The sequence below is a fragment of the Rhodanobacter sp. UC4437_H4 genome, assembly GCF_052978425.1.
Genome location: NZ_CM129673.1, coordinates 786,250 through 840,206, shown reverse-complemented (window position 1 = coordinate 840,206; position 53,957 = coordinate 786,250). Strand labels below are relative to the sequence as shown.

Below are 53,957 nucleotides of genomic sequence, written 5' to 3'. Positions count from 1 at the left end.
GACATCTACAAGACCGATCAGAAAGTGAAGGAGCTGATTCCGGACGACGCGCACCTGCACAACTGGCTCGACATGGCGAAGGAGCGCATCAGCTTCCAGGGCCTGCCCGCACGAATTTGCTGGGTGGGGCTGGGGCTGCGCGACAAGCTCGGCCTGGCGTTCAACGAGATGGTGCGCAAGGGGGAGTTGAAGGCGCCGGTGGTGATCGGGCGCGATCATCTCGATTCCGGCAGCGTCGCTTCACCGAACCGCGAAACCGAATCCATGAAGGATGGCAGCGACGCCGTCAGCGACTGGCCGCTGCTCAATGCGATGTTGAACGTGGCCGGTGGCGCGACCTGGGTGTCGCTGCATCATGGCGGTGGGGTGGGGATGGGGTATTCGCAGCACTCCGGCGTGGTGATCGTGTGCGACGGCACCAGGGAAGCGGATGAGCGGATTGCGCGGGTGTTGTGGAATGATCCGGGCACCGGGGTGATGCGGCATGCGGATGCGGGGTATGAGGTGGCGGTCGAGTGTGCGCGGGAGCAGGGGTTGAAGTTGCCGATGGTTCCGTAGAACAACCACAGGGGAGCACTTCATGGCCGTACCCAAATACGACTGGTGGTATCTGCCGCTGCTGCGTCTGCTCGGTGACGGGCAGGTTCGGCGCATGTCCGAGGTTTATGACGTGCTTGCAGCGGAGGCCGGGCTCGGCGAGGCCGACTTGGCCGAAATGCTGCCAAGTGGTACGGACCACACCTATCGCAACCGTATCGCCTGGGCGCGTACCTTCCTCAAGAAGGCGGGGCTTCTGCAGTCACCCAAATGGGGCATGGTCAGCATCACTGATCGTGGCAAAGCGGTATTGCTTGAGAACCCGACAAACATCAACGACGCGTGGTTGATGCGTTATCCCGAATTTGCGGAATGGGCGCGCCCCACCAAGACCTCGGTGGGGGCCTCCGGGCTGTCGTCTGACGAAGGCGCGACCGACGATGTGGACGAGACGCCACGGGAGACACTGGAACGCATGTACTCGCGGCTGCAGCGCGATCTCGCCGACGAGTTGCTGGAGCGTGTCAAACAGATAAGCCCGGCCTACTTTGAGAAAATCGTGGTAGACCTGATGCTGGCGATGGGTTACGGCGGTTCGCGTGCCGAGGCGGGACACACTGTCGGCCGGTCCGGTGACGGCGGCATTGATGGCGTGATCGACGAGGATCATCTCGGGTTGGACAAGATCTACCTGCAGGCCAAGCGCTGGAAAGACAGCGTCGGTCGTCCGCTGGTGCAGGCATTTTCTGGGTCGCTGGAGGGGGAACGCGCCAACAAGGGCGTGTTCATCACCACCTCGACATTTACCGCTGAGGCCCGCGACTACGTTGGAAAGATCAGCAAGAAGATCGTGCTGATCGATGGCCGGAAGCTGGCCGAGCTGATGATCCGCCACGATGTGGGCGTAGGCTGCGAGGCGACCTACGTGGTCAAGCGCATCGACAGCGATTACTTCGACCCGGATGCATGATCGACAGGATATTCGAATAGCGGCCAACTGATTTTCTGGAAGTGCACTTCGCGTAACGTCGGTGTGCGCGGGAGTAGGGGTTGAAGTTGCCGATGGTTTGAGCGTCAACGACGGCATTGCGGCATATACGGCAATGCCGTATGATTCGACAAGACGGAAAGGAGTCTGTCCATGTTCGAGTTCATCGAGTCGCCGAGTTTCGAGCGATTGGTTTACGACTATCTTGACGATGAAGGTTATGGCGCGCTGCAGGCCGCCTTGTCGCATTGGCCGGAGGCGGGCGACCTGATCCCCGGCTCGGGCGGATGCCGGAAGTTGCGTTGGAACCTATCGGGCAAAGGCAAGCGTGGCGGCCTTCGCGTCATTTACTACGTCAAGTTGCGCGATGGACGCATCTGGCTGTTGGCTATCTACGGCAAGAGCACGCAAGAGAATGTGCCCGCGCACGTCCTCAAGGCCCTGAAAGAGGAATTTGTCCATGGCGAAAATGACTGAAGCACAGCTGGCCGAGCGTGACAGCAAGCGCAACCTCGGTGAGGAACTGTTGCAAGCGGTGCGCGACATCAAGGCCGGCCGCACCGGCCGCGTATTCCACGTCGAAGTGACCCAGGCCACCGAAGCCCGCCTCAAGCTCGGGCTTTCGCAAGCCGACTTCGCCGCCATGCTGGGCGTCTCCGCGCGCACCTTGCAGGATTGGGAGCAGGGCAGGCGCGAACCGAGCGGCGCAGCCAAGGCGCTGCTGAAGGTGGCGGTGGCAGCGCCGAAGACGGTGCGGAAGGTGCTGGCGGCGGCTTGAGTAAGTGAACCTGGCCCCGTTCTTGTGGCCGTCCGGTGCGCCTTGGGAGCACACTGCGGCATCACCATGGGTTCAAGCCGAGGAACCGCGCCATGACCGACGTTCACATCACCCGGGAAGAACACGGCCGGCATGGTCGCTATGTCGCCACGGTGGCCGGTATCGAGGCCGAAGCCGAGCTGGTTTTCACGCAGCGCGGGCCGGGTCTGATCAGCGCGGACCACACCTTGTCCCCGGAGAGCCTGAAGGGCACCGGCGCGGCGTCGGCCTTGGTCGACCGGTTGGTCAGCGATGCGCGCGGACAGGGGTTCCGGATCATTCCGTTCTGTCCCTATGTCCGTGCGCGCTACCTGAAGAACCCGGCCTGGCAGGACGTGATGACGGTGGCGCCCGGCGTGGCCCCGGAGCCTTGCACCGACTAGCGTGACGCGCCACAGGCACGGTCGGGTGCGCTTGTCCAAAGCGTGTGGAGGCCACCAGGCCGTCACCACGCCTTGCTGCCGGTTCATCGGTGACGAACCCCGCTCGCCGGGCTTCTTGCTCGGCCCATCAAGAAAATTGCCCGGCGCCTGAGCGGCGCGTCGCACCTTGTACGGCAGCGCCCGGACTGCCAACAGTCCGGAGTCGTGGCGTCGCCTGTCGATTTCCGTCCGCGCCGTTCGTCGCCCTGACACAACCCCAGGGGCAGACAGAGTGCACGTTCTGAAGTGAGCGCTGCAGAAGAGCCGACTCTGGCCCCCGTTCTTTGCCCCGGACAAACTGCGAATCGAGGACCTATGACGTACCCATCTCTATCACCGGATCAGATCGCCGTTTTGGGTCCATTGGACAGCGCGGCGGTCACGACCACGGAGGTCATCCGAAAATTTCATGAGGCATTCGATCGTCACGATCCGGATGCGATGGAGGACCTGGTTGCGGATGATTGCGTCATCGAGAATACCCATCCCGCTCCAGACGGCGCCCGTCTGGTTGGCAAGGCGGCATGCCTGGCGAACTGGCAAGATCTCGCCAGGTCCACAAGCACCTGGTTCGCACGCGAGGAAGTGTTTGTCATCGGTGAGCGGGCCGTCATCCGATGGCGCTATGGCTGGGGCGCAGACGAGGGTCAATCCATCCGTGGCATCAATCTGATGCGGGTCCGTGGCGGACGTATCGTCGAAGCGATGGGCTACGTCAAAGGATAGTGCGACAAAGAACGGGGTCGGAGCCCTTCGAACTGCTGTAAGTTGGTACTCGCGCGCGGCTTGCTTGCGTCCGCCGCGTCGAACCGCAAAAGGACCTTGTGCGTGGAACATCTGCTTCGTCTTGCCGACTCGAATGCCACGTTGTACGCGGCGGCACTCCTGTTCACCGTCGGGGTGGTGCTGTGGCTTGCGTGGGCGCGGTTCTTTTACGAGCGGGAGGATCTTGAACGGGTTCCCCATTTCGTGATGGCGTTGTCGGTGCTGGTGTTTTTCGTCGGTCGCTATGCCCACGCCGCCACGAATGGCCTGGATGGGGTCGCCTGCGTGGCGGGGCGGTATTCGCTGCGCGTGGTTTGTTTCAGTCATGACGAGCGCGCGGGGATGTACTGGGCCGTGGCCGCGCTGCAGACATTGATCTCGGCGGTACTCGTGATCGCGGCGGTGCTGGTCCTTGCGCATCTCGCGCGGCCGGGCAAGTCGGACCATCGCGTGCGGGCAGCGAGTCGGATGCGCCGCGCGGATGATGCTGGGTTGCCCGTCGCAGGCCCGGCGAGGCGGGAAGGGACGTTTCGGCTATTCCTGTTCGCCAGCTGGACGATCACGCTGGCGACCCTCGCGTGGATTGCCGTGTCGCTGGACGAGGTCAGCGATGTGCGAAGACAGGTGGCCGAGGCGTTCGCGTCGGTTGCGTTTGAACGAGGCACCGTCGAAACATACCTGCAGGACCACGGCAGGCTGCCCGAAGACAACAGCGCGGCTGCATTGCCGCCGCCTGCGGAGCTGCGCCGGCGCTACCTGAGCGAAGTCCAGGTGGTCAAGGGAAGCCTGCTGCTCAGGTTCGATGCCGCGACGGCGGATGTGCATCTTGCCGGCCATCAGGTGCTGTTGATCGCGGTGCGGGACGGCACGCGGGTGTCCTGGCACTGCGTCACCTTCGATGTCGACGACAGATATCTGCCCTTGCGCTGCCCGGCGAACCCGTGAGTTCAAACGTGGGTGCTGGCCCCGCTGCGGGACTTTTCTCATTTCCGGAAGTGGCCGCGTCCGCGTGCTGGACAATGACCACGCAGCCGGGCATTTTCCCTGTCCAAAGCGGGGTCAGGTTCACTTTCTGACCAGTGATAAGTGAACCTGACCCCGTTCGGTCCGGTGATAAGTGAACCTGACCCCGTTCGGTCCGTTCTCTTTTTCGCATCTACGTTTCCGCCTTGCGATCAAACAGCAACTGGGGCGCAAACTCGCACCAAGGAAGATCGACCGGCCGAGAAAGACCGCCATCGAAACCTTAGACCTGCTGGAAAGTCGACTCTGACCGCTGTTTTACCTTGTGCGAGAATTACCGCTAATCCATTGGGCGTTGCACGGCATGAGAACTATCGGGCTGATCGGTGGCATGAGCTGGGAATCCACCATGCACTACTACCAGCGCATCAACGAGCTGGTTGCCGCACGCCTGGGCGGCCTGCACTCGGCCAGGTTGTTGCTGTGGAGTGTCGAGTTCGCCGAGATCGCGCGCCTGCAACACGCCGATGACTGGGATGCGGCCGGCCGCATCCTCGCAGATGCCGCGCGCCGGCTGGAACACGCCGGGGCCGAAGGCCTGTTGATCTGCGCCAACACGATGCATCGGGTGGCGCCTGCGGTGGAGGCGGCCGTCAGCGTTCCGGTGCTGCACCTTGCCGACATCACCGCCCAGGCCTTGCTGGCCGACGGCCACCGCAGCGCCGCGTTGCTTGGCACCCGCTTCACCATGGCCCAGCCGTTCTATCGCGAACGGCTGGAACGTCACGGCCTGTCCATCAGCGTGCCGACATCGGAAGAACAAGACGCGCTGCACCAAATCATCTTCGATGAGCTGGTGAAGGGGCGCGTGGAGCCGGCATCGCGCGAACGTTTCATCACGATCATGCGCCGGATGCACGCCGCGGGCGCGCAGGCGGTGATCCTCGGCTGCACCGAGTTCGGCATGCTGCTGCGCGCAGAGGACGCGCCAGACATCCCGCGCGTCGACACAACCGAACTCCACTGCCAGGCCGCCGTGGGTTGGATGCTCGCGTAGCGCTCCGGTTACAAGAACGCGACCTGATCCACTTTCAGTCCGAAAAGGTGTCAGGGACAATTTCGGGGCGGTAACAGGCGTCGTCAAATTGTCCCCGTTCAAAGGTGTCCGTCAAAGCTGGGCCATCTCACTCTGACCCCGGTTTCATTTCGGCAACCCCGCCAGCCACGCCAGCACCGCGTGTGACAGCTCGATGCGCTTGTCCGAATAGGCGTGGTCGGTGGCGAAATGCCGGGTGGTCACGTGCGTGTCGCCGGCGCTGCGCAAGGCAGCGGCGAAGGCGCTGTTCTCCCGGGTGAGGCCGTCGTCGGCCGTGAGGATCAGCGCGTTGCGGTTTTTCAGTGCATCCACCTTGTCCAGGAACGGCCAGCTCATGGCGTGGTCCGCCAGCTCCCTGGCCAGCCCGTCTGGTGTGCATCCCGCCAGCGGCGCCATGCCTTCTTCGGCCAGTCCGTGGGCCATGGCGGCGATCGCGTCGGAGCGCTTTTCCTTCTCGAGTAGAGCTTGCATGCGTCCGGACATGTCGGCGGCCGAAATGGTGGCGAAGGCCTTGATCGCGGGGTCCGCTGCCGCGGCCTCGACGGTCATGAAGCCGCCCATGCTGTGGCCGATCAGCACGATGCGGTTGGGATCCAGTCGCAACGACCGGGCTACCTCCGGCCGGCGCAGGTAGGCGATGGCGGCTCCGGTATCCTCGATGCTGTGCGCGAACGAGAAGCCGCCCGGCGTGCCCCACGAACCGCGGTAATTGAAGTACAGGACATCCCAACCGGCGCGTCGCATGTCCTGCGCCAGATCGAGGTTGCGCTCGTTGCCGGGAAACCCGTGCAGCAGGATCACCACCGGATGGGGACCCGCACCCGCGGCGATGTACACCAATGCGTTCATCAGCTCCCCATGGCTGGGGATCTGCATGGTCTGCATGGAGGCGCGATCAGGCGCGTGGGCCATTGCCGCATCCTGAGGCGTACCCGGAACCGGCGGCATCCCGGCGCGGACGGCTCCAGCGGCGAGCGCAAGACAGGCGCTGAGGAACACAACCCTTGCGTGCTTCATGGCATTCCCCTGAGCGGAATTGGACAAGTCTGGTACGGAAGGAGCGCCGAACGCCAACCTTGCCAGACTACTCCGCCGAACGAGGCCATCTCAATCCGGCCCCGTTCGTTCCTGTTTCCAAGGAACGAGCCGCCGCGAGCCTTGCGAACTTGCGGCGGCCTGTTGTCACAGGGGTCAGGAAAAACGAGGGTCAGAGTCTGAGGTTTCCCCACGTTTTCATGCCGGTACATGCAGTTGATCCAGCAACTGTGGACTGGAATGCCGTGGCTGATCGATGAGTTCGCTCAGACGCGTGCTCGACCATCGTCGCACCAGCGCCTCGTGCCCCAGTCGCATGACAGAGTAGAGACGTCAGGGACAAGGGGACGGAGGTAATTGAATCCGAACGGACATCGGGCAACTGCTCCGAAGGACGCGGCGGAGCTGATCAAGCCGCCGGCAAAGCAGGCACAAGACTGATACCGTTCGCCGTATGGTGTGGTCCAGTCCGGCCACGCGCTCGTTGTCGGCAGACGGCCATCCAGGGGGACGCATCGATGAACAGGATCATGACGGCGGCGGCGCTTGTATTGCTGACCGTGTGCACGGCGCGGGCAACGATTCCGCCGACGTCGAAACTCGCCGATCGGGCCGCCGAGCCGGCGGCAGGCGTCGCCCAGTTGGTGCAGAAGGCCTTCGCTGACGCCAGTCACAATGACACGGCGTCCGCACAGGCGGAACTCGACAAGGCGATTCATGCCGAGGGTTTCAACGACCTCCCGACGGATCTGCGATACCGCGCACTGCTGGTTGCCAGCCTGATCGCCACCCAGAACGGCCAGGACAAGAGGGCTCACGAAACGGCCGTACGGGCGACGGCTTTTGACGAGGCCGATGAAACGGCATGGATGACCCGCCTCTCCAGCGCGTTCTCCACCGGCGATTACAGCGATGCAGGGCATAGCGTGGCGGTCTTTGCCCGGAGCTGGCCGGGAAAACTGGGCGACGTGAATTCAGGCGCGATCAGGCAACTTCATTACCAGTACCTGCAGGCGCAGAACCCTGACACGGACCGGGAGATGCTGGACGCGCTGTTCGATGCGGGATGGTCGCAGAGCGGTGTCGAGCCCGGCAACTTGTGGCGTGACCTGGCGCTGCTGCACATCGAACGCAACGACATCGCGCGCGCTACGGCGGTGGCCTTGCGGATCACCTCGGCGCAGGCGGCGCTCAGCATGCGCGTGGATCGGCGCTTCGACCCCATCACCCTGAAGCGCTCTCGGAATTTCGATATTGATCGCTTGGTCGCCGCGGAGATCGAGGCAGCGCAGGAACGGGTGAAGGCCCAACCGGACAAGCTTGAGCCCATTGCGGACCTTCAAGAGCTGCTGCTGATCACCGGCCAGTATGCGCGCGTGCTTTCGATCAGCGACACGGTACTCGTTCATGCCGGGCGCGGAGACGGCCCCAAGACCTACACGGACTTTGACGACAAATATCCCTGGGTGCTCGACAACCGTTCACGGGCGTTCAAACGGCAGGGACGTTGGGACGATGCCGTGCGCGTCGAGGTATTGGCAGCGCGGCGCCCCGAGCATGGCGGCATGAACGTGAGCCAGTTGATCAATCTCGGCGGGTTGTACGTCGATCTCGGCTTGCCCGACAAGGCAGCCGATGCCATCGTCGAACTCGGCGACATGAGTCCCTTCGGTCGCATGCAGCTGGAAAGCGTGAAACTGCGAATCGCCGTCGCGAAAAGCGATGCCGCCGCCATCGCTGCCTCCATGAGCTATCAGCGCGAGCATCGTGCCGATGCCATTGCCACGTGGGAGGACGCCCTGCTGCTCTGCGGGAAGCTCGACGAGGCTGCATCCCTGCTCATCGAGCGGCTGCAGAAGCCCGCCTGGCGGAATGCCGCACTGGTCGACATGCAGCATTACGCCGATGTCACCGAGACGCCGACGGAAAAGCTGATTCACGACCGTTGGATCACGGTCACCGCGCGGCCCGATGTTCAGGCCGCCATGCAGAAGGTCGGCCGCGTGGAGCGGTTCCACATAGCGGAGGCGCTGCGTTGACCCGTCAATTGAAGGGGGCGTGGCCAGTCAAATTCGGTCGTCGTCTGGCAGGGCCCGTCGCCTGCCTGGCTTGATTGGCCACGTCCCCTTTTCCAGGGAGCGCGGCCGCTGGGCGTGCGCATGGCGCACACTGTCGCCATCACCACCGGTTCAAGCCGAGGAGCCGAACCATGACTGACGTTCACGTCATCCGGGAAGAAAACGGCCGGCATGGCCGCTATGTCGCAACGGTGGCGGGTATCGAGGCCGAAGCGGAACTGGTTTTCACGCATCGCGGGCCGGGGCTGATCAGCGCGGACCACACCCTGTCGCCGGAGAGCCTGAAAGGAACCGGCGCAGCGTCGGCGCTGGTTGATCGGCTGATCGCCGACGCGCGCGGGCAGGGCTTCCGGATCATTCCGTTCTGCCCCTATGTCCGTGCGCGCTATCTGAAGAACCCGGCCTGGCAGGACGTGATGACGGTGGCGCCGGGTGTGGTGCCGGAACCGTGCACTGACCAGGCATGACGTATGGCGCGGAGGCATCCGTGCCGTGCCCTGTTCCCCGTTCTTCAGGTTGACGGCGGGCGCGCCGATTTCAGCCCGGCAGCGCAGGTGAAGGAGGTCGCAGCGAAAAAAAAGGAGGCGCACTGCGCCTCCCACCATCAATTTATATCAGTCACCGGGGCTTGCGGCAAGACTGCCGGGGCGTCTGAGAATCGCCGGCCTGCCGATCGGGCAGCAAGCATGAGGTACGCCGGGGATGCATGACGACGAGTGGGTTCCGGTTTCCCACGGGAACTGCCATCGCGTGGAAGGGCCGTTCTACCACGGGACGAAGGCGGATCTTTCCCTGGGTGATTTGCTGATGGCCGGGTTCACCTCCAACTACGACGTCCGCGTCGTGATGAACCACATCTATTTCACCGCCGTAGCAAAGGGGGCCGGCCTTGCCGCGGAGATGGCGCGCGGCAGGGGAAGGCCGCGGGTCTATGTCGTCACGCCGACCGGTGCGTTCGAAGACGACCCCAACGTGACGAACAAGAAATTCCCCGGCAACCCCACTCGCTCCTACCGAAGCGCGGCGCCGCTGAGGATCGTGGGCGAGCTCGAACGCTGGGAGCCCTACGACGCGGAGTTCATCCGGGAACTGAAGCGTCGCGTCGAAGCCGGCATGGGGGAGATCATCAATTGACACGTCGAGTCATTTCGGCGTGAGCCGATACAAGCCGCCGGGCCCGGCGTCCTCCAGCATCCACAGCGAGCCGTCCAGCGCTTCCTTGATATCGCACAGGCGCTTGCCGACGTTCCAGCGGTCGACCGCGGTGGTGCCGCCCTTGCCATCGAACGTGACGCGGATGATGGCCTCGCTGGCCAAATGAAAGGGGACGTGAAAAAGAAGGGGCGTGGCTAATTGAATTCGGTCGTCGTCTGGCAAGGCCAGCCGCCTGCCTGGCTTGATTGGCCACGTCCACTTTTCCCGGTACGCCCTTCGCGTGACAGTTTCCGCGGGAAATACTTTCCGCGTGCCCGCTTCGAACATCTGTAGCAGAATCGCCCCGCGGCGGTGCGCAGCCGGCAGTGCATCGTGCGACATCGATGCCGGCCACCGGGGACCAGGGGAAAGACATCATGGCGCTCGATCGGAGATTTCTGCTCTGCGGTTTTGCCTATGCCATCGCGGGCATGGGGCTTGGCATCTACATGGCGGCTTCGCACAACCACGCCTTGTTCGTGGCGCACGCGCACATGCTGCTGCTGGGTTTTGTGGTGTCCTTCATCTACGCGTTGATCCACAAGCTGTGGCTCGTCGGCGCGGGGGCCAGGGTCGCCGGCTTCCAGTTCTACCTGCATCAGCTGGCGGTGCTGGTGTTGTCCGTGGGCCTGGTCTTGCTATATGGCGGCGTGGTTCCGGAACCGGCGATCGGGCCCCTGCTCGGTGCGGCGGCGGTGGGTGTGCTGGTCGCCCTGCTGTTGATGGCCTGGCTGGTGCTGCGAATCAAAGGGGATGCGAATCAAAGGGGACGTGGCCAAATAAATCCGGTCGTTGTCTGGCAGGGCCAGTCGCCTGCTTGGCTGAATTGGCCACGCGCCTTTTTTTCTGGACGTCCCTGCATGCTTGCCTGGACAGCCTCATTCGTGCGGGTTACGGCTTGGGCCGCGGGGTGGTCGCCACGCTGGGCGGCAGGGTCGGCAGCGCGACCTTCGGCTGGTCGCCGGTCAGGGCCCCGAGGAAAACCTCGATCTTGCCGACCTCCTCGTCGCTCAGCTTTGCGCCGAGCTGGCTGCTGCCCATGATCGCGACGGCCTGGCGAAGATCCCACACCTTGCCCGTATGGAAATAGGGCGCGGTCAGCGCGATGTTGCGCAGCGAGGGCACCCGGAACACGTATTCGTCGCTGGCCGTCTTGGTCACCGCGAAGCGGCCCTTGTCCCCCGGCGGGAGAATGTCGGCGCCGGGCCGCTCGACCACGCCGAACGGGGCGTACATGCCCCCGCCCACGTTGATGCCGTTGTGGCATGCCGCGCAGCCCTTGTTGATGAACAGCGCCAGGCCTTCTTTCTGATTCGCGTCGAGCGCCTTCTCGTTGCCCTTGAGGTAGCGATCGAACGGCGCGTTCGGCGTGATCAGGGTGGCCTCGAACAAGGCGATGGCCTTGCGCACGTTGTCGAACGTGATCGGATCGGGCACGGCCGGATAGGCCTTGGCGAACACGGCGGCGTAGCCGGGAATCCCCTTGAGCTGTTCGACGACGTGTGACTCGGTGGTGTCCATCTCGACCGGGTTGACCAGCGGACCGCCAGCCTGCTGCTCAAGGTCCTTGGCACGCCCATCCCAGAATTGGGCGACGTCGAACACCGCGTTGTAGACGGTCGGTGCATTGCGACCGCCATGCTGCCAGCGATGACCCAGCGAAGTCTCCTGCAGGTCGACCCCGCCCATGCCGACCATGTGGCATGAGTTGCAGCTGATGGCATGGCTTTCGGACAGCCGGGGCTCGAAGTAAAGCAGCTTGCCTAGCTCCACCCTGGCCGGGGTCGCCGCATTGCCCGGCAACGGCGGCGCATTGGCGGGTATCGGTTTGAACAGACCTTGGGCCTGCTTCATCAATGCCGTTTGCGACCATGCCTGGCCTGTCGCCAGGGAGGCGAGAACCATCATTGAAACCAGCTTGATCGGTGACATGAGCTGACTCTCCGCAGTTGGGTGGCAATCGAAACCATCAATGTCCGTGGCGTATCCAGGAAACCCTGGCGATGCGCGAACGCGGCGCGGAACAGACGACATGGTGGACGTCGCCGGGGTCGTCGCCATGCCTGTCGTCCTGGCCCAAGCGGAGTCACCGGCTATGCCTGTCGATGCCGGATCGCGCTGGCAACACCCGCATGCTCGGTTCATCGGCACCGATGGCTGTTGACCGGATCAACAAAAGCGATTTCGAAACGAAGGCAGGCGTCCGGCCCGCGACCATCGCTCCGTCCTGTCCGCAACAAGGGCATGCGGGAACAAAGGAGACGCGTCCAATTGAATTCGTGCTCGTGCGTCGGTCGAGATTGCGGATGGACCCACCGGGGAATTGAACATGGCGGGCTCCTGGCCGCAGAGCGAAAAACGGCCAGCCGGGTTGTGCCGGCTGGCAAGCCTCGTGAGACCAGCGTATGGTCCGCACACGGCGCTGACTCAGGGGTGAGGCACGGCCTGCACACGGGAAGGCAGCGTCTTCGCGATTGCGGTGCCGCAAGGCGTGGAATCGTCGATCGCCTGCAAACCAACTTCAATCCACCAGGGGTCCCCACTCATGTCACGTTTCCGTCTTTTCTGCCGCGCCCTGGGCGTGAGCTTCGGCCTGGCTGCTGCCTGTGTGTCGTTGCCGGCTTTCGCGGGCGATCCGGTAGCGGTGACCTTCGCGGCCAACAGTGTCTGGGCGCAGGAAATCGGCAACCTCACGCATTCCGACAGCTCGCTCGATTACACGGTGGCGATCGCGGCGGGCAAGACGTTGCAGCTCAATCTCCTCACCCGCAATCCCAACGTGCGTTTCAGGGTGGAGGACCGGACCAACGACAAGCTGCTGCTGGATTCGCGCAAGACCGGTGAGTCCACCTGGACCTTGCCGAACGCGCCGGCTGCCACGTATGCGATCCATGTCTACATCGATCCCGCCGCGATACCATCCGACGACACCGCCAAATACGCGTTGCAGGTCGGGCAGTACGGGGCCGAAGACATGCAGGTGCCCACAAGCGCGGTGACATTCGAAGCCGGCAAGCCGTGGGCACAACAGGCTGTGGTGTTGTCGCCCGGCGCCACCGCGCACAACTTCACCGTGGCCATCGCGGCGGGCATGACGGTGAAGATCAACCTCATTTCGGACAACCCTCGGCTGTACTTCAAGGTGACCGACCAGACCCACGACAAGGCGCTGGTCGACAAGAGCACGACCGGAGCGAACACCTGGACCGAATCGGTGGCGACGGCGACAAATTACGTGATCCAGGTGTATCTCGACCCGTCGGCGACGCCGTCCGGTCAAACCCGATTCACCCTGCAGGTCGGGCAATACCCGTCAGCGAACACGCAGCCCGCCGGCGCGACTACGGCCGCGGCGGCTTCCACGCCATCGATGTGATTGCGTTCGAAGCGGCCGGCGGCCGCTCCGGGCGTGACAGAGCAAAATAAGGGGTCGGCGTGCGCTTTCGGCACGCCGACCCCTTATTTCATGGTGCGCCGCTGCGCTCAGTCCGTACCCGAGCGCAAACCGTCGAAATACGCGGCGATCTCTTCCGGAAACGCGTAGCGCTCCTCCGGTATGGGCGAACCGGCGTCGATCAGCGCTTCCGCGCAGGCCAGCCAGTCGCCACCGGGCGTGGTCTCGGCCCGGGACGCGAAGCTGAGCGTGCCGTAGACGTTGTCCTTGAAACCGTGGCGCTCGTCGTAGCGCGCGCCATGGGCGAGCAGGAAGCGTGCGAGCGATGCGTTGCCGCGGAATACCGCCCAGTTGAGCGCGCTGCCGTCGATGTCGCCGCCGCGCGTCGTGATCGGCCAGCCTGCCTCAACCATCACGCGCACTGCTTCCTCCTCGTTGCCGGCGGCCATTTCCGGCAGCAGGCGCAAGGCGGCCGACGGCAGTTTGCCGATGAGGCCCGGGTCGTCGGCCAGCATCGCCTGCACGTTGGCGCGATCGCCTCGCGCGCACGCGCCGAGGAAGGCGTCATGCGGGCGGTCGTCGGGCACTGCGCCGGCTTGCACCAGTTGCCGGGCCACTTCGACGAGGCCAAGGCAGCACGCCAGGCGATAGGCGGAGATGCCGTGACCGTTGCTTGCCGAAGGATCGGCGCCGGCGTCGAGCAGAAGGCCGATGGTCGCGGGCGAGCGACGGCGGCGGATCGCGTGCAGCAAGGGGCTGCCGTCCGGGCCGGGTTCGTTCGGGTCACCCCCGTGGGCGAGCAGCAGGCGCACCGTGTCGGGATGCTCGTGGTCGAGCGCGCGGAACAGCGCGTTGCAGCCGGTCACGCGGGCACCGGCCTCGAGCAGCAGGCGGACAATCGTGCTGTCGGCGATCTCGGTGGCGTGGTAGAGCGATTCGTTGTCGTTGGGGTTGGCGCCGGCTTGCAGCAGTCGCCGCGTGAGTGCGATGTCGTGGTTGCGACCGGCGGCGCCGTACAGGACGCTGAGCGAATCGTGCGGCAGCTCCGGATCGGTCCATCGCGCATCCGGGTCCGCGCCGGCATCGAGCAGCAGGTCCGCGCAGGCACGAATGCCCGGCGCGCAGGCGGGCAGGGCGATCAGCCCGGAAAAGGTGGCGCAGGCGAGCGGCGGCATGCCGTTGTCGGCGCGCGCCGTCGTGGCCCAGGCGGGATCGGCTGCGAGGGCGGCCTGCACTGTGGCGACGTCGCCGATGGCACAGGCAAGCGCGGGCGCGCCGACCAGCAGGTCCGCATGTTCGCGCAGCAGTCGCTCGGCCAGTGCGGGTTTGGCCGTCTGGTAGCCGTGGCCGAAGACCCAGTGCATCCACTGGCGTTTGCGCGCGTGCATGTCGACCGAGGCGGCCTGCAGTGCGACGTAATCCTTCAACTGCGACCACGAGCCGAAACCGTACTCGCGTGCGATGCAGGACTGCGCGTCGTGCAGGCGCAGTTCCATGGCGGCGATGGCGGCGTGATCGAGCCGGGCGGCGCCGGGCAGGGCAAGGCGAACGCGTTCGAGCGCATCGGGCTCGCCGTGGCGCACGTCCTCGAGCAGCCGCTTGGCCTGTTTCTTCAGATGGTCCAGATGCGGACGGGCGGGCAGGTTCTTCATGACAACCTCCATGCAATGAATGCCGAAGGTCCGCAATCCCGGCTGCACAAAGGTCGATGGTGGCCAGCGATGGACAAGTGGGTTGAACCCTTCCCGCGGACCCGGAGGCGGCTTGCGACGCCGGGGCGTGAGCATAGACCAGGAGCGAAGCGGGGCCAATCGCCAGGTAGCGTGGGTGTGGCACCCGGTTCGATGCGGGAATCAAACAGGGGCCGAGGCTGATCAAGTTCGATTGTCGTCCGCCACGGCAAGCCCCGCTGTTTCGTTGCACGTGCGTCAGGACCACTGCCCGTCCATGGGCTATCCGCCTGGACGTCACTCGGGCAGGGCTTGCCCCGATCCGCCAAGCTCGGCCGGGAAGTCTCTCAGCTTGGGCAAGCCGTCCTTCATCCGCAGCACGGTCTCGGCATAGTTCACGTGGACGGCGGGTACGAAGTCGAGATCCGGGATGGTGGCGGCGTAGACGTCGGTCAGGCCCAGCGTCGGATGGTCGGTCATCAGGTGCCCGCCGCATTGCTTGCAGAACTGGCGGTCGCTGGTTTCCGTCTTCTGGAAATGCCCGACGAATTCCGACCCCTTGGTTACCCTGACGCTGGCGGGTTTCCACAACGTGAATGCATTCACCGGTCCGGCCGACCAGGAGCGGCAGGAGCGGCAGTGGCAGTACCCCATTGCTTCGGGCGCGCCGGAGACCTCGATCTCCACGGCACCGCAGAAACAGCTACCCGTGTGCTTGTCTGTCATGTCGTTTCTCCAGCGTGTCGGTGGTGTTTCCCCTTGCCCTGATCGGGCGAATCATACGGCTGACGCGGCTCCGGGAGGGGCGAGGCAATCGAGTCGGCTTCCCCCGCTCGCCCGCTGCAGCTCTCTTCGGTGGCGAGGTGGCGTTGTCCTCACCGGAGCGTGCGCTGACTGATGCGACGGCGGAGGTTTTGGGAGGGCAGGACGATCATATCGTTTTTCATTGCTAATATATCGTTTTGCGATATATTGCGGTCACTAAACGATACGTGGAGAGCAACGATGGGGGATTTTGCGGTGCTGGCGCTGCGCGCCGTGATTGCGATCGCGCTGGCGGGTTCTCTGGTGGTGCAGGGCGTGATCGCGCCGTTGTTGTGGCATGACCTGGAATCGGCGCGCGCGGACGTGCGCATTCCGCTGGTGGTGATCGTCATCCTCGGCGTGTTGACGATGCAGGTGACTGCGGTCTGCATCTGGCGGTTGCTGACCATGGTCCGGCGCGGCACGGTGTTCTCCTCCGCGGCCTTCCGCTACGTCGACATCGTGATCGGAGCCATCGCGGCAGCCTCGGCGCTCACGTTCGGCATGGCGGTGGTGGCCGCGCACGCCAACCGCATCACGCCCGGCGACGAAATCGCCCCGGGCCTGATCGGCATGGTCTGCGGCGCATCGCTGGTGATCGCCGGCGTGGCGCTGATCGTGCTGGTGCTGCGGATGTTGCTGGCGCAGGCGGTCGCGCTGGATTCGCAGGCCAGGCAGCTCAAGTCCGAACTGGACGAGGTGATCTGATGGCCATCCTGGTGGACATCGATGTCATGCTGGCCCGCCGCAAGATGGCCGTCGGCACGCTGGCCGAGCACATCGGCATCACGCCCGCCAACCTGGCGGTGCTCAAGAACGGCCGTGCCAAGGCCGTGCGTTTCACCACCCTCGCTGCGTTGTGCGAGGTGCTGGAATGCCAGCCGGGCGATCTGCTGCGTTGGGAGCCCGACGACGCCGCCGGGACGTCGGTGCGCTGAAGAAGCGACACGGGCGATGTGCGTTCGTACTGCAGGAAAGGTCACGACGAATGGCCAGGTCGCCGGGACCAGGATTGAACGAAAGCGGCACGGCAGCTTCACGTTGTCGTGGAGGTGGTGTTCGTAGCATGGCCGGACTACTCCCGGGAGCATGTCATGGCCGATGAAAATGCCGGCAAGCAACTCGATCACGTGACTGACACGCTGGCGCAGCTCAAGGAAATGCGCCACTACGCCAGGAACAATGTGGAGCACCTGACGGCGATCTGGCTGTTGTTCGACGGTGAATTGTCGAAGCTGAAGCAGACCGACAAGATCGACGATCTGATGAACCGCCAGGGCCAACTCCATGATGCACTGGAGGCGGTGATTGCGGATCTGGAGGCATTGCAGCAGAAACTGCAGCCGCCACCGGAGGGCGCGGCAGGCTGAGGACCAGTTTCGCGCCCCGGTCCGGTGCTTGCGTACCGAAGGGGTATTACCACAGCAACAAGGAAGAGCTGCGTGCCTCCGGAGTACCGTCTGGAACCTTCACCACCGGTCGCGGCCTGAACGCCTTGCGGGAAGCCGGCTGGAAGCTGTGCACGTTGAGTTTCGACGGCAAGCTCACCCGGCGGGGACGGCAGTTGGATGGCTGCCTGGCACGGATGAGCTGAAGCGTCGGCCGCATGATCTGCAGCCTTCCCGGAGATCCTGTTCCACCGAAGGCACCGGGCGCCGAGGCGCCTCAACCGTCGGCGGCGTGCTTGCCGGTGAACACCGCCAGCTGCGCGGCGAACGCGCGCTTGTACGCGGGCCGCGCTTCACCGCGGGCGACATAGGCGGCGAGGTGCGGATATTCGGCGAGCATGCCGGATGGCTTCAGGCGCAGCAGCGTGTGGACCATCATGAGGTCGCCGGCGCTGAACGCGCCGTCGAGCCAGTCGGCATCGCCCAGCCGGACGGCGAGCTGGCCCAGCCGGTTGCGGATGCGATTCTTGATGAGCGGCAGCCGTTCTGCGGCCCATGGCTTGTCGCCTTCCAGGAACCTGGCGGTCTGCAGATCGAGGATCGGCGGCTCCACCGTGTTGAGTGCGGCGAACATCCACATGATGGCGCGCGCCCGGGCATTCGCGTCGTCGGGCAACAGACCGGCGTGGTGTTGCGCGAGGTGGAGCACGATCGCGCCCGACTCGAACAATGTCAGCTCGCCTTCCTCGTAGGTGGGGATCTGCCCGAACGGATGCAGCGCCAGGTGGGCAGGCTGCTTCATCGTGCCGAACGAGACGAGGCGGACCTGGCAGGCTTGGCCCACTTCCTCGAGTGCCCAGCGCACGCGCATGTCGCGCGCGAGGCCCTGGCCGCGATCCGGCGAGCTTTCAAAAGCGGTGATGGTGGGGATCACGGCGAGACTCCGGGTGGATACGCGATGTCATGTCGGGTGGCGGCAGCGCTCGGTTCGCTGCGCAGGCGGTGGGGGCCAGCGCCGGCGGTTGAAACGCATCAGCCGCGCCGGGCCGCCTCGATCGCGGCGATGTCGATCTTGGTCATGTCCATCATCGCGTTGAACGCGCGCCGGGCGACGGCGGGGTCGGGATCGCTGATCGCCGCCATCAGTGCGCGCGGGGTGATTTGCCACGACAGGCCCCACTTGTCCTTGCACCAGCCGCAGGCGCTGGGCTGGCCGCCGTTGTCGATGATCGCGTTCCACAGGCGGTCGGTTTCAGCCTGGTCGTCGGTCGCCACCTGGAACGAGAACGACTCGTTGTGCCGGAACGTCGGGCCACCGTTCAGGCCCAGGCACGGGATGCCCATGACCGTGAACTCGACCGTCAGCACGTCGCCTTCCTTGCCGGAGGGATAGTCGCCTGGCGCCCGATGAATGGCGCCGACGGTGGTGTCGGGGAAGGTCTTGGCGTAGAACGTGGCGGCCTCCAGGGCGGCGCCGTCGTACCACAGGCAGATCGAGTTCTTGCTGGTCATGCGTGTTCTCCGGGTTGTGGGCGGCGTGGCTTGCATGATCTGCGACGAACGAGTGGCGGGCAGATCGACATCCCGCTATTCCGCCATGCGCGGCTGGCGACATCAGGCCATGTGCGTCGATGTGCCGTGGCAAACTGCACGGACTGCGGCCGGTTGCGGCCCGACGAGTGCGAGGTCGATCGTTTTGCATCCGGACGTTGTGCCATGAACAGTCATCTGGATACGGTGGCGTTTCCGCTCGGTCGCCGGGCGCGGCAATGGTTTGCCGAGCAGCAGTTCGACGCGGCGCGGGAGGCGCTGGAATCGCTGCTTCGGCAGGTCCCCGCCAACCCGTTCGTGCAGATGGATCTTGCGGCGGTGCTGCTGCGCTGTGGTCGCCTGGGCGACGCCGCGACCTTGATGCTCGATGTCGCGCAGTCCGACGATCCGCAGCCGTCGCTGGACATCCAGTTGGCGCGCGGGCTTTCCGCTGCCGGCGAGGTCGTCGCGGCGCGATCCTGCCTGGATCGGCTGGAGCGGGCCGCGGATCTGCCGGCCATGCTGCTGGCCGAACAGGCCCATTTGCGCTGGGGCATGCGGGACATCCCCGCCGCGCGGCGGATGATCGATCGCGCGGTCGCCGCAGGTGCCGACGCGCCGCGCGAACTCCATCTACAGGCCATGCTGCGGCAGTTCGGCGGCGAAACCGACGAAGCGGGCCGCCTCCTGGATGCCTGTCTGGATCGCTGGCCTGCCTTCGGCGATGCGGCGCTGGCGCGGGCCAACCTGCGTACGCAGACGGCGCAAACCCACCACCTCGATTTTCTGCGCCTGCAGCTGCAGCGGCTCCCGGCCGACGACGGAGCTCCCGCGCAACTGGCCAATCGTGCCGCGTTCGAGGCGGCCGTGTTCAAGGAACTGGACGACCTGGGTCGATACGATGAGGCATGGCCAGCGATGCAGCGATGCAATGCGCTGATGCACCGGGTCAGGCCGTACGATGCGCAGGGCGAGACCGCGGTGGTGGACGCCTTGATCCGGGTTGCCGGTTCGCTGGGAAGGTCGGCGGCGCCGGGCGCGCAGCAGGAAGAAGGGCCGCAGCCGATCTTCATCGTCGGCATGCCGCGCTCCGGAACGACGCTGCTCGACCGCATGCTGTCCAGTCATTCGCAGGTGGCCTCGGCCGGCGAGATCATGGATTTCCCGCAACAGTTGCGCCGGGTCGCCGGGGTGGTCCCGCATGGCGCGGCAGGCACGCTGGCCGCGATCGAGCGCGGTGCGGAGCTGGACCTGGCCGATCTCGGTGCGCGCTATCTCGCGCAGACGCGCTGGCGGGCACCGGGGTGTCGCTACTTCATCGACAAACTGCCGACCAACATACGCATGGTCGCCCACATCCGCCGCGCGTTGCCGCATGCGCGCATCGTGCACGTGGTACGCGATCCGCTGGAGGTGTGCTTCTCGAACTTGAGCATGATGTTCGGGAACCGGGCGGCGTACAGCTACGACCAGCGTGCCATGGTTCATTACTACGGCCAGTACCGCCGCCTGGCGCGGCATTGGCAAACCACGATGCCCGATTCCATGATCGAAGTGGCCTATGCGGATCTCGTCCGCGAGCCGGGCGTCGCCTTGCGCAAGGTTCTCGACCATTGTGGCCTCGCGATGGAGGAAGCCTGCCTCCACCCGGAGCGGAACGCGGCGCCGGTGGCCACGCCCAGCGCCGCCCAGGTTCGCGAGCCGATCCACGGCCGGGGCAGCGGCCGCTGGCGCCCTTACGCGTCGCACCTGGACGTGTTGCGCGGGGCGGTGCTCGACATGGCGTGAGCTGCTGTGGCGCGGCGCGTATCGCGTCGCGAAGACGGGGCGGTGTCTCGCGGGCCTCGTGCGGCGCTTCGCGGCCTGCGCTTTTGCGACGCAGCCCGGCTTTCCGCCACGTGCTACTGGCGGCGCTTGGAGATGTACATCGCGCGGTCGGCGTGCGCCAGCAGCGCTTCGGCGTCGGTGCCGTCGCGGGGGTAGCAGGCGATGCCGATGCTGGCGTCGGGGCGGAACGGGCCGTCGGGCAGGGTGCAGGGCAAGCCGAGGCGGGCGCGCAGGTCGTCGGCGATGGTGCGGGCGGCCCGGCTGTCGCGGCAACCCGGCAGCAGCGCCACGAACTCGTCGCCGCCGACGCGCGCCACCAGGTCGCCCTGGCGCAGGCCCTGTTGCAGCCGCTGACCCACTTCGCGCAGCACGCGATCGCCGGTTGCGTGGCCGGCGCGGTCGTTGACTGCCTTGAATCCGTCGAGGTCGAGGTAGAGCACGGCCAGGCCAGAGCCGGTTTCCGCCGCGTTGGCGATGGCGTACTGCAGTTCGACGTGCAGGCGGTGACGGTTGGGCAGGCCGGTCAGCAGGTCGTGGGTGGCGCGATGTTCCAGTTCGCGCTCGTTGCGGCGCAGCTCGGTGACTTCGTGGGCCACGCCGATGCGCACGCCGTACTCCGGCAGCCAGCGTGCCGACCACTGGATGTCCACGCTGTGGCCGTCGCGGTGGATGTAGCGGTTGCGGAAGTGGCGTTGCAGTTCGCCGGCCATGACCTGTCCGGCTTGCCGCAAGGTGGCCTCGCGGTCTTCCGGATGCACCAGTTCGAAAATGCGCCGGCCGAGCACCTCGGCTGGTGCGTAGCCGAGTATCCGTTCGAAGCTCGCGTTGACGTAAAGCAGGCGTCCCTCCGCATCGACCACGCAGACCGCATCGGGCATCAGGTCCAGCACTTCGGCGAGCGGGGGAAGCTTGGCAATCATGGAGTGGCGTGCGGTCTTCGGGCATTACCGGTTGGCTTGCAGTATGGCCAACCGGGCAGGCCGAGGCTACCCGTCGAACCGCCGGGAACGGAAGGCGCAGGTTCGGCGGCACTCAGCCTGGCAGGCTGACCACCGGCACGAAGCCGCCGAAGATCATCCGCTTGCCGTCGAACGGGCAGTTGGCGGCTGCCTCCATGCGCGGGTCCTTCATGATCTTCTCCATGCCGGCGTCGCGGGTGGGCTTGTCGGGCCACTCGATCCAGGAGAACGCCACCGCTTCGTCCGGCTTCGCCTGCACCGCGCGGCGGAAATCGGTGAGCTTGCCGTCGGGCACGTCGTCACCCCAGCACTCCACGACGCGGAGGGCGCCGACCTCAAGGAAGATCGCGTCATAGGTGCGGGCGTGGGCGATGAACTGCGCGCGATTGGCCGCGGGTACGGCGATCACGAAACCGTCGATGTAGGACATGAGCGGACTCCTGCGGAGGACACGGCCGGGATGGCCGGTCTGCCATCGTGCGACGAACGAGCGGGCGCGGAATCGACGCCTGCGGCGAAGCGGGCCGATACAATCGGCGGACCACTTGCGACCGGGCAGCACGAGCATGCGCAGTTTCGACGATCTCCACGACGGGCACTGGCAGGCCGCGCTGCTGGACGCCTCGTATGGCAACGTGCGGCTGGTGTTCTCGCGCGCCGGCGCCGGCGAGATCCGTCAACTCGCCCTGCCGGCGGAGAACCTGCGCGTGGCCGAGGACGAGCTGGCCACGATGGACGATGCCCGGTTGCGCCAGCTGCTGGCCGAGTCCGAGCCGTGGGCGTAGCGCACGAGACGGCTCGATGCCGGGACGTCGAACCCTGCACTTTTTTTGCGGGCGGTTTGCCGGTACGGTTGGCGTTCGAGGGGACAGGGCATGCTGATGCGGGCGGGAGAACCTGGCAAGGGGATGCGGCGGCGATTCTTGTCGCGGCCCGGCACGCTGGCCGTGGCGGCACTGTTCTTGTTGGCTTTCATTCTGTCCGAGGGGTGCGCCATGGGGTTGTCCAGTCCGCTGGTGCTGTTTTCCGAGGTGCATGGCACGGTGCTGAGCGGCGGCAAGCCGGTGCAGGGCGCCGAGCTGGTGCAGGAAGTGGTGTGGTCGGACAACAAGAACGACGTGCCGCCCGCACACACGCTCAGCGATGCGCAAGGCCGCTTCCACTTTCCGGTGGTGGAGCATCGCCCCGGCGTGCTGCGCGCGGTGCCGCACCAGCCGGTGGTGCTGCAGAAGATCACCATTCGCCACGAAGGCCGCGACTACACCGCCTGGCGGCACACCCGGAATTCCTACGAGCCGAATGCGGAGCTCGACGGCAAGCCGCTCAACCTGGAATGCGAGCTGACCCGCGCGCCCGATTTCGAGGGCACGCACTACGGTATCTGCAAGGCGATCTGAGCCGGAAGCTCAGTTGACTGGAAGCAAGCGGGGAGGGATGGGGATGTCGAATGACCTTTCACCGGCGCAGGCCGCCGAGATTGCGGACAGTGCGTACGCGTTGCGCCTGTCCACCGACATGGTGGATGCGGCGACCGCCGCGCCGACGGCGCGCGAGTCGTTCGACCTGCTGGGCGGCACGCGGCTGACCGGTTCGACCGGCCTGGGCAGCTCGCCGATCAGCCAGCGCACCGGCTTCGGCTACGTGGCGCGCGGCAGGAACGCGCGCGAACGCGAGCGCCTGGTCTCGATCCGCGGCACCTTCAAGACCAGCGCCTACGACTGGCTCAGCAACCTGCGCATGGCCGGCGTCGCCGGCCCCAGCGGTTACATCGTGCACGCCGGTTTCTGGGCGGCGGCGCAGACCTTGCTGCCGCAGATCCGCCAGGCGATCGGTTCGCCGGCCGAGGTATCCACGATCCACGTGGTGGGCCACAGCCTCGGTGGCGCGATCGCCACGCTGGTGGCCGACAGCCTCGGCGACCTCGGCTGCAAGCTGCAGCTGTACACCTTCGGCGCGCCCCGCGCCGGGTTGGAGCCGCATGCGCAATACCTCACCCGGCGCCTGGGTGCCGATGCGATCCACCGCGTGTACCACGACACCGACCTGGTGCCGATGGTGCCGGTCTACCCGTACAGCCACGTGCCCTGGCGCGACACCGCCTACCGCATGAAGGGCCCGGGCAAGCTGGTGTCCATCGAGGCGCACTTGATGCCGCAATATCGCCGCTCGGTCGGCGACGCCGCCTGGCGGGCGCTGCCGGTGCTGCAGGAAGGGCCGGACAGCTTCGAGCAGGCCGAAGCCTGGCTGGGCATGGCCGCCGCGGTCGGCGGGCCAGGCATGATGCTGTCGGCGACCGCGCTGCGCTGGATCCTCCGCGCGCTGGACTGGATACTCTCCACGCTGGGCCACGGCGCGGGCCTGGCGGTGCTGGGGGGCGCCACCATCCTGGACACGCTGGCGCGGCTGCTCTACTCCGGCGCGCTGCAGTCGCTGCGACTGGCGGCGATGATCCGCAACCTCATCACCGCGATCATGCGTTTCATGGGCCGCGCCGTGGCAGCCACGGTCAACATCACCGTGGCCTTTGTGGAGTACGTGCTGGGCATGCTGTTTCGCGTGGTGTCCACGATGGCCCGGCAGGCAGTGGATGTGCTGCTGCGCTGAAGCGGTCAGCGGAGGTGGGCGAACAGCATCGCGATATAGGCGCCCACCAGCGTGGCGCTGAAGACCACCAGCGCCTTGTGCAGCCACTCGCGCGAAGTCCACGCGCCCAGCAGTGAGCCGGCAATGAAAATCAGCTGGAAGCCTGCATCCAGCGTCCGGGGCAGGGCGCCGTGGAGCATCCGGCTCTTGCCAAGGCTGATCACCAGCAGCAGCACCAGCAAGGTATAGAACCAGCGGTGGTTGGCGTAGTAATGCCGGCGCAGGTCGACCGGTTCAGACGCGGTGATGTCCGGCAGGACCAGCCCGGCCAGCAGGTACAACGGCACGGTTTGCGCCAGCAGCACGGAGAAGCCGAGGAAACTCCAGTCCTGGCGCAGGCGCAGGTCGTACATGGCCCACCAGACTTGCACGTCGAGTACCAGCAGCAAGATGGCCCACGCCAGCGAAGGCCAGTACATCGTCGCGCTGGAGCGCGCCAGCATCAGGCCGCGCAGACCCTGCAACACCTGGGTGATCGCCAGGCCCACGATGATCGAGAGCAAAACGGACAGGTAGCTGAAAGCATCCATGTTCGATCCGGGCCGGTGTGGATTTGCGCAAACGCACTTTGCCCGAGCAGCTCGGCTCGCGCCAGCGATCAGCCGGCTTGCCCGGTCTCTCCGCCGCGATGCGGCAGCTTCCAGTCCGGCCGGATGAAGTGGCAGGTGTAGCCGCCGGGGTAATGCTGCAGGTAGTCCTGGTGCTCGGGTTCGGCCTCCCAGAAATCGCCGGCGGGGGCGAGTTCGGTCACTACCTTGCCCGGCCACAGGCCACTGGCCTCGACATCGGCGATGGTGTCCTCGGCGACTTGCCGCTGGGCTTCGCTGGTGTAGAAAATCGCCGAGCGATAGCTGGCGCCGCGGTCGTTGCCCTGGCGATTCGGCGTGGTCGGGTCGTGGATCTGGAAGAAGAACTCCAGCAGCCGGCGATAGCTGATCCGCGCGGGATCGAAGATGATCTCGATCGCCTCGGCGTGGTTGCCGTGATGACGGTAGGTGGCGTTCGGCACGTCACCACCGGAATAGCCCACGCGGGTGGACAGCACGCCGGGCTGCCGGCGGATCAATTCCTGCATGCCCCAGAAGCAGCCACCGGCCAGGAGCGCGCGTTCGCTGGTCGGGTTCATGCGTCGTCCCTCGCGTGGTCGAACAGGTGGAGAAACTCGCCGTAGCCCTCTTTCTCCAGCTGTTCCAGCGGAATGAAGCGCAGCGAGGCAGAGTTGATGCAGTAGCGCAAGCCGCCGCTGGCGCGCGGGCCGTCGGGGAAGACGTGGCCCAGGTGGCTGTCGCCGTCGCGCGAGCGCACCTCGGTGCGGAGCATGCCGTGGCTGGTGTCGTGCTTCTCCACCACGCGCTCGCCCTGCACGGGGCGGGTAAAGCTGGGCCAGCCGCAGCTGCTGTCGAACTTGTCCAGCGAGCTGAACAGGGGTTCGCCGGAAACGATGTCGACGTACAGGCCGGGCGCGGCGTGCGCGTTGTAGAGATTGTCGAACGGGCGCTCGGTGGCGGCCTCCTGGGTGACCCGGTATTGCTCGGGCGTGAGCCGGGCTAGCGCTTCGGCGGTCTTGCGGTATTTCGACATGGGAGCCTCCGGGGATGGTCGACCTGCACGCCGGCGCGCAGCGGGCGTTGCTGACTACATGGGGTTCGTCGGAGGCGTGCCAAGGTTACTCCCCGGCGATCAGATGACGGCCAGCGGTTCGGCGTCCAGCACGAACGCCAGGGCATCGCTGCAACGCGCGTCGACCTTCAGGCTGAGCAGCGCATCGGCGCGCGTGCGGCCGAGCGTCACCGCCGCCACCGGCTTGCCGGCCCTCGCCGCGGCCTGCACGAAACGGTAGCCGGAATAGACCATCAGCGAGGAGCCGACCACCAGCACGCCACCCGATGCGTCGAGCGCCTGCGTGGCCGCCTCCACGCGCCCGCGCGGCACGCCCTCGCCGAAGAACACCACGTCCGGCTTCACGATGCTGCCGCAGCGAGGGCACGGCGGCACGGCGAAGCGGGTGAAGTCCTGGCCGTCCAGGTCCGCGTCGCCGTCGGGGGCGATGGTGGCGTCGAGGTGTTGCCAGGCCGGGTTGCGTTCGACCAGCTGCTGCTGGAATGCATCGCGCGGCAGGCGCCAGTCGCAGGCCATGCAGCGCACTTCGTCGAGCCTGCCGTGCAGGTCGACCACGCGCTCGCTGCCGGCGCGCTGGTGCAGGCGATCGACGTTCTGGGTGACCAGCAGCTCGATGTGCCCGCGCCGCTCCAGTTGCGCCAGGGCCAGGTGCGCGGGGTTCGGGCGCGCTTGCCCGAAGTGCGGCCAGCCGATCAGGCTGCGCGCCCAGTAGCGTTGGCGCGTGGCGTGTTCGTGCATGAAGGCCTGCAGCGTCACCGGCGGGGGGCGCTTCCACTCGCCCTCGCGGTCGCGGTAGTCGGGAATGCCGGAGTCGGTACTGACACCGGCGCCGGTCAGCACGAACAACCGCGGGTGGGTCTCGATGAATTGCTGCAGCGGAGTCATGTCTTGCGAGCCGGGTGACGCGCCGAAAGCGACCGCCCGAGCATAGCCGCCCCGCGGCGCTTGCCGCGGGTGCCCTCAGTGATGGTCAGGCTGCCACCGCCTCGGGTTCGACCGCCGCCGCCACGGGGCTGCGGATGATGTGGTCGAACGCGCTCAGCGCGGCGGTGGAACCGGCGCCCATCGCGATCACGATCTGCTTGTACGGCACCGTGGTGGCGTCGCCGGCGGCGAACACGCCGGGCACGGAGGTCTGGCCGCGTTCGTCGATGACGATCTCGCCGCGGGGCGAGAGTTCCAGCGTGCCCTTCAGCCACTCGGTGTTCGGCAGCAGGCCGATCTGCACGAAGATGCCCTCCAGTTCGAGCGTGTGCATCTCATCGCTGACGCGGTCCTTGTAGACCAGCGCGCTGACCTTCTGTCCGTCGCCCAGCACCTCGGTGGTGAGCGCGCTGACGATGATGTCCACATTGGGCAGGCTGCGCAGCTTGCGTTGCAGGACGTCATCCGCGCGCAGCTTGCTGTCGAACTCGATCAGCGTGACGTGGCTGACGATACCGGCCAGGTCGATGGCCGCCTCGACGCCGGAGTTGCCGCCGCCGATCACCGCCACGCGCTTGCCCTTGAACAGCGGGCCGTCGCAATGCGGGCAATAGGCCACGCCCTTGTTGCGGTACTGCTCTTCGCCGGGCACGCCCATCTGCCGCCAGCGCGCGCCGGTGGAGAGGATCACCGTCTTCGATTTCAGCGTGGCGCCGTTGGCCAGCTGCACCTCGACCAGGCCATGGGTGGCATCGCTGGCCGGCACCAGCTTCTCGGCGCGCTGCAGGTTCATCACGTCCACGTCGTATTCGTGCACGTGCTGTTCCAGTGCCGCCGCCATCTTCGGGCCTTCGGTATAAGGCACCGAGATGAAATTCTCGATCGCCATCGTGTCCAGCACCTGGCCACCGAAGCGCTCGGCCGCCACGCCGGTGCGGATGCCCTTGCGCGCGGCGTAGATTGCCGCTGCGGCACCGGCCGGTCCGCCACCCACCACGAGCACATCGAACGCTTCCTTGGTCTTGATCTTCTCCGCTTCGCGGGCGCTGGAGCCGGTGTCGATCCTGGCCAGGATCTGCTCCAGGCTCATGCGGCCCTGGTCGAACAGCTCGCCGTTGAGGAACACGGTGGGCACCGACATCACCTGGCGCGTCTCGACCTCGTCCTGGTACAGCGCGCCGTCGATGGCGACGTGCTGGATGTTCGGATTGAGCACGCTCATCAGGTTCAGCGCCTGCACCACGTCGGGGCAGTTCTGGCAGGAGAGCGAGAAATAGGTCTCGAACCTGTATTCGCCATCGAGGCTGCGCACCTGCTCGATCAGCTCGGCCGCCGCCTTGGACGGATGTCCGCCGACCTGCAGCAGGGCCAGCACGAGCGAGGTGAATTCATGGCCCATCGGGATGCCGGCGAAGCGCACGCCGATGTCGGTGCCAACGCGGTTGATCGCGAACGAGGGCTTGCGTGCTTCGCTGTCGTCGCGGCGCAGGCTGATCTTGTCCGACAACGTCGCGATCTCCCGCAGCAACTCGTCCAGCTCGCGCGACTTGGCGCCGTCATCCAGCGCTGCGACCAGCTCGATCGGTTGCGTCAGCTTTTCCAGGTAGGACTTCAGTTGGGTCTTGAGGGCTTCGTCGAGCATGGCGAACACTCCGAAACGGATAAGGGGGATGCGGGAGGCTTGTGGCAGCGGCCGGCGCCATGGGGAGGGCCGACCTGACGGAGGGAGGGGCAGGCCGGACGCAGGCCGCTGGCACAAGCATCCTGTGCGGAGCCCGGGCGCACCGCGGCGCCCGGGTCCGTGACATCGTTGCAGCGAAAACTCAGATCTTGCCGACCAGGTCCAGCGACGGCGCGAGGGTCTTCTCGCCTTCCTTCCACTTGGCCGGGCAGACCTCGTTCGGATGGGCGGCGACGTACTGCGCGGCCTTGACCTTGCGCAGCAGTTCGGACGCGTCGCGGCCGATGCCGCCAGCGGTGATCTCGACGATCTGGATCTTGCCCGCGGGATCGATCACGAAGGTGCCGCGATCGGCGATGCCGTCGGCCTCGATCAGCACGTCGAAGTTGCGCGAGATCTGGTGGGTGGGGTCGCCGACCATGGTGTAGTTGATCTTCTTCACCGCGTCGGAGGTGTCGTGCCACGCCTTGTGCGCGAAATGGGTGTCGGTGGAGACCGAGTAGATCTCGACGCCCAGCTTCTGGAATTCGGCGTAGTTGTCGGCCAGGTCCTCCAGCTCGGTCGGGCAGACGAAGGTGAAGTCGGCCGGATAGAAGAACACCACCGACCACTTGCCCTTCAGGTCGGCTTCGCTGACTTCGATGAACTTACCGGCCTTGAGGGCCTGGGCCTTGAACGGTTTCACTTCGGTGTTGATCAGGGACATCTGCTTGGCTTCCCGTGGTGGTTGGACAACGAAAGGAATGCTACGAGCCCGTCGCCAATTTATCTAATTGATTGTTGGCATGGGTTTGATTGGCTGTAGCTATCGGCTTGACGGTACTGTGCAGATGCGGGCGAAGCAGCCGGCTTCAAGCCCTTCGAGCCGCAGCGGACGGGCTTACGGGCCCGTCGTCGCGAAACGGTCGCGCAGCTGGTTGTCCACCACCGTGGCGGTAACGATGTCGCTGCCCACGTTCACCGTGGTGCGCATCATGTCGAGCACGCGATCGACGCCGATGATGATGCCGATGCCCTCGGGCGGGATGCCGAAGGTGGCCAGCAGGCCGGCGATCATCGGCAGCGACCCGCCGGGAATGCCGGCCACGGCCACCGCGCTCAGCACCGACAACAGCATCAGGATGGCCTGATGGGTCAGGCTGAGTTCCACGCCGAACGCCTGCGCCACGAACAGCACCACGCAGCCCTCGAACAGGGCGGTGCCGCTCATGTTCATGGTCGCGCCCAGCGGCAGCACGAAGCCGGCGGTGCTGGGGTTTAGCTTCAGTTCCTCCTGCGCCACCGCCAGCGAAGCGGGCAGGCAGGCGTTGCTGGAGCTGGTGGAGAAGGCGGTGATCAGCAGGGCGCGAATCTGCCGGAAGTACACCAGCGGCGAGCGCTTCGCCAGGAAGCGCAGCCACAGCGACATGGTGCCGAACAGGTGCAGCGCCAGTGCCACGGTGCAGCCGATCACGAATACCGACAGCGCCAGCAGTACATCCACGCCGACCTTGACGATTACGCTGTAGATCATCGCCGGCACCGCGTACGGCGCCAGCTCCAGCGCAAAGCCGACGATCCTGGTCATCAGGTCGGTGATGGTGTCCAGCGCCACCTGCACGCGCTTGCGCTCCTTCTCGCGCAACTGGGTGGCGGCGGCGCCTACCAGGATTGCGAACAGGATCAGCGGCAGCACGTCGCCGAGCGCATTGCGGCTGGGACCGGCCACCGCGCCGACCAGGTTGCGCGGCATGAACATCTCCACCAGCGTGCCGAAGCTCATGCTCGGCTGGGCCGCCCTGGTGTCGATCGTCTTCTGCGCACTGCTGCCGTACTCCTGCATCAGCTGGGCGCGCGCCTGCTCGTCCAGGTGATGGCCGGGCTGCACGGTGTTCATCATCACCAGGCCGATCGCCACGGCGATGCCCATGTTGAGGAAGAACAGCAGGAACGTACGTCCGGCGAGCGGGCCGAGCCGGTCCAGTCGGCCGAGCTGGGCCACGCCCGAGGCCAGCGAGCTGAACACCAGCGGGATCACCACGAAGAACAGCATGCGCAGGAAGATCTGCCCGAACGGGTCGAACACGGCCCCGGAAATCTTCTGCATCAACGCCAGGGTGGGCGGATGCCACTGGCCGATGCCGAGCGTGACCACGGCGGCAACCACGCCGATCACCAGGCCCCAGAGGATGCGTTTCGCGAGAGGAGTCGATGTGCTCATCGGACCGAATGTACGGGGCCGTGGCGGATTCGTCACGCGAGAAATTGCGATCGGCTGCCGGACTGGTGCCCGCAGCCGGCGCGGGGGTGCCAGAAGGTCCAATCCCGGCCGTTGGCGCGGTGGGCTAAAATGGGCGTTTTCACGGGAGGCCACATGACAAAGTCAGCATCCCCGGGTGCCCGTTTTCGCGCAGCCGTCGCCGCCGAGCAGCCGCTGCAGGTCATGGGCGCGATCACCGCCTACGCCGGCCTGATGGCCAAACGCGTGGGCTACCAGGCGCTGTATCTGTCCGGCGGCGGCGTGGCCGCCAATTCGCTGGGCATGCCGGACCTGGGCATCTCGACGATGGAGGACGTGCTCACCGACGCGCGCCGCATCGTCGATGCCACCGGCCTGCCGCTGCTGGTCGACATCGATACGGGCTGGGGCGGGGCGTTCAACATTGCGCGCACGATCCGCTCGTTCGAGCGCGTCGGCGTGGCGGCGGTGCACATGGAGGACCAGGTCGGCCAGAAGCGTTGCGGTCACCGTCCGGGCAAGGAAGTGGTGTCGAAGGACGAGATGGTCGATCGGGTGAAGGCCGCGGTCGATGCACGTACCGATCCGGGCTTCGTGATCATGGCGCGCACCGACGCGGCTGCGGTAGAGGGCATCGATTCCGCGATCGAGCGCGCGGTGGCCTATGTCGAGGCCGGCGCCGACATGATCTTCCCCGAGGCGATGAAGACGCTGGCCGACTACCGCCAGTTCAAGGCGGCGGTGAAGGTGCCGATCCTGGCCAACCTCACCGAGTTCGGCTCCACCCCGTTCTTCACCACCGACGAACTGCGCGACGCCGGCGTGGACATCGCGCTCTACTGCTGCGGTGCGTACCGGGCGATGAACAAGGCGGCGCTGAACTTCTACGAGACCGTGCGCCGCGAAGGCACGCAGAAGAACATCATCGACACCCTGCAGACGCGCGAGGAACTGTACGACTTCCTCGGCTACCACGCCTACGAGGACAAACTCGACGCGCTGTTCTCGCACAAGAGCTGACCACCACTACGGTAGGCGCCCGCGAGCAGGCTCCTGCAGGAATCAAAAGCACCAACCCGCACCCTGGAGATTTCCGATGAGCGAACAAGTCCTGCCCAAGGCCAAGAAGTCCGTCGCCCTGTCCGGCGTGGCCGCGGGCAACACCGCGCTGTGCACGGTCGGCCGCAGCGGCAACGACCTGCATTACCGCGGCTACGACATCCACGACCTGGCCGCCAAGGGCTGCTTCGAGGAAGTCGCCTACCTGCTGGTGCACGGCGTGCTGCCGAACTGGACCGAGCTGCAGAACTACAAGGCCAAGCTGAAGCGCCTGCGCGGCCTGCCGGCACCGGTCAAGGCCGCGATGGAACTGCTTCCCGCATCGACCCACCCGATGGACGTACTGCGCACCGGCTGCTCGGTGCTCGGCACCGTGCTGCCGGAGAAGGACGACCACAACGTCACCGGCGCGCGCGACATCGCCGACCGCCTGATGGCCAGCTTCGGCTCGATGCTGCTGTACTGGTACCACTTCAGCCACAACGGCAAGCGCATCGAGGCCGAAACCGACGACGAATCGATCGCCGCGCACTTCCTGCACCTGCTGCACGGCCGCAAGCCGAGCGAGCTGCACGCGCAGGCGCTGGACAAGTCGCTGGTGCTGTACGCCGAGCACGAGTTCAACGCCAGCACGTTCAGTGCCCGCGTCATCGCCGGCACCGGCTCGGACCTGTACTCGGCGATCACCGGCGCGATCGGCGCGCTGCGCGGTCCCAAACACGGCGGCGCGAACGAGGTGGCGATGGAGATCATCGCGCGCTACCGCAACGCCAATGATGCGGAAGCCGACATCCGTGCCCGCGTCGAGAAGAAGGAAATCATCATCGGCTTCGGCCACCCGGTCTACACCGTGTCCGACCCGCGCAACGAGATCATCAAGGAGATCTCGCGCAAGCTGTGCACCGATGGCGGCAACCCGACCCTGTTCGACGTCTCCGAACGCATCGAGAAGGTGATGGGCGAGCTGAAGAAGATGTTCCCCAACCTCGACTGGTTCTCGGCCAGCACCTACCACATGATGGGCGTGCCGACCGCCATGTTCACGCCGCTGTTCGTGATCGCGCGCACCGCCGGCTGGAGCGCGCACGTGATCGAGCAGCGTCAGGACGGCAAGATCATCCGCCCCAGCGCGAACTACACCGGGCCGGAAGACCTGGCCTACGTGCCGATCGACAAGCGCTAGGAAGCAGCTGGCAAGGTGGCGGGGAGCCAAACGGCTTCCCGCCTGCCTTGCGCCCGGGTCCGATTTTCAGGGCTCGTCGTCGACGTGGCGCAGCAGGTCGCCGGGCTGGCACGCCAGTGCCGTGCAGATCGCGTCGAGCGTGCTGAAGCGCACGCCTTTCACCTTGCCCTGCTTGAGCAGGGACAGGTTTGCTTCGGTGATGCCGACCGCCGCGGCCAGGTCCCTGGATTTCATCTTGCGCCGCGCCAGCATGACATCCAGTTCGATGATGATCGGCATCAGACGAACGCCCGGTTCTCCTCGGCGGCGCGTGCCCCCTCGCGCACCATTTCGGCCACCGCATAGGCGAGGATGGCGGCGGTGAGCGTGCCCAGGAAGCCGATGCCGAGGCTGAGCTGGTATTGCGGGATCTGGGTGGCGGCGACCAGCCCGGCGGCAAACCCTCCGATGAGGTTGACCAGCAAGGCGTGACCCAGCCACGAGAAGCACCGTGCGACGACAAGGTTCAGCGGCGACGGTGCGCGCAACGCCTTGCCCAGTCGGCGCAGGCACACGATCGGCGCCATCGCGGCCACCAGTGCCAGCAGCAGGGCCGCGGAAAGTACGGCGCCGTCGAACGAGGTTTTCGGCAGCAGGTGCCAGCGTTCAAGCAGTTGCTGCGCCGAGCCGGAGTCCATCCGCGTCATGCCGCTGACTTGCCAGAACAGGAGCGCCAGCAGCATGCAGCCGCCCACGGTACAGAAGGCGAGGATGCTGGCGAACGACATGATGTCGTTGGCACGCCGCTGGATGCGTGTCGTCCGCGCATGGGCGGGCTCGGCGGCGGGGCGAAGGGATTCGGTGCGGGCGGCAGACGACATGGGAGGTTCCTGGGCGGCAGATAGTTATCGTATTACGATAATTAATATCTATGCAAGAACATCGGACCGTGCGCGACAGCGCGCTGTCGCCTTGGTTGAATCGCGTAAGGTCCGGAGAAGGCCGGCCGGCAAGGCCGCGCTTACGCGCCGGCTTGCCGTCGCCGTCGGCGACGCTGGACCAGCCAGCCGCCACCGCAAATGACCAGGATGGCCAGGACGTCGAGGCCGTACGCGGCCCAGGCGTGGGCGTCGAACCACCCGTTGAGCAACTGGTCGTGGGCGATCATGCGGCCGGCGGTGATCGCAATCGCGGCGGCGCCGATGTACATGATGATCGGGAAGCGGTCGATCAGCTTGAGGATCAGGGTCGAGCCCCATACCACCAGCGGCACGCTGACCAGCAGGCCGATGATGACCAGGCCCAGGTGGCCCTTGGAGGCGCCGGCGATCGCCAGCACGTTGTCCAGCCCCATCAACGCGTCGGCGACGATGATCGTGCGCAGTGCGCTCCAGAACGTGCTGCCGGCCTTGATGTCAGGGCCATCGTCGTCGCCGTGATTCAGCAGTTGCCAGGCAATCGGCAGCAGCAGCAGGCCGCCGGCGAGCATCAGGCCCGGCAGCTTGAGCAGGAACACCACGATGGCGGTGAGCGCGAAGCGCACGGCCACGGCGCCGAAGGTGCCCCAGAACACCGCCTTCTTCTGCAGATGCTTCGGCAGCCGGCTGGCGGCCATGGCGATGACGATGGCGTTGTCGCCGGCCAGCACGAGGTCGAGCAGGATGATGGTGAGCAGGCCAGAGAGAAAATCGGGAGCAGCGAGGGTCATCGGGGGTTCCATGCGCGTCGAACAATGCGGCAGCCATGGACGCGCGCGGCCCATGCCCGCCACAAAAGTCTTGTTCGCAGGATGACTGCCGGACGACCGGAGCGAAACCTCGCTCGTGCTGACGATCGTCGCATCGCGGAAGGTGGACTTGCCGCGAGAACTACTCCCTTCTGGGCTGGCGGCGATTGTCACGGCCCGGGCGCGGTGCGGTCAAGCAACGCGTTCGACGACAGTCGGCTAAAATGGCGGTTTTCCCTCGCCACGAGATCCCGCCATGAGTGCGCACGACATCCGTTCCGCCGTCCGTCCCGATCCCGACCAGCCGCTGGTTGATATCGCCGATTACGTGGTCGATCACCAGATCGATTCGCGGGAGGCCTACGACACTGCGCGCTACATGCTGCTGGACTCGCTGGCCACCGCCATGATGGCGATGAAGTTTCCGGAGTGCGTGAAGCACCTCGGCCCGCTGGTGCCGGGCGCCACGCTGCCGGGCGGTGCGCGCGTGCCGGGCACCAGCCACGAGCTGGACCCGGTGCAGGCGGCGTTCGCGATCGGCACGCAGATCCGCTGGCTGGATTTCAACGACACCTGGCTGGCGGCCGAATGGGGCCATCCGTCGGACAACCTCGGCAGCATCCTGGCCGTCGGCGACTACCTCAGCCGCAAGGCGGAGCGCGAAGGCGGCCAACCGCTGAGCGTGCGCGACGTGCTTGGCTACGCGATCAAGGCGCACGAGATCCAGGGCTGCTACGCGCTGCTGAACAGCTTCAACCGGGTCGGCCAGGACCACGTGATCCTCGTGCGACTGGCCTCCACCGCGGTGGCCACCGCGATGCTCGGTGGCAGCAAGGAACAGATCATCACCGCCGTGTCGCACAGCTGGATCGACAACGGCGCGTTGCGCACCTATCGCCACGCGCCGAACACCGGTCCGCGCAAGAGCTGGGCCGCCGGCGATGCCTGCCGTCGCGCGGTGACCCACGCGATCAATGCGGTGTATCGCGGCGTGGTCGGGTATCCGTCTGCGCTGTCGGCAAAGACCTGGGGCTTCTACGATGTGGCGTTCGGCGGCAAGCCGTTCGAGTTCGAGCGCCCGTTCGGCAGCTACGTGATGGAGAACGTGCTGTTCAAGATCAGCTATCCGGCCGAGTTCCATGCGCAGACTGCCGTGGAATGCGCCATGCAGTTGCATGGCGAGGTGGCCGGCAAGCTCGACCAGATCGAGAAGATCGTCATCGAGACGCAGGAAGCGGGTTGCCGCATCATCGACAAGACCGGCCCGCTGGCGAACTATGCCGATCGCGACCACTGCATCCAGTACATGGTCGCCGTGCCGCTGATCTTCGGCCGCCTGGTGGCCAGCGATTACAACGACGAGGTCGCCGCCGACCCGCGCATCGACGCACTGCGCGACAAAATGACGGTGGTGGAAAATACGCAGTTCACCCGCGACTATTTCGATCCGGCCAAGCGTTATATCGGCAATTCGGTGCAGGTATTCTTCAAGGACGGCAGCCATACCGGCAAAGTGTCCGTCGATTATCCGATCGGTCACCGCAAGCGCCGGGCCGAGGGCATTCCCGTCTTGCTGCAAAAATTCGAGGCGGCCATGCGCAGTCATCTGCCGGCCCATCGGGTCAAGGCGATCATGGATGCCACGCGCGATCCGGCGCACTTGGACTCCATGCCGCTGCATCAGTTCCTGGGTCTCTTCACATTGTAGGCACGTCCGTCATGGAACATTCGGTTCGGTCGGAGATGAACCACTGCGTGGCGGCGAGTCGTTTAGCCAGTTTCGCCGCTCTGTGAAGGGATTGGCCCGGCACGATCACTTACCTGAATGATGTTGCACCGAATGGTTGCGAAAGCGTACGCGACGCAACTGCTACTTAACGTTTTTGCTACAATGCGGGTCGCTTGTCCAGGACACGCCAAGCGCGGGCCGGTAGGGCCTTGAATCGAGTTAAGTTCTGACGTGCGACTTTCTGGTATGGGTCGAACGGACTCAAATTTTAATAATCGAGGAGACACCTGATGAAACGTAAGGGCTTGTATTTTCTGATCGCGCTCGCCCTGGGCGGCGTAGGTGCCGTTCATGCGCAGGACACGGCTGCGGCACCGGCCGATGCCTCGAGCAGTGAAACCGCCATCTCGTCCTATGACGGGCGCTGGTATATCGCGCCGACGGTGGGGGGCTACGTCAACGACACCGAGCGCGATACCAATAGCCGCCAGATCTACTACGGCCTGGGTTTTGGTCGCTTCTTCTCGCCCAACATGTCGCTCGATTTCTTCGTCGACCGCACGAAGCGCAAGATGGACAAGGGCCCGGCCCTTGGCGGCGGTCACAGCAGCGATTCCTGGGCCAGCACCAATGTCGGTGCGGCTGCCCGGTTCTATGCCGGTGACTGGAATGCATGGCGCCCCTACGGCATGGTCGGCGTGATGGGCAGCCATCACCAGAACAAGCTGGACAATGGCTGGGCGCCTGCTGCACAGATCGGCGGCGGCGTGTCCAAGATGGTCACCGACAGCACCAACATCCGGTTGGAAGCGGGCTATCGTTTCGACTGGGACAAGGACACCCATCCCGCCAACAGCAGCTATGGTGACTGGTTCCTCGGCTTGACCGTTGCCTCGCGCTTTGGTGCGCCTGCCGCCGCTCCGGCGCCGGTAGCGGCACCGGTTGCACCCGCGCCGGCCGACTGCTCCACCCAGGACAGCGACCAGGACGGCGTGAACGATTGCGAGGACAAGTGCCCTGCCACCGCCGCCGGCACCATCGTGGGCCCGGATGGTTGCGCGCAGAAGGTGGTGATCGACCTGCGTGGCGTGAACTTCAAGTTCGATCGTCCGAAGGCCGGTGAAACCGACATCTCCAAGTCGCTCGCCGAGCCGACGGCCGATTCGATCTCGGTGCTGAACCAGGCCGTCGACACCTTGCAGCGTTACCCGCAGGTGCACGTGACCGTGGCCGGCTACACCGACTCGAAGGGCACGGACGCGTACAACCAGAAGCTGTCCGAGCGTCGCGCCTCGATCGTCTACAACTACCTGACCAGCCATGGCATCGATGCCAGCCGTCTGGAAGGCCCGATCGGCCACGGCGAGAGCAACCCCATCGGCGACAACGAAACCGATGCGGGCCGTGCGCAGAACCGTCGCACGGAGCTGCAGGTTCAGCAGTAAACGAACCGCGGTAGCTAACAGGAAAAAGCCCGGCTTCGGCCGGGCTTTTTTTGTCTTCGCCGGCGATGATTCTTGTTGCCCCGCGGCCCCGACCTATACGCTTGCACGATGTCCCGTCCTTCTTCCTTCCACCCGGCGCGCGCGACCGGGCCGACTCCGCCGTCGCGCTACGGGCTTGCCCGCGTGCTGTCCAAACTGGGTGTGTGCTCGCGCAGTCAGGCCGAGCAGTGGATTCGTGCGGGCCGGGTCAGTGTGGGCGGGCGGGTCGTCCGCGACCCCCAGCATCCGACCCTGATCGACCGCCAGGGGATCGCCATCGACGGCGAAGCCGTGGGCCGGGCCACGCCTGTCCACGTGGCCTTCAACAAGCCGCGCGGCATCGTGGTCAGCGCGGCCGACGAGCATGGTCGCGCGACGGTCTACACCGCGCTGGCGGCCGCCGGGCTGCCCTGGCTGGGTCCGGTCGGCCGGTTGGACAAGGCCAGCGAAGGACTGTTGCTGCTGAGCAACGACACCCGTTGGGCGGCTGCCATCACCGACCCGCTGACGCATCTGGAGAAGACTTATCACGTCCAGGTCGCGGGGCTACCGGATGCTGCGGTGCTGGCCGCGATGCTGGCGGGCGTCGAGGATGCCGGTGAACGCCTGAAGGCGCGCCGCGTCACGCTGCTGCGTGCGGGCGCAAAGAATGCATGGCTCGAAGTGGTGCTGGACGAAGGCCGCAACCGACATATTCGTCGGCTGCTGGCGGCGCTGGGTTTCGACGTGATGCGGCTGATCCGGGTGGCGATCGGCCCGCTTGCGCTTGGCGAACTGGCGAAGGGCCAGTGGCGCCGGCTGGAAGAGCACGAGGTGCGTTCGCTGGCGGCGAAGCGGCCGTGATGGCGGCGCGGCCAGGCTGCGGCCGCACCAGCCTCGGTGTCAGCGCGGAATCACGCCCAGGGTTTGCCCGACCTTGGTGAAGGCTGCAATCGCCTGGTCGAGGTGTTCGCGGGTGTGCGCCGCGCTCATCTGCGCGCGGATGCGTGCCTGCCCCTGCGGCACGACCGGATAGAAGAATCCGGTGACATAGATGCCTTCCGCCAGCAGCGCGGCAGCCATCGCCTGCGCTTTGGGCGCGTCGTGGATCATCACCGGCACGATCGGGTGCACGCCCGGCTTGATGTCGAAGCCGGCGGCCGTCATCCGTTCGCGAAAATAGCGGGTGTTCTCCTTCAGCCTGTCGCGCAGATCGCCGGCGCTGGCCAGCATGTCGAATACCCTGATCGCGGCGGCCACCACGTGCGGCGGCAGCGAGTTGGAGAACAGGTAAGGGCGCGAACGCTGGCGCAGCAGTTCGACCACTTCCCGCGGCCCGGTGGTGAAACCGCCGAGCGCACCGCCGAGGGCCTTGCCCAGCGTGCCGGTGAAAATGTCGATCTTGTCCATCACGCCGTGCAATTCGGCCGAGCCGCGGCCGGTATCGCCGAGAATGCCGGTGCAATGGCATTCATCGATGTGCACCATGGCATCGTACTTTGCGGCCAGCGCGGTGATCTCGTCGAGTTTGGCGATGAAACCGTCCATCGAGAACGCGCCATCGGTGGTGATGAGCTTGGTCCGCGCGCCGGCCGCGTCGGCCGCCTGCAACTGCTTCTCCAGGTCGGCCATGTCGCTGTTGGCGTAACGGTAGCGGGTGGCCTTGCACAGCCGCACGCCGTCGATGATCGACGCGTGGTTCAGGGCGTCGGAGATCACCGCGTCTTCCTCACCCAGCAGCGGCTCGAACAGGCCGCCGTTGGCGTCGAAGCAGGCGGCGTACAGGATGGTGTCCTCGGTGCCGAAGAATTCGGCGATCTTCGCCTCCAGTTCCTTGTGCAGATCCTGGGTGCCGCAGATGAAGCGCACGCTTGCCATGCCGAAACCGTGGCTGTCGAGCGCATCCTTGGCCGCCTGGATCACCGCCGGATGATCGGCCAGGCCGAGGTAGTTGTTGGCGCAGAAGTTCAGCACCTTGCGGCCGCCTTCCAGCTCGATCTCGGCAGACTGCGGCGAGATGATGATGCGCTCGGCCTTGAACAGGCCGTACTCGCGGATGGCCGCCAGTTCGGTGGCGTAACGTGCTTTCGCGGATGGAGTCATGGAATCTCCGGGTGCAGAAGTGTGTGGCGTGGAGGTTGCGGCGGTGCTCAGTTCCAGGAGCAGACGACCTTGCCGCACTGGCCGGCATCCATCAGGTCGAAGCCCTTCTGGAAGTCGTCGATGTGGATCTGGTGGGTGAGCACCTTCTGCAGCGGGAAGCCGGTCAGCACCATCTGGGTCATCTTGTACCAGGTCTCGTACATGCGCCGGCCGTAGATGCCCTGCAGGGTGAGGCCCTTGAAGATCACCTTGTCCCAGTCGATGCCGGCCCCCTTGGGCTGGATGCCGAGCAGGGCGATCTTGCCGCCGTGGTACATGCAGTCGAGCATGTCGTTGAAGGCACGCGGGTTGCCGCTCATCTCCATGCCCACGTCGAAGCCTTCCATGTGCAGGTCCTTCATCGCGTCCTTGAGCGAGGCGTTGGCCACGTTCACCACGCGGGTGGCGCCCATGTCGGCAGCGAGCTTCAGGCGGAAATCGTTCACGTCGGTGACGACGACGTTGCGCGCGCCCACGTGCTTGGCGATGCCGGCGGCGATGATGCCGATCGGGCCGGCGCCGGTAATCAGCACGTCCTCGCCGATCAGGTCGAACTCCAGCGCGCAATGCGCGGCATTGCCGTACGGATCGAAGAACGCGGCCAGTTCGGACGGAATCTGGTCAGGGATCGGCCACAGGTTGGATGCCGGCATGGCCATGTATTCGGCGAACGCGCCGTTGCGGTTCACGCCGATGCCCACCGTATTGGGGCACAAGTGCTGGCGACCGGCGCGGCAATTGCGGCAGTGGCCGCAGACGATGTGGCCCTCGGCCGAGACGCGGTCGCCAACCTTGTAGCCGGTGACGCCCGGGCCGATCTCGACGATGCGGCCGACGAACTCGTGGCCGATGGTAAGACCCGGCTTGATGACGCGCTGGCTCCATTCGTCCCACTTGTAGATATGCAGATCCGTACCGCAGATCGCGGTTTTCTCGATCTTGATCAGCACCTCGTTGGGGCCGACCTCGGGCATCGGCACCTCTTCCATCCAGATGCCCTGTTCGGGCTTGCGCTTGACCAGGGCTTTCATTGTCTGCGGCATGGGAAATCCATCGGCTGGCCCGCGATGCGGGCGGTTAAACGTCAATTATAGAGCGCGGCGGCGCGTGACCGCTGTCCGTGCGAATTTTCCGGGTCGTGTGCGGCGCCTGGCGGCGCAAGTCACTGCGATGGCGCGGAAGGGGCTTCGATGCGCTGGAAGCACATGCGATCGCCTGCCGGGACGAGTATGCGTGCGCGCTGAATGTCGCAGGCATGACTTGCGGCATATGCCGCACTCGCCCGGCTCGGGCATAAGTCGAAAGTTATTGCGCCACTTTCGCCTGCTTCCCGGGGCCGGCTTTCACCAGGAGATTCCCTTTGCGCCGTCTATTGCTCGCTGCCGCCGTATCCGTCGGCTTCATCTCGTCCGCCCATGCCGTCGAAGGCATGTGGCAGCCCGCCCAGTTGCCGGGTATCGCCGCCACGCTGCAGCAGCACGGCCTGAAGCTGGACCCGAAAACGCTGACCGACCTCACCGCCTACCCGATGGGCGCGATCGTCAGCCTGGGCGGCTGCACCGCCTCGTTCGTCTCCCCCGAGGGTCTGGTGGTGAGCAACCACCACTGCGTCTACGGCGCGCTGCAGCTGAACTCCACGCCGGAAAACAACCTGATCGAGAAGGGCTTCCTGGCGAAGACCCAGGCGGACGAGCTCTCCGCCGGCCCGTCCGCGCGGATCTTCGTCACCGAGGAAATCCGCGACGTCACGAAAGAGATCACCGCCAAGCTCACCGACGCGATGAGCGGCGCCGAGCGCTACAAGGCGATCGAGCTGGCGATCAAGGAGCAGGTCAAGGCGTGCGAGAGCGAAGGCTACCGCTGCGACGTCTACACCTTCCACGGCGGCTACAGCTATCAGCTGATCAGGCAACTGGAAATCAAGGACGTGCGCCTGGTCTACGCGCCGCCGGAATCCATCGGCAAGTTCGGTGGCGACGTCGACAACTGGATGTGGCCTCGCCACACCGGCGACTTCGGCTACCTGCGCGCCTATGTCTCGAAGGACGGCAAGTCCGCCGCCTTCTCGAAGGACAACGTGCCGTACCGGCCCAGGCATGTGCTCAAGGTGAACCCGCAGGGCGTGGAAGCCGGCGACTACGTGATGGTGGTCGGCTACCCGGGCCGCACCAACCGCTACCGTCTCGCCGACGAAGTGCAGAGCGCGATCGACTGGACGTACCCGACCCAGATCAAGGTGTACGAGGACACGCTCGGCATCATCAACACGGCCGGCAAGGCCGATCCGAAGGTGGCGGTGAAGTACGCCAGTATGGTGGCCGGCCTCAACAACTACCTGAAGAACTTCGGCGGCCAGCTCGAAGGCCTGCATCGCGCCGACGCGGTCACGGTGAAGCGCGCGCAGGAAGCGCAGCTGGAGGCCTGGCTGAAGCAGCAGGGCGGCGCCGATAACACCGCGCTGGCGGCCGATATCGGCAAGCTGCGCCAGCAGATCGCCGCCGACCGGGCCAATCGCGAACGCGACCTGGCCATCGGTCTGGTCAGCCGCGCCCAGCTGTTCGGCACCGCGGTGCGCCTGACCCACCTGGCGAAGGAGCGCCCGAAGGCCGACCTCGACCGCGACGCCGGCTACCAGCAGCGCGACTGGGTGCGCATCGAGGGCGGCCTGAAGCAGATGGATCGCCGCTACGACCCGGGCGTCGACCAGCAGTTCATGGTCTACGGCCTCAAGCGCTACGTGGCCTTGCCGCAGGCGCAGCGCCTGCCGGCGCTGGACAAGTGGCTCGATGGTGCAAGCACCGAGGCGGCGATCAAGGCGAAGGTTGCCGCGCTGTACGCCGGCAGCAAGCTCGGCAACGTCGACGAGCGCATGAAGTGGTTCGGCGCCGACAGCAAGGCGATCGACGCCAGCTCCGACAGCATGCTCAGGCTCGCCCGCGCGGTGCAGCCGCAGCTGAAGGCGCTGGAGGACGAATCCGATGCCCGCGCCGGCGAGATGAGCAAGCTGCGCCCGCGCTACATGCAGGCGATGATCGCGTGGAAGGATTCGCAGAAGCTGCCGGTCTACCCGGACGCGAACAGCTCGCTGCGCGTCACCTTCGGCAACGTGCAGGGCGTGGCGCCGCGTGATGGCGTGAGCTACGCGCCGTTCACCACCGCGCAGGGCATCGTCGAGAAGGACACCGGCATCGAGCCGTTCAACTCGCCCAAGGCCGAGCTGGCCGCGATCAAGGCCAAGGCGTTCGACAGCTATGCCTCGCCGAAGCTGGGCACGCTGCCGGTCAACTTCCTCGCCGACCTTGACATCACCGGCGGCAACTCCGGTTCGCCGGCGATGGACGCGAACGGCCAGCTGGTCGGCTTGGCGTTCGACGGCAACTGGGAGTCGGTCAGCGGCGACTGGCTGTTCAACCCGCAGCTCAACCGCTCGATCCAGGTCGACGTGCGCTACATGCTGTGGGTGATGCACCACCTCGACCACGCCGACAACCTGCTGAAGGAAATGGGCGTGCCGGCGAAGTAAGCCGCACATTCGTGCATGCATCAGGGCCCGCGTCATCGGCGCGGGCCCTTCCGTTTTCCGTGCGGCGAACTAGGTCATGCGCGGGGCCGCGCCAAACCCGGAGCGGCAGACGCCGGCATGGCAGGCGGCTTGATTCAGCCGGCCGGTCTTTCCTCGGGGCGCAGCGTCAGGACCCGCACGCCGTTTCGCGTCACCGCCACCGTATGCTCGAACTGTGCCGACCATTTTCCGTCCCGAGTGACGACCGTCCAGCCGTCATCCTCGGTCCGCACGGTCCGGCGGCCCTGGTTGAGCATCGGCTCGATGGTGAACACCATGCCCTCCCGCAATACCAGACCGGTTTGCGGCCTTCCCCAATGCAACACCTGCGGCGGTTCGTGCATTTCACGGCCGATTCCGTGCCCGCAATACTCCCTCACCACCGAGTAGCCATTCCGTCGGGCGTGATGCTCGATGGCATGGCCCACATCGCCGAGCCGGGCACCCGGGCGGACAGCCCTGATCCCCTTCCACATGGCTTCATGCGCCACCTGCACGAGTCGCTTGGCCGCTGGCGTCACCTCGCCGACGAGGTAGGTCTTGCTGGAGTCGGCGATGAATCCATTTTTTTCCAGCGTGATGTCGAAATTCACGATGTCTCCGTCTCGCAGGATTTCCGACGGAGACGGGACACCGTGACAGACGACGTCGTTGCGTGAGGAGTTCAGTGCATGGGCATAGCCGTACTGCCCCTTGCTCGCCGGACGCGCAACGAGTTCGTCCACGATGTAGCTTTCGACCAGGTCGTTCACCTGCATGGTCGACATGCCGGCCAGGCTCAACTGGTCCACGTAGCCGAATACATCGGCCAATAGCCTGCCCGACTCGGCCATCAGCGCGACTTCTTCCGGTCGCTTGGTCATGCGGCACCGGGTGCGAGCGGCCGTGCCTCGACACCGGCGGCGTGGAGTTCCCGCATGAGAACCTCCTGGAAAGTCAGCGTGGGGCTCATTTCACACAACATGCCGACCTTGATCCAGAAGGCCGCCTGCGCGTTGATGGATCGGCACGTCACTGCGCTCGCCCTGCGAATCTGACTGTGCAGATCGTCGTCGATGTTCACGATACCCATAAAACGTTCCATATATGTTTCATATATGGATGATATATTTTGGGGGTGTGGCTGGGCAAGCGGCGGATGCCATGGCTCATGGTGGCGACGGCATGGCCTTGGCATCATCTCTGTGCACTTTTCCACCTCGTGGGGTGAATGCCGTCGGCCGCGAGGCCGCTGGCGGTGCGGGCAGGGCGGTGCTCTCGTCTAAACTGCCGCGATGCCCGTTGATTCCCGCCCCCTGGCCATCTTCCTGATGGGCCCCACCGCCTCCGGCAAGACCGCGCTGGCATGCGCGCTGAGCGAGCGGTTTCCGCTGGATCTGGTCAGTGTCGATTCGGCGCTGGTCTACCGCGGCATGGACATCGGCACGGCAAAACCCGACCCGGCGACGCTGGCGCGCCATCCGCATGCGCTGGTCGACATCCGCGATCCCGGCCAGCCGTATTCGGCGGCGGATTTCCGCGCCGATGCGCTGCCGGTGATGCAGCGGATCAGCGCGCAGGGCAGAGTGCCGCTGCTGGTCGGCGGTACCGGGCTGTACTTCCGTGCGTTGCAGCAGGGGCTGTCCGACCTGCCGGAAGCCGACCCGGCCACCCGTGCGCGGCTGGCTGCCGAGGCGCAACAGCTCGGCTGGCCGGCCTTGCATGCGCGGCTGGCGGCCCTCGATCCGGCCGCCGCCGGCCGGATCGGCTGCAACGACGTGCAGCGCCTGCAGCGTGCGCTGGAAGTGATCGAACTGACCGGCCGGCCGCTATCCGAATTGCAGCGCGGCGGGACGGCGGCGCGCTTTCCGTGGCGCGTGCTCAAGCTGGCGCTGCTGCCGACCGACCGGCGCGTGCTGCACGAGCGCATCGCCCGGCGTTTCGACACGATGCTGGCGGAGGGCTTTCTGGACGAGGTGCGCGCACTGCGGGCGCGCGGCGACCTGCACGCCGACCTGCCGGCGATCCGCGCGGTCGGCTACCGGCAGGCGTGGGAACACCTCGATGGCCAGACCGATGCGGCCACGTTCCGCGACCGCGCCATCTACGCCACCCGCCAGTTGGCCAAGCGCCAGATCACCTGGCTGCGCAGCGACACCGGCATCCGGATCGTCGAGCCGGATCGGCCCGATCTCGGCGAGCGGGTGCGCGCGGCGGTGGGCCTGTTTGTCGACGGCCCGGCCGGGGTCATGCCACCAGCGTGACCCAGTCCACCGTCGTGGAGCAAAAATCTTCTTTCATCAAGCATTTGAAAGCAGTTAACATCCGATCTTGTTGGGCCGGGGCGCCAGCGGCGTCTTTTCTCCGGTCTGGTCGTGGCAAGGGGAGAACAAGAAATGTCCAAGGGGCAATCGTTGCAAGATCCGTTTCTCAATGCGTTGCGGCGCGAGCGTGTGCCGGTGGCCATCTACCTGGTCAACGGCATCAAGTTGCAGGGCACGGTCGAGTCGTTCGACCAGTTCGTGGTGCTCCTGCGCAACCAGGTCAGCCAGATGGTGTACAAGCACGCCATTTCCACCGTGGTGCCGAGTCGCAACGTGCGCATCGGCAATGGTCACGATGGCCACGAAGGCCACGATCACCAGGCCGATACTTCGGCAACCGTCGAAGCGGGCACTTGATTGCGCGTGGGGTGATCCACATGAAGGGAGACTGTCCCCGCAGGATGCTGCCCCACCGTGTTTGACCGGCAAAAGAGAGGCGACCGCGCCGTCCTGGTACTTCCGCATTCGCGCGGCGAAGGCGATGCCGTGCGCCGCGCGGAGGAATTCGCCGAACTGGCCAAGTCGGCCGGTGCCGAGGTGTTGGCAACCATCGGCGCGCGCGTCGACGACGTCAATCCGCGTTACTACATCGGCAGTGGCAAGGCCGAGGAAGTCGCCGAGGCATCCCGTGCGCTGGAAGCCGACCTGGTGCTGGTCGACCACGTGCTCACTCCGGTGCAGGAGCGCAATCTGGAGAAACACCTCGGCGTGCGCGTGGTCGACCGTGCCGGCCTGATCCTGGACATCTTCGCCCAGCGCGCACGGTCCCACGAAGGCAAGCTGGAAGTGGAGCTGGCCCAGTTGAAGCACCTGGCCACGCGACTGGTGCGCGGCTGGACCCATCTGGACGCCCAGCGCGGTGGTGCCATCGGCAACCGCGGTCCCGGCGAAACCCAGCTCGAAACCGACCGTCGTTTACTGGCGGTGCGGGTGAAGATGCTCACCAAGCGGCTGGAAAAAGTGCAGACCCAGCGTGGTCAGCAACGCCGTTCGCGCTTGCGCAACACCGTGCCGCGGGTGGCGCTGGTCGGTTACACGAACGCCGGCAAATCCACCCTGTTCAACGCCTTGACCCGCGGCTCGGTCTACGCCGCCGATCAGTTGTTCGCCACGCTCGACCCTACGGTGCGCAAGATCGAGGACCTGGCCTGCGGCCCGGCGGTGATCGCCGACACCGTGGGCTTCATCCGCGAACTGCCGCATGACCTGGTCGCCGCGTTCCGCGCCACCCTGGCCGAGGCCCGCGACGCGGACCTGCTTCTCCACGTCGGTGACGCTGCCGACGAGGAGCGCGTGCGCCTGCATCGGGTGGTCGATGCCGTGCTGGAGGACATCGACGCCGGCGACGTCCCGCAGTTGCAGGTGATGAACAAGATCGACCTGGCCGGTACCGAGCCGCGGATCGAGCGCGACGCAACCGGCAAGCCGGTGCGGGTATGGCTGTCGGCCGCCACCGGTGCCGGCGTCGACCTGCTGCGCCAGGCGCTGGGCGAATTGCTTGGCGGCGACCGCGTGCAGTCGCCGCTGCATCTGCCCTTGTCCGCCGGGCGGCTGCATGCGCGCCTGAAGGCGGCCGGGGCGATCAGTGCCGAGCACGTGGACGAACACGGCTGGCAGCTGCGCATCGACGCGCCGCGCAGCGTGATAGCGCCGCTCAGCGGTGGTGAGGGCGCCGAGGCAGTGCTGTTGCGGGAACTGTTGAGTGCGGCCGGTTGATCGGCCGCGCCCGGACGGTTTCGGCTGCCTCTGCTAGAATACGCAGCGTTTGCGTCGGCCATGGCGGCATCGATGGTCCAGTGGTCACCTCGCCGTGTGCGAGGTGGAAGAAAGGCATGTTCCGGCCGTCGTTGCCGGCCTCCCGACGGCTTCAAGGAGACTGACTCGTGGCGTGGAATGAACCCGGAAAGAACGGGCAGAGCGATCCGTGGAACCGCAAGCGTCCTTCCGGCAAGTCGCCGCTGGACGACCTGCTGGCAAAGCTGAAGAACCGTGGCGGGAAGTTCGGCCAGGGCTCCGGCGGCATCCTCACCGGCGTGCTGGTGCTGATCGTGGTGGGCCTGCTGTTCAGCAGCTACACGATCATCGGCGCGCGCCAGCAGGGCGTGGTGCTGCGCTTCGGCCAGTACTCGCGCACCTTGCCGCCCGGCTTCCACCTGAAGTTTCCGCAGCCGATCGAATCGGTCACCAAGGTCGAGGCCACGCGTATCCGCTCGGTCACCGACAAGGTGGCCATGCTGACCCGCGACGAGAACATCATCACGATCGACTTCACCGTGCAGTACCAGGTGGATGATTCGCGCAAGTACCTGTTCTCGCTGACCGATCCGGACGGCACCATCAGTGCCGCCGCCGAAGCCGCCGTGCGCGGCGTGATCGGCGGCAGCGACATGGACCAGGTCCTGTCGGCGGCCGGCGCCAACCTGGTCACCCAGGCGCAGCAGGCGTTGCAGCGGACGCTGGACGTCTACGATTCGGGCTTGCGCGTCACCGAGGTGAGCTTCCAGAACGTGGCGCCACCCGATGAGGTGAAGGACGCCTTCGACGACGTCAACAACGCGCGCGAAGACAAGCAGAGCATCGAGAACGCCGCGCTGGCCTATTCCAGCAAGGTCGTGCCGGTGGCGCGCGGCGAAGCGGCCCGCATCGCCGCGGAAGCGGCTGGCTACAAGGCCGAGCGCGTCGCCCGCGCCGAAGGCGACACCGATCGCTTCAACCTGTTGCTGGCGCAGTACAAGGCAGCGCCCGAAGTGACCCGCAAGCGGTTGTGGCTGGAGACCATGGAAGAGGTGATGGCACACAACACCAAGATCGTCGACGACGCCAGCGGTCGCAACATCATCAACCTGCCCTCGACGCCGGGCGCCGCATCCCAGGCGGGGACGACCCAGGTCGGCGCGATCGTGCCGCCCCCCGCAACGGCAAGCAGTGCGAGCGACAAGGGAGCACAGCCATGAACCGCATCGTTGCCGCATTCGTTGCCGTCGTGGTGATCCTGCTCGGCTTGAGCAGCATGTTCGTGGTGAGCGAAGGCCACAGCGCATTGGTCCTGCAATTCGGTCGCATCGTGCACACGGACTACCAGCCGGGCCTGCATTTCAAGCTGCCCGTGCTGCAGCAGGTGATTCATTTCGACAAGCGCATCCTGTCGCTCGACGCGCCGCCCGAGCGCTACTTCACCTCCGAGAAGAAGAGCGTCAACGTCGATTTCTACGTCAAGTGGCGCATCGCCGACAACGCGGCCTATTACCGCGCCACCGGCGGCGACCAGCTGCAGGCCGCGCAGCGGCTCACCCCCATCGTCAAGGACGCGCTGCGGTTCGAGTTCAATGCACGCACCTTGCCCGACCTGATCTCCGGCGGGCGCAAGGACATCACCGAGCGGGTGCGTGCTCAGACCGATCTTTCCGCGCGCAAGAACCTGGGCATTGCGGTGGTCGACGTGCGCATCAAGCGCATCGACCTGCCCAACGAGGTCAGCGAATCGGTGTACAAGCGGATGCGTGCCGAGCGCCTGCAACTGGCCAATGAACTGCGTTACACGGGCCAGGAAGCGGCGACCCGGATCAAGGCCGACGCGGATCGCCAGGCGCAGGTGCTGGAAGCCGATGCCAACCGGGATGCCGCCAAGGTGAAAGGCGAGGGCGATGCCGAAGCCGCCGCGATCTATGCGCGTGCCTACAGCAAGGACCCGGAGTTCTACGCGTTCTATCGCAGCCTGGCGGCCTATCGTGCGTCGATGGAAACCGGCAACGGCGTGCTCATCCTCAAGCCTGATTCGCCGTTCCTGCATTACTTCGACGACCCCGCACCGCGGAAGTAGGCCGCATCGACCCGCGCAGCGGGCGTTTACCCAGGCAGCCCCGTGGCGGGGCGGCAAACTAACGAAACGAGAGTTCACATGGGCAAGTCAGTCGTAATCCTGGGCGCGCAGTGGGGCGACGAGGGCAAGGGCAAGATCGTCGACCTGCTGACCGAGCGGGTCAGCGCGGTGGTGCGCTTCCAGGGCGGCCACAACGCCGGCCACACGCTGGTGATCAAGGGCAAGAAGACCGTGCTGCACCTGATTCCCTCGGGCATCCTGCGCGAAGACGCGCTGTGCCTGATCGGCAACGGGGTGGTGCTGTCGCCCGAGGCGCTGATCAACGAGATCAGCGAATTGGAAGCCAACGGCGTCGAAGTGCGCTCCCGCGTCAAGATCAGCCCGGCGACACCGCTGATCATGCCGTACCACATCGCCGTCGACAAAGCTCGTGAAATCGCCGCCGGCGGCAAGGCCATCGGCACCACCGGCCGTGGCATCGGTCCGGCCTACGAGGACAAGGTTGCCCGCCGTTCGATCCGCGTTGCCGACCTGATGTACCCGCACGAATTGCCCGCGTTGCTCAAGACCGCGGTGGACTACCACAACTTCATCCTTACCCAGTGGCTGAAAGCCGAGCCGGTCGATTACGACACCGTGCTGAAAGATGCGCTGGCCTGGGGCGAGTACATCCGCCCGCTGGTCGACGACGTCGCCACCATCCTGCACGACGTGCGCAAGGGCGGCGGCAACATCCTGTACGAGGGCGCGCAGGGCGCGCTGCTGGACATCGACCACGGCACCTACCCGTACGTCACCTCCAGCAACACCACCGTCGGCGGCGCGCTGGCCGGCACCGGCGTGGGTACGCAGGACATCGACTACGTGCTGGGCATCTGCAAGGCCTACGCCACCCGCGTCGGCAGCGGTCCGTTCCCGACCGAACTCAATGACGAGATGGGCGAGCTGCTGCGCAAGAAGGGCAACGAGTTCGGCGCCAGCACGGGCCGTCCGCGCCGCTGCGGCTGGATCGACCTGGTCGCGCTCAAGCGCGCCACCCAGATCAACGGCATCAACGGCCTGGCGATCACCAAGCTCGACGTGCTCGACGGCCTGTCCACCATCAAGGTCTGCATTGCCTACGAATACCGGGGCAAGCGCCGCGAGCTGGCGCCGCTGGATGCGGACGGCTGGGACGAGTGCAAGCCCGTCTACCTGGAATTTCCCGGCTGGGAAGAATCCACCGCCGGTATCCGCGACTGGAACAAGCTGCCGCCCGCCGCCCGCGCCTACCTGCGCGCCGTCGAGGAACTGTCCGGTTGCCGCCTGGCGCTGGTCGCAACCGGTGCGGACCGGGAAGACACCATCGTGCTGGATGACCCGTTCGCCTGAGGTCCGTACGCCCCGCCGCGCATTGGCGCAAGGCGGGGTTCGCTGATCAGGCGCGGTTGTGCGAGCGCATGGTGCGCTGCTTCTCGATCTGCCAATCGCGTTGCTTCTCGGTCTCGCGCTTGTCGTGCTCCTGCTTGCCGCGGGCCAAGCCGATCTCGACCTTGACCTTGTTGCCTTTCCAGTACATCGCCGTGGGCACCAGGGTGTGGCCCTTGCGTTCGACCGCACCGACCAGCTGGTCGATCTCCTTGCGGTGGAGCAGCAGCTTGCGGGTGCGCCGATCCTCGGCGATGACGTGCGTCGACGCGCTGATCAGCGGCGGGATCGAGCAGCCGACCAGGAACACCTCGTTCCTGAGGACCACCGCATAACTGTCGCCGAAATTGATGCGGCCGGCACGCAGTGCCTTCAGCTCCCAGCCTTGCAGGGCAACGCCGGCCTCGAAGCGCTGGTCGATGTGATATTCGAAGCGCGCGCGCTTGTTCAGCGCGATGGTGCCGCCGCCCTTGGTGTCCTTGTCCTTGCTCTTGGCCATGTCCGCTAAACTTCGGGCCACTGGGCGGCCGCATTGCCCGCCGCCCCATCGGGGCGACGCATTTGTCGAGATGGCGCCTCGGGGCGGGCGCTCACTTGATCTTCGCATTCATGGATGAATGCACAAGCCCGAGAGGTTGTCGTGATCGAAATACGTCGCAGCGCGTTGGTGAAGTACTCGCCGGCGCAGATGTTCGAACTGGTCAATGAGGTGGAAGCATACCCAAAGCGCTTCGCCTGGTGTGCGGACGCCGAAGTGCTGGAGCGCGGCGACAACGTGGTGGTGGCCAGGCTGGATCTCAAGTTTGCCGGGTTCAGCCAGAGCTTCACCACGCGCAACGTGCTCGACCCGCCGCGGCGCCTGGAGATGAACTTGGTCGAAGGACCATTTCGCAGCCTGCATGGCGTGTGGGACTTCACCGCGCTGGGTGATGCCGGCAGCAAGGTCGCCTTTGCGCTTGATTTCGATTACGCGGGCAGGCTCGGCGGTGCCGCCTTGCGGCTCGGCTTCCAGGGGCTGGCCGGGCGCATGGTGGATGACTTCTGCCGCGAAGCGGAGCGCCTCCATGGTTGAGCCGTCGATCGGCATCGAGGTGGTGTTTGCCGATGGCGATTCGGTGGTGGTGCGTCGTCGCGTGCAGGTCGCCGACGGTTGCACGGTGGCCGAGGCGGTCACCGCCAGCGGCATCGCGTCGTCGCTGCCGGCAGGTGCCATCGATCCGGCCCGGCTGGGCATCTTCGGACACAAGGTCGTTGCCGGGCAGCGCGTGCGCGACGGTGACCGCATCGAGATCTGCCGACCGCTGACACTCGACCCGATGGAGGCGCGGCGCCGGCGTTCGCGCTGAAACCCTGCCGCCCGCGCGCCAGCCTCAATGGCCGCCGTCGGTCCCCTGGCCCAGGCCGCCGTCGTTCTTCTTGTCATCCGGTGACTGGCTCTTGTCGCCCTGGGTTTCGTTCGCCGGATAACCCGAGTTGTACTTGCGGCTTTCCCTGATCAGCTGCTGCGGGTCGCGGGCGAAGAAGTCGCCTTCGGTGTGCACCAGGGTGTCGTTGTTGAAGGTCAGCTTGAACGTGCGCACCTTGGGCTTGCCGCCGCGGCGGGACTGGGTGGACACGTAGTCCCAGCGGCTGTTGTCGAACGGCGTGCGCACCGATGGCGTGCCGAGCAGCAGAAGGACCTGGTGCTTCGTCATCCCCGGTTTGAGCTGATCCACCATCTTTTCGTCCAGCAGATTGCCTTGCTGCACGTCCGGCGTGTACGCGATGTGGCAACCGGCGACGGCAAGTGCCAGCAGCGCAACAACCGGCAGGATGATCAGCTTTTGCATGCGTGTTGCGTCCAGGGTCGTGAAGGTGTCGGATGATACACTACCGGCTCGGGCTCGCCGTGCGTGGAGAGAGGCTATGGAACAGGAAACCAGAGAGCTGCGTCGGGTCGGTCTCAAGGTGACCCATCCGCGCATGCGCATCCTGCAGGTGTTCGACGACGAGAGCGAACGCCACTTGACGGCCGAGGACGTGTACAAGCACCTGCTGGCCCAGAAGGAGGACATCGGGTTGGCGACCGTGTATCGGGTGCTGACCCAGTTCGAGGCGGCGGGGATCATCGTCAAGCACAATTTCGAAGGCGGCCAGGCAGTCTACGAACTCGATCGCGGCAAACACCACGACCACATGATTGACGTGGACAGCGGCAAGGTGATCGAGTTCATCAGCGAGGAGATCGAGCGCCTGCAGCACGAGATCGCCGCCAAGCACGGCTACGTGATCGAGGATCACAGCCTGGTGCTCTACGTGCGCCCGAAACAGCGCGCCCGCAAGGATTGAAGCCGGGCGCCCGACGCCTCGTTCGTATTCGTCATGCCACGAAAAAAACCGCAGGTGGACTCCTGTCCGCCTACGGTTGATGCCTTGCCGGTCGGATGGCGCGCGGTGCGCGCGCGTATCCATCCGGCAGCGGCGAAACGGCATCCTGCCGTTTTCTCAGAATCACCGTCCCCACGGTGACCCTGATCCGCCATCTCACGACGGCGGTTCCCCCACATCGATGACGACATCCTAACGATGTCTTCACGTTGCGCATATCGGAAAAATTCCTAGTCCAAGCGACTGCGTTCGGTGCCGCTTTTGTTGCCTCGCAGCAAAATACGCAGGTGCACGCCAGGGTGGTCGGTGCGCAGGCGGAACTGTCCGCCCAGCGAGGTCACCCGGTCGCGCATGCCCTGCAGGCCCCGCCCGCCGCGCGGGAGGCGATGGGGCAGGCCGGTACCGTCATCACGCAGATCGAGCAGGGCGACGGCGATGCCGTTGCGTTCGCCGATGCGCAGCCGCAGGCGGAATTCACTGGCGCAGGCGTGCTTGACGGTGTTGGTGGCGCTTTCCTGAGCCAGCCGGTAGATCGCCGTGCGGGTGTCATCGTCGAGCAATCGCGGGTCGCCGTGGAGTTCCACGTGGTAGCGCATGCCGGCACTGGTCAGCAGGTCGCGGATCGGGCCTTCATCCAGCGCGCGCAGCAGGCCGAACTCGTCCA

General features: G+C 65.8%; 60 protein-coding genes (2 of these 60 only partly in view). 34 read left to right on the top strand and 26 right to left on the bottom strand.

From position 1 onward, the window contains the following. From hutU to ACVCL3_RS04095, 8 genes are all read left to right on the top strand, one after another. A protein-coding gene (hutU, locus tag ACVCL3_RS04130; RefSeq protein WP_447100510.1) for a urocanate hydratase crosses the window boundary here: on the top strand, positions 1-558 show its 3' portion. 1,116 nt of this gene lie to the left of the window's left edge; the window shows 558 of its 1,674 coding nt (coding positions 1,117-1,674); its start codon lies beyond the left edge, outside the window; its stop codon occupies positions 556-558. Between the two features lie 22 nt (positions 559-580). Then, the gene (locus ACVCL3_RS04125; RefSeq protein WP_447100509.1) at positions 581-1,507 is read left to right on the top strand and encodes a restriction endonuclease; all 927 of its coding nucleotides are present in this window, start codon (positions 581-583) and stop codon (positions 1,505-1,507) included. 171 nt (positions 1,508-1,678) lie between these two features. Further along, complete coding sequence (locus tag ACVCL3_RS04120) at positions 1,679-2,002, top strand: hypothetical protein (protein WP_447100508.1); 324 nt, start codon at positions 1,679-1,681, stop codon at positions 2,000-2,002. Continuing rightward, a complete protein-coding gene (locus ACVCL3_RS04115) occupies positions 1,986-2,303 on the top strand; it encodes a helix-turn-helix domain-containing protein (RefSeq protein ID WP_447100507.1) in 318 nt (105 codons plus the stop codon). Before ACVCL3_RS04120 ends, ACVCL3_RS04115 begins: the two co-directional genes overlap by 17 nt. Positions 2,304-2,395: 92 nt before the next feature. Next, positions 2,396-2,725 (top strand): GNAT family N-acetyltransferase, encoded by a 330-nt coding sequence (locus tag ACVCL3_RS04110; protein ID WP_447100506.1) that lies wholly within the window; start codon positions 2,396-2,398, stop codon positions 2,723-2,725. 354 nt (positions 2,726-3,079) lie between these two features. Next, positions 3,080-3,490: a nuclear transport factor 2 family protein gene (locus ACVCL3_RS04105; protein ID WP_447100505.1), complete on the top strand. Its 411-nt coding sequence runs from the start codon at positions 3,080-3,082 to the stop codon at positions 3,488-3,490. Positions 3,491-3,592: 102 nt separating this feature from the next. Next, complete coding sequence (locus ACVCL3_RS04100) at positions 3,593-4,474, top strand: pilin (RefSeq protein ID WP_447100504.1); 882 nt, start codon at positions 3,593-3,595, stop codon at positions 4,472-4,474. A 382-nt stretch (positions 4,475-4,856) separates the two neighbouring features. Next, a complete protein-coding gene (locus tag ACVCL3_RS04095) occupies positions 4,857-5,549 on the top strand; it encodes an aspartate/glutamate racemase family protein (RefSeq protein WP_447100503.1) in 693 nt (230 codons plus the stop codon). A 144-nt stretch (positions 5,550-5,693) separates the two neighbouring features. Here the strand turns inward: ACVCL3_RS04095 and ACVCL3_RS04090 are convergent, their stop codons facing one another. Continuing rightward, positions 5,694-6,500, bottom strand: a complete 807-nt coding sequence (locus ACVCL3_RS04090; protein ID WP_447100502.1) for an alpha/beta hydrolase family protein — start codon at positions 6,498-6,500, stop codon at positions 5,694-5,696. A gap of 641 nt (positions 6,501-7,141) precedes the next feature. Here ACVCL3_RS04090 and ACVCL3_RS04085 point away from each other — a divergent pair. The 3 genes from ACVCL3_RS04085 to arr all read left to right on the top strand — a co-directional run bounded on the left by ACVCL3_RS04085 (position 7,142) and on the right by arr (position 9,835). Next, positions 7,142-8,662 carry a hypothetical protein gene (locus tag ACVCL3_RS04085; protein ID WP_447100501.1) on the top strand — a complete coding sequence of 507 codons (1,521 nt, stop codon included), beginning with the start codon at positions 7,142-7,144 and terminating at the stop codon, positions 8,660-8,662. Positions 8,663-8,832: 170 nt separating this feature from the next. Further along, positions 8,833-9,168 (top strand): GNAT family N-acetyltransferase, encoded by a 336-nt coding sequence (locus ACVCL3_RS04080; RefSeq protein WP_395118029.1) that lies wholly within the window; start codon positions 8,833-8,835, stop codon positions 9,166-9,168. Between the two features lie 235 nt (positions 9,169-9,403). Further along, positions 9,404-9,835 (top strand): NAD(+)--rifampin ADP-ribosyltransferase, encoded by a 432-nt coding sequence (gene arr, locus ACVCL3_RS04075; RefSeq protein ID WP_447100500.1) that lies wholly within the window; start codon positions 9,404-9,406, stop codon positions 9,833-9,835. Positions 9,836-9,844: 9 nt separating this feature from the next. Here arr and ACVCL3_RS04070 read toward each other — a convergent pair whose 3' ends face one another. Continuing rightward, a complete protein-coding gene (locus tag ACVCL3_RS04070; RefSeq protein ID WP_447100499.1) occupies positions 9,845-10,237 on the bottom strand; it encodes a hypothetical protein in 393 nt (130 codons plus the stop codon). A gap of 549 nt (positions 10,238-10,786) precedes the next feature. Continuing rightward, positions 10,787-11,956, bottom strand: a complete 1,170-nt coding sequence (locus ACVCL3_RS04065; RefSeq protein WP_447099086.1) for a cytochrome-c peroxidase — start codon at positions 11,954-11,956, stop codon at positions 10,787-10,789. 520 nt (positions 11,957-12,476) lie between these two features. On the opposite strand from ACVCL3_RS04065, the gene ACVCL3_RS04060 reads away from it, so the two are divergent. Next, positions 12,477-13,271, top strand: coding sequence for a hypothetical protein (locus tag ACVCL3_RS04060; protein ID WP_447100498.1), 795 nt, complete (start codon positions 12,477-12,479; stop codon positions 13,269-13,271). A gap of 107 nt (positions 13,272-13,378) precedes the next feature. Here the strand turns inward: ACVCL3_RS04060 and ACVCL3_RS04055 are convergent, their stop codons facing one another. Together ACVCL3_RS04055 and ACVCL3_RS04050 are read right to left on the bottom strand one after the other, a co-directional pair. Then, positions 13,379-14,941, bottom strand: coding sequence for an ankyrin repeat domain-containing protein (locus tag ACVCL3_RS04055; protein ID WP_447100497.1), 1,563 nt, complete (start codon positions 14,939-14,941; stop codon positions 13,379-13,381). Between the two features lie 315 nt (positions 14,942-15,256). Next, a complete protein-coding gene (locus ACVCL3_RS04050) occupies positions 15,257-15,685 on the bottom strand; it encodes a GFA family protein (protein ID WP_447099083.1) in 429 nt (142 codons plus the stop codon). A 279-nt stretch (positions 15,686-15,964) separates the two neighbouring features. On the opposite strand from ACVCL3_RS04050, the gene ACVCL3_RS04045 reads away from it, so the two are divergent. From ACVCL3_RS04045 to ACVCL3_RS04035, 3 genes are all read left to right on the top strand, one after another. Continuing rightward, complete coding sequence (locus tag ACVCL3_RS04045; protein WP_447100496.1) at positions 15,965-16,471, top strand: DUF2975 domain-containing protein; 507 nt, start codon at positions 15,965-15,967, stop codon at positions 16,469-16,471. Then, a complete protein-coding gene (locus tag ACVCL3_RS04040; protein WP_395118045.1) occupies positions 16,471-16,701 on the top strand; it encodes a helix-turn-helix domain-containing protein in 231 nt (76 codons plus the stop codon). Before ACVCL3_RS04045 ends, ACVCL3_RS04040 begins: the two co-directional genes overlap by 1 nt. A 156-nt stretch (positions 16,702-16,857) precedes the next feature. Beyond that, the gene (locus tag ACVCL3_RS04035) at positions 16,858-17,133 is read left to right on the top strand and encodes a hypothetical protein (protein WP_447100495.1); all 276 of its coding nucleotides are present in this window, start codon (positions 16,858-16,860) and stop codon (positions 17,131-17,133) included. A 295-nt stretch (positions 17,134-17,428) separates the two neighbouring features. Here the strand turns inward: ACVCL3_RS04035 and ACVCL3_RS04030 are convergent, their stop codons facing one another. After that, a complete protein-coding gene (locus tag ACVCL3_RS04030) occupies positions 17,429-18,085 on the bottom strand; it encodes a glutathione S-transferase family protein (RefSeq protein ID WP_447100494.1) in 657 nt (218 codons plus the stop codon). Between the two features lie 98 nt (positions 18,086-18,183). Continuing rightward, the gene (locus ACVCL3_RS04025; protein ID WP_395118051.1) at positions 18,184-18,663 is read right to left on the bottom strand and encodes a VOC family protein; all 480 of its coding nucleotides are present in this window, start codon (positions 18,661-18,663) and stop codon (positions 18,184-18,186) included. A 204-nt stretch (positions 18,664-18,867) separates the two neighbouring features. On the opposite strand from ACVCL3_RS04025, the gene ACVCL3_RS04020 reads away from it, so the two are divergent. After that, on the top strand, positions 18,868-20,469 hold the full coding sequence (locus ACVCL3_RS04020; RefSeq protein ID WP_447100493.1) for a tetratricopeptide repeat-containing sulfotransferase family protein: 1,602 nt from the start codon (positions 18,868-18,870) through the stop codon (positions 20,467-20,469). Between the two features lie 113 nt (positions 20,470-20,582). Here the strand turns inward: ACVCL3_RS04020 and ACVCL3_RS04015 are convergent, their stop codons facing one another. Then, positions 20,583-21,428, bottom strand: a complete 846-nt coding sequence (locus ACVCL3_RS04015; protein WP_395118054.1) for a diguanylate cyclase domain-containing protein — start codon at positions 21,426-21,428, stop codon at positions 20,583-20,585. A 112-nt stretch (positions 21,429-21,540) separates the two neighbouring features. Continuing rightward, positions 21,541-21,897 carry a DUF1428 domain-containing protein gene (locus ACVCL3_RS04010; protein WP_447100492.1) on the bottom strand — a complete coding sequence of 119 codons (357 nt, stop codon included), beginning with the start codon at positions 21,895-21,897 and terminating at the stop codon, positions 21,541-21,543. Positions 21,898-22,033: 136 nt separating this feature from the next. Between ACVCL3_RS04010 and ACVCL3_RS04005 the strand changes: the two genes are divergently transcribed. From ACVCL3_RS04005 to ACVCL3_RS03995, 3 genes are all read left to right on the top strand, one after another. Continuing rightward, positions 22,034-22,252 (top strand): hypothetical protein, encoded by a 219-nt coding sequence (locus ACVCL3_RS04005; RefSeq protein ID WP_447099077.1) that lies wholly within the window; start codon positions 22,034-22,036, stop codon positions 22,250-22,252. A 210-nt stretch (positions 22,253-22,462) separates the two neighbouring features. Beyond that, positions 22,463-22,864, top strand: coding sequence for a DUF6795 domain-containing protein (locus ACVCL3_RS04000; protein WP_395118060.1), 402 nt, complete (start codon positions 22,463-22,465; stop codon positions 22,862-22,864). 43 nt (positions 22,865-22,907) lie between these two features. After that, positions 22,908-24,071 (top strand): lipase family protein, encoded by a 1,164-nt coding sequence (locus ACVCL3_RS03995; RefSeq protein ID WP_447100491.1) that lies wholly within the window; start codon positions 22,908-22,910, stop codon positions 24,069-24,071. Between the two features lie 5 nt (positions 24,072-24,076). Here the strand turns inward: ACVCL3_RS03995 and ACVCL3_RS03990 are convergent, their stop codons facing one another. The 7 genes from ACVCL3_RS03990 to ACVCL3_RS03960 all read right to left on the bottom strand — a co-directional run bounded on the left by ACVCL3_RS03990 (position 24,077) and on the right by ACVCL3_RS03960 (position 30,535). Next, positions 24,077-24,640 (bottom strand): hypothetical protein, encoded by a 564-nt coding sequence (locus ACVCL3_RS03990; protein WP_447100490.1) that lies wholly within the window; start codon positions 24,638-24,640, stop codon positions 24,077-24,079. A 68-nt stretch (positions 24,641-24,708) separates the two neighbouring features. Continuing rightward, positions 24,709-25,236: a peptide-methionine (S)-S-oxide reductase MsrA gene (gene msrA, locus ACVCL3_RS03985; protein ID WP_447100489.1), complete on the bottom strand. Its 528-nt coding sequence runs from the start codon at positions 25,234-25,236 to the stop codon at positions 24,709-24,711. Further along, positions 25,233-25,691, bottom strand: a complete 459-nt coding sequence (gene msrB, locus ACVCL3_RS03980; RefSeq protein ID WP_395118068.1) for a peptide-methionine (R)-S-oxide reductase MsrB — start codon at positions 25,689-25,691, stop codon at positions 25,233-25,235. Before msrB ends, msrA begins: the two co-directional genes overlap by 4 nt. 99 nt (positions 25,692-25,790) lie before the next feature. Then, positions 25,791-26,615: an NAD-dependent protein deacetylase gene (locus tag ACVCL3_RS03975; RefSeq protein ID WP_395118070.1), complete on the bottom strand. Its 825-nt coding sequence runs from the start codon at positions 26,613-26,615 to the stop codon at positions 25,791-25,793. Positions 26,616-26,700: 85 nt separating this feature from the next. Further along, positions 26,701-28,296 carry an alkyl hydroperoxide reductase subunit F gene (gene ahpF / locus ACVCL3_RS03970; protein WP_447100488.1) on the bottom strand — a complete coding sequence of 532 codons (1,596 nt, stop codon included), beginning with the start codon at positions 28,294-28,296 and terminating at the stop codon, positions 26,701-26,703. Positions 28,297-28,477: 181 nt separating this feature from the next. After that, positions 28,478-29,041, bottom strand: coding sequence for an alkyl hydroperoxide reductase subunit C (ahpC, locus tag ACVCL3_RS03965; protein WP_395118074.1), 564 nt, complete (start codon positions 29,039-29,041; stop codon positions 28,478-28,480). 174 nt (positions 29,042-29,215) lie between these two features. Beyond that, positions 29,216-30,535 carry a dicarboxylate/amino acid:cation symporter gene (locus ACVCL3_RS03960; protein WP_447099072.1) on the bottom strand — a complete coding sequence of 440 codons (1,320 nt, stop codon included), beginning with the start codon at positions 30,533-30,535 and terminating at the stop codon, positions 29,216-29,218. A 153-nt stretch (positions 30,536-30,688) separates the two neighbouring features. Here ACVCL3_RS03960 and prpB point away from each other — a divergent pair, with 153 nt between their 5' ends. Together prpB and prpC are read left to right on the top strand one after the other, a co-directional pair. Beyond that, complete coding sequence (gene prpB / locus ACVCL3_RS03955) at positions 30,689-31,573, top strand: methylisocitrate lyase (protein WP_395118078.1); 885 nt, start codon at positions 30,689-30,691, stop codon at positions 31,571-31,573. 76 nt (positions 31,574-31,649) lie between these two features. Further along, positions 31,650-32,795, top strand: coding sequence for a bifunctional 2-methylcitrate synthase/citrate synthase (gene prpC / locus ACVCL3_RS03950; RefSeq protein WP_395118080.1), 1,146 nt, complete (start codon positions 31,650-31,652; stop codon positions 32,793-32,795). 66 nt (positions 32,796-32,861) lie between these two features. Here the strand turns inward: prpC and ACVCL3_RS03945 are convergent, their stop codons facing one another. From ACVCL3_RS03945 to ACVCL3_RS03935, 3 genes are all read right to left on the bottom strand, one after another. Continuing rightward, positions 32,862-33,074: a helix-turn-helix domain-containing protein gene (locus ACVCL3_RS03945; protein WP_395118082.1), complete on the bottom strand. Its 213-nt coding sequence runs from the start codon at positions 33,072-33,074 to the stop codon at positions 32,862-32,864. Next, positions 33,074-33,655 carry a hypothetical protein gene (locus ACVCL3_RS03940; RefSeq protein WP_447099068.1) on the bottom strand — a complete coding sequence of 194 codons (582 nt, stop codon included), beginning with the start codon at positions 33,653-33,655 and terminating at the stop codon, positions 33,074-33,076. Before ACVCL3_RS03940 ends, ACVCL3_RS03945 begins: the two co-directional genes overlap by 1 nt. Before the next feature lie 140 nt (positions 33,656-33,795). After that, positions 33,796-34,482: a TerC family protein gene (locus ACVCL3_RS03935; protein ID WP_447100487.1), complete on the bottom strand. Its 687-nt coding sequence runs from the start codon at positions 34,480-34,482 to the stop codon at positions 33,796-33,798. 274 nt (positions 34,483-34,756) lie between these two features. Between ACVCL3_RS03935 and ACVCL3_RS03930 the strand changes: the two genes are divergently transcribed. The 3 genes from ACVCL3_RS03930 (at position 34,757) to ACVCL3_RS03920 (ending at position 38,556) form a co-directional block, all read left to right on the top strand. Continuing rightward, positions 34,757-36,208, top strand: coding sequence for a bifunctional 2-methylcitrate dehydratase/aconitate hydratase (locus ACVCL3_RS03930; protein WP_447099066.1), 1,452 nt, complete (start codon positions 34,757-34,759; stop codon positions 36,206-36,208). A 311-nt stretch (positions 36,209-36,519) separates the two neighbouring features. Continuing rightward, positions 36,520-37,674 (top strand): OmpA family protein, encoded by a 1,155-nt coding sequence (locus ACVCL3_RS03925; RefSeq protein ID WP_395118089.1) that lies wholly within the window; start codon positions 36,520-36,522, stop codon positions 37,672-37,674. Positions 37,675-37,782: 108 nt separating this feature from the next. Continuing rightward, entirely contained in the window at positions 37,783-38,556 is a 774-nt protein-coding gene (locus tag ACVCL3_RS03920) for a pseudouridine synthase (RefSeq protein ID WP_447099460.1), read from the top strand. 39 nt (positions 38,557-38,595) lie between these two features. Here the strand turns inward: ACVCL3_RS03920 and kbl are convergent, their stop codons facing one another. Together kbl and tdh are read right to left on the bottom strand one after the other, a co-directional pair. Continuing rightward, positions 38,596-39,795 (bottom strand): glycine C-acetyltransferase, encoded by a 1,200-nt coding sequence (gene kbl, locus ACVCL3_RS03915; RefSeq protein WP_395118093.1) that lies wholly within the window; start codon positions 39,793-39,795, stop codon positions 38,596-38,598. A gap of 47 nt (positions 39,796-39,842) precedes the next feature. Further along, on the bottom strand, positions 39,843-40,877 hold the full coding sequence (gene tdh / locus ACVCL3_RS03910; protein WP_395118094.1) for an L-threonine 3-dehydrogenase: 1,035 nt from the start codon (positions 40,875-40,877) through the stop codon (positions 39,843-39,845). Positions 40,878-41,194: 317 nt separating this feature from the next. Here tdh and ACVCL3_RS03905 point away from each other — a divergent pair, with 317 nt between their 5' ends. Continuing rightward, a complete protein-coding gene (locus ACVCL3_RS03905; protein ID WP_447100486.1) occupies positions 41,195-43,357 on the top strand; it encodes a S46 family peptidase in 2,163 nt (720 codons plus the stop codon). A 134-nt stretch (positions 43,358-43,491) separates the two neighbouring features. Here ACVCL3_RS03905 and map read toward each other — a convergent pair whose 3' ends face one another. Beyond that, positions 43,492-44,259 carry a type I methionyl aminopeptidase gene (map, locus tag ACVCL3_RS03900; RefSeq protein ID WP_395118098.1) on the bottom strand — a complete coding sequence of 256 codons (768 nt, stop codon included), beginning with the start codon at positions 44,257-44,259 and terminating at the stop codon, positions 43,492-43,494. Then, positions 44,256-44,468 (bottom strand): ParD-like family protein, encoded by a 213-nt coding sequence (locus ACVCL3_RS03895; RefSeq protein ID WP_395121377.1) that lies wholly within the window; start codon positions 44,466-44,468, stop codon positions 44,256-44,258. The genes map and ACVCL3_RS03895 overlap by 4 nt, the downstream gene beginning before the upstream one ends. A gap of 202 nt (positions 44,469-44,670) precedes the next feature. Here ACVCL3_RS03895 and miaA point away from each other — a divergent pair, with 202 nt between their 5' ends. The 6 genes from miaA (at position 44,671) to ACVCL3_RS03865 (ending at position 50,890) form a co-directional block, all read left to right on the top strand. Beyond that, positions 44,671-45,639: a tRNA (adenosine(37)-N6)-dimethylallyltransferase MiaA gene (gene miaA / locus ACVCL3_RS03890; protein WP_447099062.1), complete on the top strand. Its 969-nt coding sequence runs from the start codon at positions 44,671-44,673 to the stop codon at positions 45,637-45,639. A gap of 132 nt (positions 45,640-45,771) precedes the next feature. Continuing rightward, positions 45,772-46,056, top strand: a complete 285-nt coding sequence (gene hfq / locus ACVCL3_RS03885; RefSeq protein WP_395118103.1) for an RNA chaperone Hfq — start codon at positions 45,772-45,774, stop codon at positions 46,054-46,056. A gap of 57 nt (positions 46,057-46,113) precedes the next feature. Continuing rightward, the gene (gene hflX / locus ACVCL3_RS03880; RefSeq protein WP_447100485.1) at positions 46,114-47,415 is read left to right on the top strand and encodes a ribosome rescue GTPase HflX; all 1,302 of its coding nucleotides are present in this window, start codon (positions 46,114-46,116) and stop codon (positions 47,413-47,415) included. 167 nt (positions 47,416-47,582) lie between these two features. Continuing rightward, on the top strand, positions 47,583-48,653 hold the full coding sequence (gene hflK, locus ACVCL3_RS03875) for an FtsH protease activity modulator HflK (RefSeq protein WP_395118107.1): 1,071 nt from the start codon (positions 47,583-47,585) through the stop codon (positions 48,651-48,653). Then, positions 48,650-49,519: a protease modulator HflC gene (hflC, locus tag ACVCL3_RS03870; protein WP_395118109.1), complete on the top strand. Its 870-nt coding sequence runs from the start codon at positions 48,650-48,652 to the stop codon at positions 49,517-49,519. The genes hflK and hflC overlap by 4 nt, the downstream gene beginning before the upstream one ends. 78 nt (positions 49,520-49,597) lie before the next feature. Continuing rightward, complete coding sequence (locus ACVCL3_RS03865) at positions 49,598-50,890, top strand: adenylosuccinate synthase (protein WP_447099060.1); 1,293 nt, start codon at positions 49,598-49,600, stop codon at positions 50,888-50,890. Positions 50,891-50,936: 46 nt separating this feature from the next. Here ACVCL3_RS03865 and smpB read toward each other — a convergent pair whose 3' ends face one another. Next, the gene (gene smpB / locus ACVCL3_RS03860) at positions 50,937-51,425 is read right to left on the bottom strand and encodes an SsrA-binding protein SmpB (protein ID WP_395118114.1); all 489 of its coding nucleotides are present in this window, start codon (positions 51,423-51,425) and stop codon (positions 50,937-50,939) included. Positions 51,426-51,566: 141 nt separating this feature from the next. Here smpB and ACVCL3_RS03855 point away from each other — a divergent pair, with 141 nt between their 5' ends. Together ACVCL3_RS03855 and ACVCL3_RS03850 are read left to right on the top strand one after the other, a co-directional pair. Then, positions 51,567-51,998, top strand: coding sequence for a type II toxin-antitoxin system RatA family toxin (locus ACVCL3_RS03855; RefSeq protein WP_395118116.1), 432 nt, complete (start codon positions 51,567-51,569; stop codon positions 51,996-51,998). Beyond that, positions 51,991-52,272, top strand: coding sequence for an RnfH family protein (locus ACVCL3_RS03850; RefSeq protein WP_395118118.1), 282 nt, complete (start codon positions 51,991-51,993; stop codon positions 52,270-52,272). The genes ACVCL3_RS03855 and ACVCL3_RS03850 overlap by 8 nt, the downstream gene beginning before the upstream one ends. Before the next feature lie 24 nt (positions 52,273-52,296). Here the strand turns inward: ACVCL3_RS03850 and ACVCL3_RS03845 are convergent, their stop codons facing one another. Then, positions 52,297-52,755: an outer membrane protein assembly factor BamE gene (locus ACVCL3_RS03845; protein ID WP_395118120.1), complete on the bottom strand. Its 459-nt coding sequence runs from the start codon at positions 52,753-52,755 to the stop codon at positions 52,297-52,299. Positions 52,756-52,831: 76 nt separating this feature from the next. On the opposite strand from ACVCL3_RS03845, the gene fur reads away from it, so the two are divergent. Further along, positions 52,832-53,254 (top strand): ferric iron uptake transcriptional regulator, encoded by a 423-nt coding sequence (gene fur / locus ACVCL3_RS03840; RefSeq protein WP_395118122.1) that lies wholly within the window; start codon positions 52,832-52,834, stop codon positions 53,252-53,254. Positions 53,255-53,523: 269 nt separating this feature from the next. On the opposite strand, the gene ACVCL3_RS03835 is transcribed toward fur, so the two are convergent. After that, a protein-coding gene (locus tag ACVCL3_RS03835; protein WP_447100484.1) for an MASE1 domain-containing sensor histidine kinase crosses the window boundary here: on the bottom strand, positions 53,524-53,957 show its end. The gene runs 1,165 nt beyond the window's last position; the window shows 434 of its 1,599 coding nt (coding positions 1,166-1,599); its start codon lies off the right edge, out of view — the gene reads right to left on this strand; the stop codon is at positions 53,524-53,526.

Bases quoted from the DNA above. Each gene is read 5' to 3' on its own strand.
- ACVCL3_RS04125 (WP_447100509.1), top strand. From the start codon at position 581: ATGGCCGTACCCAAATACGACTGGTGGTATCTGCCGCTGCTGCGTCTG.
- ACVCL3_RS04120 (WP_447100508.1), top strand. From the start codon at position 1,679: ATGTTCGAGTTCATCGAGTCGCCGAGTTTCGAGCGATTGGTTTACGAC.
- ACVCL3_RS04115 (WP_447100507.1), top strand. From the start codon at position 1,986: ATGGCGAAAATGACTGAAGCACAGCTGGCCGAGCGTGACAGCAAGCGC.
- ACVCL3_RS04110 (WP_447100506.1), top strand. From the start codon at position 2,396: ATGACCGACGTTCACATCACCCGGGAAGAACACGGCCGGCATGGTCGC.
- ACVCL3_RS04105 (WP_447100505.1), top strand. From the start codon at position 3,080: ATGACGTACCCATCTCTATCACCGGATCAGATCGCCGTTTTGGGTCCA.
- ACVCL3_RS04095 (WP_447100503.1), top strand. From the start codon at position 4,857: ATGAGAACTATCGGGCTGATCGGTGGCATGAGCTGGGAATCCACCATG.
- ACVCL3_RS04090 (WP_447100502.1), bottom strand. From the start codon at position 6,500: ATGGCCCACGCGCCTGATCGCGCCTCCATGCAGACCATGCAGATCCCC.
- ACVCL3_RS04085 (WP_447100501.1), top strand. From the start codon at position 7,142: ATGAACAGGATCATGACGGCGGCGGCGCTTGTATTGCTGACCGTGTGC.
- ACVCL3_RS04080 (WP_395118029.1), top strand. From the start codon at position 8,833: ATGACTGACGTTCACGTCATCCGGGAAGAAAACGGCCGGCATGGCCGC.
- arr (WP_447100500.1), top strand. From the start codon at position 9,404: ATGCATGACGACGAGTGGGTTCCGGTTTCCCACGGGAACTGCCATCGC.
- ACVCL3_RS04070 (WP_447100499.1), bottom strand. From the start codon at position 10,237: ATGTCGCACGATGCACTGCCGGCTGCGCACCGCCGCGGGGCGATTCTG.
- ACVCL3_RS04065 (WP_447099086.1), bottom strand. From the start codon at position 11,956: ATGGCGACGACCCCGGCGACGTCCACCATGTCGTCTGTTCCGCGCCGC.
- ACVCL3_RS04055 (WP_447100497.1), bottom strand. From the start codon at position 14,941: ATGAAGAACCTGCCCGCCCGTCCGCATCTGGACCATCTGAAGAAACAG.
- ACVCL3_RS04050 (WP_447099083.1), bottom strand. From the start codon at position 15,685: ATGACAGACAAGCACACGGGTAGCTGTTTCTGCGGTGCCGTGGAGATC.
- ACVCL3_RS04045 (WP_447100496.1), top strand. From the start codon at position 15,965: ATGGGGGATTTTGCGGTGCTGGCGCTGCGCGCCGTGATTGCGATCGCG.
- ACVCL3_RS04040 (WP_395118045.1), top strand. From the start codon at position 16,471: ATGGCCATCCTGGTGGACATCGATGTCATGCTGGCCCGCCGCAAGATG.
- ACVCL3_RS04035 (WP_447100495.1), top strand. From the start codon at position 16,858: ATGGCCGATGAAAATGCCGGCAAGCAACTCGATCACGTGACTGACACG.
- ACVCL3_RS04025 (WP_395118051.1), bottom strand. From the start codon at position 18,663: ATGACCAGCAAGAACTCGATCTGCCTGTGGTACGACGGCGCCGCCCTG.
- ACVCL3_RS04020 (WP_447100493.1), top strand. From the start codon at position 18,868: ATGAACAGTCATCTGGATACGGTGGCGTTTCCGCTCGGTCGCCGGGCG.
- ACVCL3_RS04015 (WP_395118054.1), bottom strand. From the start codon at position 21,428: ATGATTGCCAAGCTTCCCCCGCTCGCCGAAGTGCTGGACCTGATGCCC.
- ACVCL3_RS04010 (WP_447100492.1), bottom strand. From the start codon at position 21,897: ATGTCCTACATCGACGGTTTCGTGATCGCCGTACCCGCGGCCAATCGC.
- ACVCL3_RS04005 (WP_447099077.1), top strand. From the start codon at position 22,034: ATGCGCAGTTTCGACGATCTCCACGACGGGCACTGGCAGGCCGCGCTG.
- ACVCL3_RS04000 (WP_395118060.1), top strand. From the start codon at position 22,463: ATGGGGTTGTCCAGTCCGCTGGTGCTGTTTTCCGAGGTGCATGGCACG.
- ACVCL3_RS03995 (WP_447100491.1), top strand. From the start codon at position 22,908: ATGTCGAATGACCTTTCACCGGCGCAGGCCGCCGAGATTGCGGACAGT.
- ACVCL3_RS03990 (WP_447100490.1), bottom strand. From the start codon at position 24,640: ATGGATGCTTTCAGCTACCTGTCCGTTTTGCTCTCGATCATCGTGGGC.
- msrA (WP_447100489.1), bottom strand. From the start codon at position 25,236: ATGAACCCGACCAGCGAACGCGCGCTCCTGGCCGGTGGCTGCTTCTGG.
- msrB (WP_395118068.1), bottom strand. From the start codon at position 25,691: ATGTCGAAATACCGCAAGACCGCCGAAGCGCTAGCCCGGCTCACGCCC.
- ACVCL3_RS03975 (WP_395118070.1), bottom strand. From the start codon at position 26,615: ATGACTCCGCTGCAGCAATTCATCGAGACCCACCCGCGGTTGTTCGTG.
- ahpF (WP_447100488.1), bottom strand. From the start codon at position 28,296: ATGCTCGACGAAGCCCTCAAGACCCAACTGAAGTCCTACCTGGAAAAG.
- ahpC (WP_395118074.1), bottom strand. From the start codon at position 29,041: ATGTCCCTGATCAACACCGAAGTGAAACCGTTCAAGGCCCAGGCCCTC.
- ACVCL3_RS03960 (WP_447099072.1), bottom strand. From the start codon at position 30,535: ATGAGCACATCGACTCCTCTCGCGAAACGCATCCTCTGGGGCCTGGTG.
- prpB (WP_395118078.1), top strand. From the start codon at position 30,689: ATGACAAAGTCAGCATCCCCGGGTGCCCGTTTTCGCGCAGCCGTCGCC.
- prpC (WP_395118080.1), top strand. From the start codon at position 31,650: ATGAGCGAACAAGTCCTGCCCAAGGCCAAGAAGTCCGTCGCCCTGTCC.
- ACVCL3_RS03945 (WP_395118082.1), bottom strand. From the start codon at position 33,074: ATGCCGATCATCATCGAACTGGATGTCATGCTGGCGCGGCGCAAGATG.
- ACVCL3_RS03940 (WP_447099068.1), bottom strand. From the start codon at position 33,655: ATGTCGTCTGCCGCCCGCACCGAATCCCTTCGCCCCGCCGCCGAGCCC.
- ACVCL3_RS03935 (WP_447100487.1), bottom strand. From the start codon at position 34,482: ATGACCCTCGCTGCTCCCGATTTTCTCTCTGGCCTGCTCACCATCATC.
- ACVCL3_RS03930 (WP_447099066.1), top strand. From the start codon at position 34,757: ATGAGTGCGCACGACATCCGTTCCGCCGTCCGTCCCGATCCCGACCAG.
- ACVCL3_RS03925 (WP_395118089.1), top strand. From the start codon at position 36,520: ATGAAACGTAAGGGCTTGTATTTTCTGATCGCGCTCGCCCTGGGCGGC.
- ACVCL3_RS03920 (WP_447099460.1), top strand. From the start codon at position 37,783: ATGTCCCGTCCTTCTTCCTTCCACCCGGCGCGCGCGACCGGGCCGACT.
- kbl (WP_395118093.1), bottom strand. From the start codon at position 39,795: ATGACTCCATCCGCGAAAGCACGTTACGCCACCGAACTGGCGGCCATC.
- tdh (WP_395118094.1), bottom strand. From the start codon at position 40,877: ATGCCGCAGACAATGAAAGCCCTGGTCAAGCGCAAGCCCGAACAGGGC.
- map (WP_395118098.1), bottom strand. From the start codon at position 44,259: ATGACCAAGCGACCGGAAGAAGTCGCGCTGATGGCCGAGTCGGGCAGG.
- ACVCL3_RS03895 (WP_395121377.1), bottom strand. From the start codon at position 44,468: ATGGGTATCGTGAACATCGACGACGATCTGCACAGTCAGATTCGCAGG.
- miaA (WP_447099062.1), top strand. From the start codon at position 44,671: ATGCCCGTTGATTCCCGCCCCCTGGCCATCTTCCTGATGGGCCCCACC.
- hfq (WP_395118103.1), top strand. From the start codon at position 45,772: ATGTCCAAGGGGCAATCGTTGCAAGATCCGTTTCTCAATGCGTTGCGG.
- hflC (WP_395118109.1), top strand. From the start codon at position 48,650: ATGAACCGCATCGTTGCCGCATTCGTTGCCGTCGTGGTGATCCTGCTC.
- ACVCL3_RS03865 (WP_447099060.1), top strand. From the start codon at position 49,598: ATGGGCAAGTCAGTCGTAATCCTGGGCGCGCAGTGGGGCGACGAGGGC.
- smpB (WP_395118114.1), bottom strand. From the start codon at position 51,425: ATGGCCAAGAGCAAGGACAAGGACACCAAGGGCGGCGGCACCATCGCG.
- ACVCL3_RS03850 (WP_395118118.1), top strand. From the start codon at position 51,991: ATGGTTGAGCCGTCGATCGGCATCGAGGTGGTGTTTGCCGATGGCGAT.
- ACVCL3_RS03845 (WP_395118120.1), bottom strand. From the start codon at position 52,755: ATGCAAAAGCTGATCATCCTGCCGGTTGTTGCGCTGCTGGCACTTGCC.
- fur (WP_395118122.1), top strand. From the start codon at position 52,832: ATGGAACAGGAAACCAGAGAGCTGCGTCGGGTCGGTCTCAAGGTGACC.